48 protein-coding genes (2 of these 48 running past the window's edge) are annotated in these 56995 nt (G+C 69.7%); 28 read left to right on the forward strand and 20 right to left on the reverse strand.

Annotation, left to right across the window (positions count from 1 at the left end):
* Both ACX80F_RS09675 and ACX80F_RS09680 read left to right on the forward strand, forming a co-directional pair.
* Window positions 1–1030, forward strand: the 3' portion of a protein-coding gene (locus ACX80F_RS09675; protein ID WP_459336174.1) for an MFS transporter. It extends 341 nt beyond the left edge of the window; only the last 1030 of its 1371 coding nucleotides appear in the window; its start codon lies beyond the left edge, outside the window; its stop codon occupies window positions 1028–1030.
* Window positions 1031–1368: 338 nt separating this feature from the next.
* Window positions 1369–3021: a thiamine pyrophosphate-binding protein gene (locus ACX80F_RS09680; RefSeq protein WP_459336175.1), complete on the forward strand. Its 1653-nt coding sequence runs from the start codon at window positions 1369–1371 to the stop codon at window positions 3019–3021.
* A gap of 2 nt (window positions 3022–3023) precedes the next feature.
* On the opposite strand, the gene ACX80F_RS09685 is transcribed toward ACX80F_RS09680, so the two are convergent.
* Window positions 3024–3590 (reverse strand): dihydrofolate reductase family protein, encoded by a 567-nt coding sequence (locus tag ACX80F_RS09685; RefSeq protein WP_459336176.1) that lies wholly within the window; start codon window positions 3588–3590, stop codon window positions 3024–3026.
* A gap of 22 nt (window positions 3591–3612) precedes the next feature.
* On the reverse strand, window positions 3613–4347 hold the full coding sequence (locus ACX80F_RS09690; RefSeq protein WP_459336177.1) for an MOSC domain-containing protein: 735 nt from the start codon (window positions 4345–4347) through the stop codon (window positions 3613–3615).
* A 262-nt stretch (window positions 4348–4609) separates the two neighbouring features.
* On the opposite strand from ACX80F_RS09690, the gene ACX80F_RS09695 reads away from it, so the two are divergent.
* Together ACX80F_RS09695 and ACX80F_RS09700 are read left to right on the forward strand one after the other, a co-directional pair.
* The gene (locus tag ACX80F_RS09695) at window positions 4610–5641 is read left to right on the forward strand and encodes a zinc-dependent alcohol dehydrogenase family protein (RefSeq protein ID WP_459336178.1); all 1032 of its coding nucleotides are present in this window, start codon (window positions 4610–4612) and stop codon (window positions 5639–5641) included.
* On the forward strand, window positions 5631–8915 hold the full coding sequence (locus ACX80F_RS09700) for an HAD-IA family hydrolase (RefSeq protein ID WP_459336179.1): 3285 nt from the start codon (window positions 5631–5633) through the stop codon (window positions 8913–8915). Before ACX80F_RS09695 ends, ACX80F_RS09700 begins: the two co-directional genes overlap by 11 nt.
* Here ACX80F_RS09700 and ACX80F_RS09705 read toward each other — a convergent pair.
* The 5 genes from ACX80F_RS09705 to ACX80F_RS09725 form a co-directional block, all read right to left on the reverse strand.
* On the reverse strand, window positions 8878–11571 hold the full coding sequence (locus ACX80F_RS09705) for a cation-translocating P-type ATPase (protein WP_459336180.1): 2694 nt from the start codon (window positions 11569–11571) through the stop codon (window positions 8878–8880). The genes ACX80F_RS09700 and ACX80F_RS09705 overlap by 38 nt on opposite strands.
* A 246-nt stretch (window positions 11572–11817) precedes the next feature.
* The gene (locus ACX80F_RS09710) at window positions 11818–12519 is read right to left on the reverse strand and encodes an LmeA family phospholipid-binding protein (RefSeq protein WP_459336181.1); all 702 of its coding nucleotides are present in this window, start codon (window positions 12517–12519) and stop codon (window positions 11818–11820) included.
* Between the two features lie 79 nt (window positions 12520–12598).
* On the reverse strand, window positions 12599–13930 hold the full coding sequence (locus tag ACX80F_RS09715) for an AMP-binding protein (protein ID WP_459336182.1): 1332 nt from the start codon (window positions 13928–13930) through the stop codon (window positions 12599–12601).
* 43 nt (window positions 13931–13973) lie between these two features.
* The gene (locus ACX80F_RS09720; RefSeq protein ID WP_459336183.1) at window positions 13974–14714 is read right to left on the reverse strand and encodes an IclR family transcriptional regulator; all 741 of its coding nucleotides are present in this window, start codon (window positions 14712–14714) and stop codon (window positions 13974–13976) included.
* A gap of 1 nt (window position 14715) precedes the next feature.
* Window positions 14716–16644, reverse strand: coding sequence for an FAD-binding monooxygenase (locus ACX80F_RS09725; protein WP_459336184.1), 1929 nt, complete (start codon window positions 16642–16644; stop codon window positions 14716–14718).
* 221 nt (window positions 16645–16865) lie between these two features.
* On the opposite strand from ACX80F_RS09725, the gene ACX80F_RS09730 reads away from it, so the two are divergent.
* The 5 genes from ACX80F_RS09730 to ACX80F_RS09750 all read left to right on the forward strand — a co-directional run bounded on the left by ACX80F_RS09730 (window position 16866) and on the right by ACX80F_RS09750 (window position 20938).
* Window positions 16866–17591, forward strand: a complete 726-nt coding sequence (locus ACX80F_RS09730; RefSeq protein WP_459336185.1) for a GAF and ANTAR domain-containing protein — start codon at window positions 16866–16868, stop codon at window positions 17589–17591.
* A 314-nt stretch (window positions 17592–17905) separates the two neighbouring features.
* The gene (locus ACX80F_RS09735) at window positions 17906–18559 is read left to right on the forward strand and encodes a GAF and ANTAR domain-containing protein (protein WP_459336313.1); all 654 of its coding nucleotides are present in this window, start codon (window positions 17906–17908) and stop codon (window positions 18557–18559) included.
* A 91-nt stretch (window positions 18560–18650) separates the two neighbouring features.
* The gene (locus ACX80F_RS09740) at window positions 18651–19334 is read left to right on the forward strand and encodes a GAF and ANTAR domain-containing protein (RefSeq protein WP_459336186.1); all 684 of its coding nucleotides are present in this window, start codon (window positions 18651–18653) and stop codon (window positions 19332–19334) included.
* A gap of 183 nt (window positions 19335–19517) precedes the next feature.
* Window positions 19518–20198, forward strand: coding sequence for a GAF and ANTAR domain-containing protein (locus ACX80F_RS09745; RefSeq protein ID WP_459336187.1), 681 nt, complete (start codon window positions 19518–19520; stop codon window positions 20196–20198).
* Between the two features lie 26 nt (window positions 20199–20224).
* Window positions 20225–20938 (forward strand): GAF and ANTAR domain-containing protein, encoded by a 714-nt coding sequence (locus ACX80F_RS09750; protein ID WP_459336188.1) that lies wholly within the window; start codon window positions 20225–20227, stop codon window positions 20936–20938.
* A 99-nt stretch (window positions 20939–21037) separates the two neighbouring features.
* On the opposite strand, the gene ACX80F_RS09755 is transcribed toward ACX80F_RS09750, so the two are convergent.
* Window positions 21038–21682: a sensor histidine kinase gene (locus tag ACX80F_RS09755; RefSeq protein ID WP_459336189.1), complete on the reverse strand. Its 645-nt coding sequence runs from the start codon at window positions 21680–21682 to the stop codon at window positions 21038–21040.
* A gap of 296 nt (window positions 21683–21978) precedes the next feature.
* Here ACX80F_RS09755 and ACX80F_RS09760 point away from each other — a divergent pair, with 296 nt between their 5' ends.
* The 7 genes from ACX80F_RS09760 to ACX80F_RS09790 all read left to right on the forward strand — a co-directional run bounded on the left by ACX80F_RS09760 (window position 21979) and on the right by ACX80F_RS09790 (window position 31089).
* The gene (locus ACX80F_RS09760) at window positions 21979–23292 is read left to right on the forward strand and encodes a UDP-glucose dehydrogenase family protein (protein WP_459336190.1); all 1314 of its coding nucleotides are present in this window, start codon (window positions 21979–21981) and stop codon (window positions 23290–23292) included.
* Window positions 23293–23427: 135 nt separating this feature from the next.
* Entirely contained in the window at window positions 23428–24636 is a 1209-nt protein-coding gene (locus tag ACX80F_RS09765) for a glycosyltransferase family protein (protein WP_459336191.1), read from the forward strand.
* A complete protein-coding gene (locus tag ACX80F_RS09770; protein WP_459336192.1) occupies window positions 24623–25879 on the forward strand; it encodes a glycosyltransferase in 1257 nt (418 codons plus the stop codon). Before ACX80F_RS09765 ends, ACX80F_RS09770 begins: the two co-directional genes overlap by 14 nt.
* Window positions 25876–27006: a glycosyltransferase family 4 protein gene (locus ACX80F_RS09775; RefSeq protein WP_459336193.1), complete on the forward strand. Its 1131-nt coding sequence runs from the start codon at window positions 25876–25878 to the stop codon at window positions 27004–27006. The genes ACX80F_RS09770 and ACX80F_RS09775 overlap by 4 nt, the downstream gene beginning before the upstream one ends.
* Window positions 27003–28853 carry an ABC transporter ATP-binding protein gene (locus ACX80F_RS09780; protein ID WP_459336194.1) on the forward strand — a complete coding sequence of 617 codons (1851 nt, stop codon included), beginning with the start codon at window positions 27003–27005 and terminating at the stop codon, window positions 28851–28853. The genes ACX80F_RS09775 and ACX80F_RS09780 overlap by 4 nt, the downstream gene beginning before the upstream one ends.
* A complete protein-coding gene (locus ACX80F_RS09785) occupies window positions 28850–30034 on the forward strand; it encodes a phosphotransferase (protein WP_459336195.1) in 1185 nt (394 codons plus the stop codon). The genes ACX80F_RS09780 and ACX80F_RS09785 overlap by 4 nt, the downstream gene beginning before the upstream one ends.
* The gene (locus ACX80F_RS09790; protein ID WP_459336196.1) at window positions 30034–31089 is read left to right on the forward strand and encodes a phosphotransferase; all 1056 of its coding nucleotides are present in this window, start codon (window positions 30034–30036) and stop codon (window positions 31087–31089) included. The genes ACX80F_RS09785 and ACX80F_RS09790 overlap by 1 nt, the downstream gene beginning before the upstream one ends.
* A 19-nt stretch (window positions 31090–31108) precedes the next feature.
* Here ACX80F_RS09790 and ACX80F_RS09795 read toward each other — a convergent pair whose 3' ends face one another.
* Genes ACX80F_RS09795 through ACX80F_RS09805 form a run of 3 tightly spaced genes read right to left on the reverse strand, consistent with a single transcriptional unit; the run spans window position 31109 to window position 33805 of the window.
* Complete coding sequence (locus ACX80F_RS09795; protein WP_459336197.1) at window positions 31109–31786, reverse strand: response regulator transcription factor; 678 nt, start codon at window positions 31784–31786, stop codon at window positions 31109–31111.
* A complete protein-coding gene (locus tag ACX80F_RS09800) occupies window positions 31783–33387 on the reverse strand; it encodes a sensor histidine kinase (RefSeq protein WP_459336198.1) in 1605 nt (534 codons plus the stop codon). The genes ACX80F_RS09795 and ACX80F_RS09800 overlap by 4 nt, the downstream gene beginning before the upstream one ends.
* A complete protein-coding gene (locus ACX80F_RS09805; RefSeq protein WP_459336199.1) occupies window positions 33377–33805 on the reverse strand; it encodes a hypothetical protein in 429 nt (142 codons plus the stop codon). The genes ACX80F_RS09800 and ACX80F_RS09805 overlap by 11 nt, the downstream gene beginning before the upstream one ends.
* A 600-nt stretch (window positions 33806–34405) precedes the next feature.
* Here ACX80F_RS09805 and ACX80F_RS09810 point away from each other — a divergent pair.
* The 3 genes from ACX80F_RS09810 (at window position 34406) to ACX80F_RS09820 (ending at window position 38128) form a co-directional block, all read left to right on the forward strand.
* Complete coding sequence (locus ACX80F_RS09810; RefSeq protein ID WP_459336200.1) at window positions 34406–36121, forward strand: alpha/beta-hydrolase family protein; 1716 nt, start codon at window positions 34406–34408, stop codon at window positions 36119–36121.
* 205 nt (window positions 36122–36326) lie between these two features.
* Window positions 36327–36941, forward strand: coding sequence for a TetR family transcriptional regulator (locus ACX80F_RS09815; RefSeq protein WP_459336201.1), 615 nt, complete (start codon window positions 36327–36329; stop codon window positions 36939–36941).
* Window positions 36938–38128: a glycosyltransferase gene (locus ACX80F_RS09820; protein ID WP_459336202.1), complete on the forward strand. Its 1191-nt coding sequence runs from the start codon at window positions 36938–36940 to the stop codon at window positions 38126–38128. The genes ACX80F_RS09815 and ACX80F_RS09820 overlap by 4 nt, the downstream gene beginning before the upstream one ends.
* Before the next feature lie 19 nt (window positions 38129–38147).
* On the opposite strand, the gene ACX80F_RS09825 is transcribed toward ACX80F_RS09820, so the two are convergent.
* On the reverse strand, window positions 38148–38747 hold the full coding sequence (locus ACX80F_RS09825) for a TetR/AcrR family transcriptional regulator (protein WP_459336203.1): 600 nt from the start codon (window positions 38745–38747) through the stop codon (window positions 38148–38150).
* The gene (locus tag ACX80F_RS09830) at window positions 38740–39573 is read right to left on the reverse strand and encodes an alpha/beta fold hydrolase (protein ID WP_459336204.1); all 834 of its coding nucleotides are present in this window, start codon (window positions 39571–39573) and stop codon (window positions 38740–38742) included. The genes ACX80F_RS09825 and ACX80F_RS09830 overlap by 8 nt, the downstream gene beginning before the upstream one ends.
* A 182-nt stretch (window positions 39574–39755) precedes the next feature.
* Between ACX80F_RS09830 and ACX80F_RS09835 the strand changes: the two genes are divergently transcribed.
* Complete coding sequence (locus tag ACX80F_RS09835) at window positions 39756–40592, forward strand: alpha/beta fold hydrolase (RefSeq protein ID WP_459336205.1); 837 nt, start codon at window positions 39756–39758, stop codon at window positions 40590–40592.
* Between the two features lie 253 nt (window positions 40593–40845).
* On the opposite strand, the gene ACX80F_RS09840 is transcribed toward ACX80F_RS09835, so the two are convergent.
* Complete coding sequence (locus ACX80F_RS09840; RefSeq protein ID WP_459336206.1) at window positions 40846–41097, reverse strand: hypothetical protein; 252 nt, start codon at window positions 41095–41097, stop codon at window positions 40846–40848.
* A gap of 222 nt (window positions 41098–41319) precedes the next feature.
* Here ACX80F_RS09840 and ACX80F_RS09845 point away from each other — a divergent pair, with 222 nt between their 5' ends.
* From ACX80F_RS09845 to ACX80F_RS09875, 7 genes are all read left to right on the forward strand, one after another.
* The gene (locus ACX80F_RS09845) at window positions 41320–42786 is read left to right on the forward strand and encodes a fumarylacetoacetate hydrolase family protein (protein WP_459336207.1); all 1467 of its coding nucleotides are present in this window, start codon (window positions 41320–41322) and stop codon (window positions 42784–42786) included.
* Entirely contained in the window at window positions 42779–43483 is a 705-nt protein-coding gene (locus ACX80F_RS09850) for a GntR family transcriptional regulator (RefSeq protein WP_459336208.1), read from the forward strand. Before ACX80F_RS09845 ends, ACX80F_RS09850 begins: the two co-directional genes overlap by 8 nt.
* A 49-nt stretch (window positions 43484–43532) precedes the next feature.
* Window positions 43533–45059, forward strand: coding sequence for a 5-carboxymethyl-2-hydroxymuconate semialdehyde dehydrogenase (hpaE, locus tag ACX80F_RS09855; protein ID WP_459336314.1), 1527 nt, complete (start codon window positions 43533–43535; stop codon window positions 45057–45059).
* 35 nt (window positions 45060–45094) lie between these two features.
* A complete protein-coding gene (gene hpaD, locus ACX80F_RS09860; protein ID WP_459336209.1) occupies window positions 45095–46174 on the forward strand; it encodes a 3,4-dihydroxyphenylacetate 2,3-dioxygenase in 1080 nt (359 codons plus the stop codon).
* A 26-nt stretch (window positions 46175–46200) separates the two neighbouring features.
* Window positions 46201–46986 carry a 2-oxo-hept-4-ene-1,7-dioate hydratase gene (gene hpaH, locus ACX80F_RS09865; RefSeq protein WP_459336210.1) on the forward strand — a complete coding sequence of 262 codons (786 nt, stop codon included), beginning with the start codon at window positions 46201–46203 and terminating at the stop codon, window positions 46984–46986.
* A complete protein-coding gene (locus ACX80F_RS09870) occupies window positions 46971–47774 on the forward strand; it encodes an aldolase/citrate lyase family protein (RefSeq protein ID WP_459336211.1) in 804 nt (267 codons plus the stop codon). The genes hpaH and ACX80F_RS09870 overlap by 16 nt, the downstream gene beginning before the upstream one ends.
* A 65-nt stretch (window positions 47775–47839) precedes the next feature.
* A complete protein-coding gene (locus tag ACX80F_RS09875) occupies window positions 47840–48283 on the forward strand; it encodes a hypothetical protein (protein ID WP_459336212.1) in 444 nt (147 codons plus the stop codon).
* A 72-nt stretch (window positions 48284–48355) separates the two neighbouring features.
* Here the strand turns inward: ACX80F_RS09875 and ACX80F_RS09880 are convergent, their stop codons facing one another.
* Window positions 48356–49705 carry a DUF2254 domain-containing protein gene (locus tag ACX80F_RS09880; RefSeq protein WP_459336213.1) on the reverse strand — a complete coding sequence of 450 codons (1350 nt, stop codon included), beginning with the start codon at window positions 49703–49705 and terminating at the stop codon, window positions 48356–48358.
* Between the two features lie 110 nt (window positions 49706–49815).
* Between ACX80F_RS09880 and ACX80F_RS09885 the strand changes: the two genes are divergently transcribed.
* The gene (locus ACX80F_RS09885; RefSeq protein WP_459336214.1) at window positions 49816–50832 is read left to right on the forward strand and encodes a nitronate monooxygenase; all 1017 of its coding nucleotides are present in this window, start codon (window positions 49816–49818) and stop codon (window positions 50830–50832) included.
* A 148-nt stretch (window positions 50833–50980) separates the two neighbouring features.
* On the opposite strand, the gene ACX80F_RS09890 is transcribed toward ACX80F_RS09885, so the two are convergent.
* The 5 genes from ACX80F_RS09890 to ACX80F_RS09910 all read right to left on the reverse strand — a co-directional run.
* On the reverse strand, window positions 50981–52621 hold the full coding sequence (locus tag ACX80F_RS09890; protein ID WP_459336215.1) for a hypothetical protein: 1641 nt from the start codon (window positions 52619–52621) through the stop codon (window positions 50981–50983).
* A 202-nt stretch (window positions 52622–52823) separates the two neighbouring features.
* Complete coding sequence (locus tag ACX80F_RS09895) at window positions 52824–53150, reverse strand: L-rhamnose mutarotase (RefSeq protein WP_459336216.1); 327 nt, start codon at window positions 53148–53150, stop codon at window positions 52824–52826.
* Between the two features lie 41 nt (window positions 53151–53191).
* Complete coding sequence (locus tag ACX80F_RS09900) at window positions 53192–54661, reverse strand: arabinose isomerase (RefSeq protein ID WP_459336217.1); 1470 nt, start codon at window positions 54659–54661, stop codon at window positions 53192–53194.
* 77 nt (window positions 54662–54738) lie between these two features.
* Window positions 54739–55800 carry a rhamnose ABC transporter substrate-binding protein gene (rhaS, locus tag ACX80F_RS09905; RefSeq protein ID WP_459336218.1) on the reverse strand — a complete coding sequence of 354 codons (1062 nt, stop codon included), beginning with the start codon at window positions 55798–55800 and terminating at the stop codon, window positions 54739–54741.
* A 61-nt stretch (window positions 55801–55861) separates the two neighbouring features.
* Window positions 55862–56995: the 3' portion of an ABC transporter permease gene (locus tag ACX80F_RS09910; protein ID WP_459336219.1), read on the reverse strand. Its footprint extends 63 nt past the window's final position; 1134 of the gene's 1197 nt are visible here — the last part of the coding sequence; its start codon lies off the right edge, out of view; it ends in the stop codon at window positions 55862–55864.

Raw genomic sequence — 56995 nt, forward strand, 5'->3', positions numbered from 1 at the left:
CGGCCTGCTGCCCACCTATGCGCAGATCGGCGTCTGGGCTCCCATCCTCCTGATGCTCCTGCGCATCCTCCAGGGGTTCTCTGCCGGCGGTGAGTGGGGCGGCGCAGCCCTCATGGCCGTGGAGCACGCACCGGTGAACAAGCGCGGCTTCTGGGGTGCCTACCCCCAGATCGGCGTGCCCGTCGGCATGATCCTGGCCACCCTCGTGCTGTTCGTGCTCCGCAGTTCGCTGTCCCCCGAGGATTTCCTCGCCTGGGGCTGGCGCATCCCGTTCCTGCTCTCCGTCGTGCTGATCGTCGTCGGCTACTTCATCCGCGCCGCCGTCGCCGAGAGCCCCGTGTTCAAGCGCATGATCGAGCGCAAGAGGGACACCGCGACGCCGCTGCGCGACCTGATGCGGACGCACAAGCGGCCCGTGCTCCTCGCTGCGGTCATCTTCATCGGCAACAACGCGGCCGGCTACCTCGTGATCGCGTTCCTGTCCTCCTACGCCCAGCGCGCCCTCGGCATGCCCGCAGCGCCCGTGCTCCTCGCGACGCTCCTGGCATCGTTCGGCTGGCTCATCTTCACCCTCTACGGCGGCATCCTCTCGGACCGCATCGGACGCGTACGGACCTTCCAGATCGGGTACGGGCTGATCTTCGTCTGGATGATCCCGATGTTCATGATGATCGACACCCGGAACATCTGGGCCTACGGCGTCGCGATCTTCGTGCTGACCATCGGGCTCGGGCTGTCCTACGGCCCCATGTCCGCGATGTACGCCGAGATGTTCCCGGCGAACGTTCGCTACTCCGGCATCGGCATCGGCTACGCCCTCGGCGCGATCCTCGGCGGCGCCTTCGCGCCCCTCATCGCCCAGGCGCTGCTGAACAGCACGGGATGGTCCGGCTCGATCGGCCTCTACATCATGGGCCTCTGCGTCATCTCGCTCATCGGCGTCACCATGGTAAAGGAGACCCGGGGTGCGCCGCTGGAGGCCGAGAAGACCGAGGCCGACGCCGGGACGGGGGCGGGCTCCCGCGCCTGACCGGCCGACGTCGTCGGGCTCGGCCTGCTGCTCGTGGACATGCCCACCGACCGCACTCGGTCGGTGGGCATCGTCATGGATGCCCACTGTGCAGGGTCGGTCGGTGGGCAAGGCAGACCGCGGGCCGGCCGGTCAGTGGGCGGGTCGGACGCGGACGACGCCGGGAACCGCACCGCATGCCCGCTATAGTGGCAGGCGTCGGGTGCCACGGGCACCGTGCCTGAAAAAGAGGCAATAAGGGCGCAGCAGCCCGAGGCACATACGGAATTCACCCACCGGTCCCCGGGTGACCGTGTGCCTGCACCAGCGCCGGGGACACCGCCTGCAAGGACCCGACCATGGCCACCGTCTCCGCCCGCATCGTCTCCGCCCTCCTGCCCGCCGCCACCGAGGTGTTCGGCGTCATGGGCAACGGGAACGCGCATTTCCTCGACGCCGTCATGGCCTCGCCGTCGCTGCACTTCACCGCGGTGCGGCACGAGGCCGGGGCCGTCGCCGCCGCGGACGCCTACCACCGGGCCAGCGGCCGCCTCGCCGTCGCCACCACCACGTACGGCGCCGGATTCACCAATGCACTGACCCCGCTGGCCGAGGCCGTGCAGGCGGACATCCCGCTGGTCCTCGTGGTCGGCGACGCACCCACCACCGGGATGCGCGCCTGGGACGTCGACCAGTCCCTCGTGGCCAAGGGCCTCGGCGCCACGACGTTCACGGTGGACGCCACGCACCCGCTGGCGGTGACGACGGCGGCGGTCGAGCACGCGCTCCGTCACCGCGAGGCCGTGGTCCTGGCCATCCCGTACGACCTCGCCGCCGCCGAGGCCGCCGGGGAGGACGCCCCCGAGGCGACGGCCCCCCTCCCCCGCCCGGTGCCGGCTCCCGCCGACGTCGACCGCGTCGCGGCGCTGCTCGCCTCCGCCGAGCGGCCCCTGATCCTGGCCGGCCGGGGCGCCTGGGTGAGCGGTGCCGGTGCGGCGGCGGGAGCACTCGCCGACCGTCTCGGGGCCCTCACCGCCACCTCCGGCCTCGGGGCGGGACTCTTCGGGGACGACGCCGCCGCCCTCGGCATCGCGGGCGGCTGGGCCTCCGAACGCACGGCCGGTCTCGTCCGGCAGGCCGACGTCGTCCTGGTGCTCGGCGCGCGGCTCAACCAGTTCACGATGCGCTTCGGCCACGCCTTCGACCCCGACGCCCGGGTGGTCCAGGCCGATCTCACCGCCGGTCCCACCTCGCCGGTCGTCACCGACTTCCTGCACGCCGACGCGCGACTCACGGCCGAAGCACTCCTCGCAGCGGTCGACCGCCGCGAGGGCAGGCAGCGGTGGAGCACGCGTGCCGGCGGGGACGCCCTGCGCGCCCATGACGCCCGGGACGACGGCGAGCCGACGGCGCCCGACGGCCGCCTCGACCCGCGGAGCCTGTGCCGCGCGCTGGACCGGATGCTGCCCGTGGACCGGACGGTCGTGCAGGACGGCGGCCACTTCATCGGCTGGGCGCCCGGCTACCTCCGCGTCCCCGCACCGAACCGCCTGATCATGGTGGGTACCGCCTACCAGACCATCGGGCTCGGCTTCCCCAGCGCCGTCGGCGCCGCCCGCGCGCTGCCGGACTCCACGATCGTCCTCTGCACGGGTGACGGCGGCGCGCTCATGGCCCTCGCCGATCTCGAGACCGTCATCCGGACCGCACGCCGCGCCGTCATCGTCGTGTTCAACGACGCCGCCTACGGAGCCGAGATCCACCAATATGCCGTTCGCGGTATAGATTCGGGGCCCATGCTGATCGACGAGGTGGACTTCGCCGCCGTCGCGTCGGCGCTCGGGGGGCGTGCCGCGACCATCGCCTCGCTCGACGATCTCGGCGCGGTGGAGGGCTGGCTCGCCTCCGACGACGACGGCGTCCTCCTGCTGGACTGCAGGATCTCCCGACAGGTCGTGGCTCCCTACATGCAGGAGATCGTCGCCGTCGCCACCCGGGTGGGCGCCCGCTGAGGTCAGCGCTTCACACGGTAGCGGGAGAGCACCACGCCCGATCCGAAGACGCGGTTGCCGATGAGCTCGAGGTCCGTGCGACGGCGATGGGGTGGGAAGAACGGATGCCCGCCCCCGACCAGCACCGGATGGACCCGCACCCGGTACTCGTCGATGAGGTCCAGCGCCGCAGCTTCCTCGGCGAGGGTCGCCCCTCCGATGGCGATATCTCCTTCCGCCGGATCGGCGCGCAGTCGGACGATCTCGTCCGCCAGGCTGCCGGACGCCAGACGGGTGTTGCTGCCCCGGACCGCGGACAGCGAGTGGGAGAACACCACTTTCGGCAGCCCCTTCCACAGTGCGGTCCATTCGCGGTCCGGCTCGTCGGCGGACGGATCCTGGTCGGCGGTCTCCCAGTACAGCATCGTCTGGTAGAGCCTGCGCCCCATCAGGTGGACGCCGATACCGCGGATCTCGTCGATGGAGGACTGGAAAACCTCCTCATCCGGCGTCGTGAACTCGAAGCCGCCGTCCGGGCCGACGATGTAGCCGTCCAGCGAGACCCCCATCGAGTAGGTCACAGTGCGCATGAGCTCTCTCCTCTCTGATGAATCAGAACGCCCTACGGCGCAGGGTCGCCAGGTCTCCCACGCTGATCGCGCCGCTGCGGGCGACGCGGGCCTGCACCCCGAACTCCAGTCCATTGTGAACCGAAAGTACCTTCAGCGCCCGGGGTCCGGCTGCCATCCCTGCCTGGGGCTGGTCGATCATCGTGCAGCGGGGCATGCCGGCGTCGACCGTGATGATCACGTCATCGCCGATCGCCAGCTCCATCCCCGCCCAGTCACGTTCGAGGAACAGCGGATCGGAACCGGTATCCAGGACGAGATTCGGGCGGAAGCGGCGCTCCTCGATCGCGCCGCCCAGCAGCTCCGCGAGTGCGGCGAGGGATGACGTCGTCACCAGGTGGAGCGGCGACTCGTCATGGTGCTGCACGGTGGTCCCCTCCCGCAGTGTCAGCTCCTGGCCGAACCCTGCGGTCAGCGCATCGGAGGCCGCGGGGTCGTCCACCCGGTACGGAACACCGGCGGGGCTGCGGAGGAGTGAGACGCCGTCGCGCCCGTCCCACTCCGACGTCCAGTCCAGGAGCCCGGGGACCGGCCTGAAGCGGCGTGTGCGCTTGCCGCTGGCGATCCCGCCGTCGTGGGTGTAGACCGCCCAGCGGCGGTCGTGCTCGAGACCCGACGGGGTGACGGCGGCTGTTCCCACCGGCTGGCCCGACGTCGATTTCACCGGATACCGGTAGAGCGCGTGGACCCGCCCGACGGGTGTTCCCTGGTGCGGCATGCGGCCATTCTCGCACCCGCCCCGAGCGGGCCGTCCCGCCCCGGGTACCGGGATCCCGGGCGTCGCGGCAAAGTCCCGACGGCGCGCGCCACCCGGCCCGGGCGAGGCGTCCTCCGCGGAGCGGATCGGGAGCCCGTCACGGCGTACGATATTGCCTCTACCCAGGGGGTGCCCATGTCACTCGAGGACGACGGCCGGGTCCGCGACCCGGCACGGCATCGGGCGGTCAACGCCTGTCCCGCCCCGGACCGAGGGGTGGGCCGTGCGCGCCTGGTGGATTGACGACGCCCACCCTGACCCGAGCGCGGGGAGTGCGTCGGCGCTCGTGTTCGGCACCCGGCCGGACCCCGTCCCGGGCCCCGGTGAGCTGCTGGTCGGCGTCCGGGCGTGCGGGGTGTGCCGGACCGACCTGCACCTGGTCGAGGGCGATCTGCCCGCCAGGCATCCGCGGACCGTGCCGGGGCACGAGGCCATCGGCGAGGTGGTGGGCACCGGGCCGGGCTGCCGGCTCTTCGGCAGGGGTGACAGGGTGGGCATCGCGTGGCTGCGCTCGACGTGCGGTGCCTGCCGGTTCTGCCTCCGCGGCGACGAGAACCTGTGCCTGTCCCCGCGGTTCACCGGCTGGGACGACGACGGCGGATACGCCGAGCTCGTGACCGTTCCCGAGGCCTTCGCGTACGCGGTGCCGCCGGGGTTCTCCGACGAGGAGGCGGCCCCGCTGCTCTGCGCCGGGATCATCGGGTACCGGGCGCTCCGCCGGTCCGGGGTGCGGCCCGGCGGCCGGCTCGGCATCTACGGTTTCGGGGCGTCCGCCCACCTGGCTGCGCAGGTGGCGATGTTCGAGGGCGTGGAGGTCTCCGTCATGACCCGCTCGGCGAGCGCGCAGCGCCTGGCCGCGGAGCTGGGCGCCGCCTTCGTCGGGGACGCCGCCGAGGAGCCTCCGCGGCCACTGGACGCCGCCATCCTCTTCGCGCCCGCCGGCGGACTGGTGCCCCCTGCCCTGCGGGCCCTGGACCGCGGCGGTACCCTGGCCGTCGCAGGCATCCATCTCAGCGACATCCCGGTGCTGCACTACGCCGACGAGCTCTTCCAGGAACGCCGGCTGTGCAGCGTCACGGCGAACACCCGGGCCGACGGCCGTGAGCTCCTGGCGCTCGCGGCCCGCATCCCGCTGCGGCCCACCGTCCAGCGGTATCCGTTCACGGCGGCGGACCGTGCCCTGGCGGACCTTGCGGCGGACCGCGTCGACGGCGCCGCGGTCCTGCACCTGGCCGGCGGTCCCGATGGGACCTGAGCGCGTCGACGGCGCCGAGGCGGAAACCGGCGTCGGTTCCGCCGTGCCGGGGCGGCGCGGGAGCGGCAGCCCCACGGTGACGGGCACCGCGTCCCCCTTCGACGCGGTGATCCTCGACCTGGACGGCGTGGTCACGGACACGGCGTCGGTGCACCGGGCCGCGTGGAAGCAGCTGTTCGACGCCGTGCTCGCGGATCCGCGGGTGCCCGCCGGCGCGGACCTGCGTCCCTTCGACGACAGCGACTACTACGCCTGGGTGGACGGGCGCCCGCGGGAGCAGGGCGTCGCCGTGTTCCTGCACTCCCGCGGGATCCACCTGCCACCCGGGACGCCGTCGGACCCGCCGGAGGCATGGACGGGGCAGGGCCTGGGTGCGGCGAAGAACGCCCTGTTCGTCGACGAGCTGCGCCGGCACGGCGTGAGGGCCTTCCCCGGCACGGTGGAACTGATCCGTCGGCTGCACGAGAGCCGGGTCCCGTGCGCGCTGGTGACGGCGAGCCGCAACGCCGCCTCGGTGCTCGCCGCCGCCGGGCTGGAGGAGGCGTTCGACGTCGTCGTCGACGGGACCGTGGCCGCGGAGCTGGGGCTGCCCGGCAAACCCGACCCGGCCACGTTCCTCGAGGCAGCACGTCGGCTCGGGACCCGCCCCGCCCGCACCGTGGTCGTCGAGGACGCCACGAGCGGGGTGGCCGCCGCCCACGCGGGCGGGTTCGGGCTGATCGTGGGGATCGACCGCGCGGAGCAGCGGACGGCACTCGAACGCGCCGGCGCCCACATGGTGCTCGACGACGCCCGCCAGCTGGACATGGGCCTGGTCCTCACGCACCGTTGGCACCTCATCTACGACGGGTTCGACCCCTGGCACGAGGGCCACCGCGAGGCGCTGACCACCCTGGGCAACGGCCGCATGGCTACACGCGGCGCCGACCCGGAGGCCGTCGCCGACGCCGTCCACTACCCCGGCACGTACCTCGCGGGCATCTACAACCGGTGTGCCGAGCTGGTGCACGGCGAGGAGGCGGACGGCGAACACCTGGTCAACCTCCCCAACTGGCTTCCCCTCGACCTCCGGCTACCGCCCGGTCCGTGGTGGTCCGACGGCGGTCTGACCCTGGCGGGGCAGCATCGCGAGCTGGACCTGCGGCGGGCCGTCCTGTTCCGGCGGGCGGTGCTCGAGGACGCCCACGGCCGGCGGCTGGAGGTCCACCAGCGGCGCATCGTCTCCATGGCCCAGCCCGGACTGGCGCTGCTGGAGACCAGGCTGACCGCCCGCGGCTGGGGCGGGGCCGTGGGGATCCGCACGGGTCTCGATGCGGGTGTGGTGAACGGCAACGTCCCCGAGGACGCCGCACTCGGGGGCCGCCACCTCCATGTCCTGGACCGCCGGGTGCGGTCGGGCGTCGAGTCCGTGGAGGTGCTGACCCGGCAGAGCCAAATCCGGATCGCCGTCGCCGCCGAGGTCACGTTCACCGGCCCGGACGGCGCCCCGGCCGCGGTGGCCAGCACACCGGCGCCCGATGCTGCACCCGACGCGGCACCCGACGACGGGCCCGCACCCTCCCGATGGCTGCAGCACCACGCCGCCACCCTGGTGGACGGCGTGCCGCTCACCGTCTGCAAGACGGTCGCCGTCGTCAGTTCGAGGGACCGCGCGGTGTCCTCGCCCCTGTCCGCGGCCCTCGCCGTCCTGGCCCGCGCGCCCCGGGGCTTCCCACCCGCGATGGCCGCCCACGAGGACGCGTGGCGGCCGCTGCTGGACCTGTTCGGCTTCGACCTGCACGCAGACCGTCAGACCCAGTTCATCCTGAACCTCCATGTGTTCCACCTGCTGCAGACCCTCTCCCAGCACACGGCCGAGCTCGACGCCGGCGTCCCGGCGCGCGGGCTCCACGGCGAGGGCTACCGCGGGCACATCTTCTGGGACGACCTCTTCGTCCTGCCCCTGGTCACGTCCCGCCTCCCGTCGGTGACCCGTTCCCTCCTCGACTACCGGTGGCGCCGACTCGACGCCGCCCGGGACCGGGCGCGCGCCGCCGGTCTCGCCGGTGCCATGTTCCCGTGGCGCAGCGGCAGCGACGGCACCGAGGACACCCCGCCCTGGCTCTACAACCGGTTCTCCGGGCAGTGGACCCCGGACCACTCCCACCTGCAGCGCCACGGCAGTCTCGCCGTGGCGTACAACGCCTGGCAGTACTACGAGGCCACCGCCGACCGGGAGTGGATCCTGGGCCACGGCGCGGACCTGATCGTCGAGGTGGCCCGGTCCTTCGCGGCGGCGGCCGAGTTCGACGCCCGCGACGGCCGGTTCCATCTCCGCGGTGTGGTGGGGCCGGACGAGTACCACGACGGCTACCCGGGCCGCCCGGGCGAGGGCGTCGACGACAACGCGTACACCAACGTCATGGCCTCCTGGGTGTGCTCCCGCCCGGCGAGGATCATGGACGCCGTCCGCGGCCGGGACCGCCGGGACCTGCGCCGCCGGCTCCACATCACCGGCGGCGAGCTGGACCACAGGAAGCGCCTGGCGCGCCTGCTCCATGTTCCCTTCCACGACGGCGTCATCAGCCAGTGCGCGGGCTACGAGCAGCTCGAGGAACTGGACTGGGACCACTACCGGCGGACCTATGGCACCATCGAGCGGCTGGACCTCCTCCTCGGCGCCGAGGGGGACACCACCAACCGGTACAAGCTCTCCAAGCAGGCGGACGTCCTCATGCTGTTCTACCTGCTGGGCCGGGACCAGCTGAAGCGCCGCCTCCGCCGCATGGGGTACGCGCCGACGAACGAGCAGCTCGCGGGGACCGTCGAGTACTACCTCGCCCGGGTGGCTCACGGGTCCACTCTCAGCCGGGTGGCGCACGCCTCGGTGCTCGCGGCGTCGTCCCCGGAACGGGCGTGGGCCACCTTCCGCGACGCCCTCGACGCCGACCTCGACGACACCCAGGGCGGCACCACGCGCACGGGGATCCACCTCGGGGCGATGGCCGGCACCGTGGACGTGGTCCAGCGCAGCTTCGCGGGACTGCGGATGCACGCCGACGCGCTCGCCTTCACCCCTCGCCTGCCCACGGAACTGCAGCGGGTCTCCTTCCGGATCCGGTACCGGGGGCTGCCCCTGGGCATCACCCTGGAGAAGGACACGCTGACGGTGGTAGCCGCGGAGAGTACCGCCGATGCGGTCCGCGTCCGCGTGGGACGGCGCCTGACGGTGGTGGAGCCCGGGAGCACCGTGCGGATCAGCCTGCGGACGGGACCGCCGTCCTCCGGTGCGTGAGCCGCTTGTGCCAGTAGTCCGCCGCCAGCAGGGCCGGCATGGAGAGCAATGCCACCAGCAGCCCGGCCGCCGTGGGGGGCGCATGCCCGAGCATGTCGGCCACCGGCACGATGAACAGGAACCCGAGCAGCGCCAGGACTTCCACGCCCACGGCCCGCAGCATCAGCGGATTGGTCCGCCAGCCCAGGCGCCACGGGGGCAGGGACTCGCTGCGGCAGGCGAAGGCATTGGCGAGCTGCGCCAGGACCACGGTGGTGAACGCCGCCCCGGACGCCGCCGCGAGGACCCCGACGGCGGGGAACTCCGCCCCGGGCCGCCACCCGGCCAGCCAGAGGGTGAGGGTGAACGCCGTCATCTCGAAGACGGCCTCCACCGGGCCGAGGACGCCGAAGACGCGCACCATCAGCCGGGTGTCCATGAGGTGCCGGCGTTCCGGCGGGCGGTGCATGACGCGCTTGTTGGCCTTCTCGCTGCCCAGGGCCAGTGCCGGGAGGAGATCCGTGCCGATGTCCAGGAAGAGGATCTGCAGCACCCCGAGCGCCAGCGGGAAGCTCCCGCCGGACAGCGCCCACACGACGAACGGGGTCAGCTCTGCGACGTTGTCGGTCAGGCGGTAGGTGAGGAATCGGCGAATGTTCGCGTAGGTCGCACGGCCCTGCTCGACGGCGGCGATGATGGTCGCGAAATCGTCGTCCAGCAGCACCAGGTCCGCCGCTTCCCGGGCCACGTCGGTGCCGCTGGCTCCCATGGCCACACCGATGTCCGCCTCCTGCAGGGCCGGGCCGTCGTTGACGCCGTCCCCGGTCATCGCCAGGACGTGCCCGCGTAGCTGCAGCGCCTTGGCGACGTCGAGCTTCTGCTCCGGGGACACCCTGCTGACCACCACCCCGTCCCGGTCCAGGAGTGCCCCGAGCAGGTGCGGATCCTCCGGCAGGTCCTTGCCCTCCAGGATGGTCCGGTCGGGCCCGAGCAGCCCGATCTCCCCGGCGATCGCCGCCGCCGTCGTCGGATGGTCCCCGGTGAGCATGGCCACCTTGATGCCGGCCATCCGAGCGGCGCGCAGCGCTTCGGCCACTGATTCCCGCGGGGGGTCGTGCAGGCCGACCAGGCCGAGCAGGGTGAGTTCCCGTTCCAGCCCGCCCGGGTCCTCCGGCCACGTCCCGTCAGGTGCGGGCGTTCCAGCGGCCCCGGGCATACCGTCCGCTCCGGGCGTCCCGGGGGTTCGGGGCAGCACGCGCTCGGCCACCGCGAGGACGCGCAGTCCGCGCCCCGCCATCTCGGCGAGGGCGGCCCCGCAGGCCGAGAGATCGGTGGGTGCCAGGCACAGCGGCAGCACGGATTCGGGGGCACCCTTCAGCAGGAGGCGTCCGGCGGCGGCCACGGATTCGCGTTTCCGGGCCGGGTCGAACGGCCAGCGGGCGTCGACGGTCACCTCGGCGTCGGCATTCTCCCCGGAGGCACCCTTTCCGTCGGCATTTCTCCCGACACCGTCTCCTGTGCCGGGATCCAGCCGGCGGGCCAGCGCGTCGAGGGCCGCCTCCATGGGGTCCCCCTCGGCCACCCACTCGTCCCCGTGCAGCACGGCCCGTCCGCGGGACGCCGCCCGTGCTGCCCGCGCCAGACGGCGGGCCTGTACGACGCCCTCAGGGGCCCCCGTGATGCTCGCGCTGGGGGCGTACCCGGTACCGCTCAGCGTCACGACACCGTGCGGCGTCCAGACCTCGACGGCGCTCATCCGGTTCTGCGTCAGGGTGCCCGTCTTGTCAGTGCAGATGAACGTCGTGGACCCGAGCGTCTCCACGGCCTGCAGATGTCGCACCAGGGCGTTCCGGCCCGCCATGCGCTGCGCGCCCATGGCCAGGGACAACGTGACCGTGGGCAGGAGGCCCTCGGGGATCAGGGCCACGGACACCCCGATCGCGAACAGGAAGGCGTCCCGCCAGGACGTCCCGGACAGCAGCGAGACGGTGAAGAACACGCCGCCGAAGGCCAGGGCGACCACCGAGATGATGCGGACCACCCGTCGCAGCTCGACGTTGAGGGGGCTCTGCGGTGGCTGGGCGGTGGCGGTCAGGGTCGCGATGGCCGCGAGCCTGGTCCGCGCCCCGGTGGCGGTGACCTCCGCCTCGGCGTTCCCGTTCACCAGGAACGTCACACCGAACCCCGCGTCGCCGGGCCTCTTGGGCACGGGGTCGCTCTCCCCGGAGAGCATCGATTCGTCCACGGTGCAGGATTCCGTCACGGTGAAGCCGACGTCGCCGGGGATCCTGTCACCCGCGGAGAGGAGCACCACGTCCCCGTGCACGACCTCCTCCGCGGGAATGCCCACCGGCGCACCGTCGCGCCGTACCCGGACGCGAGTGGGGAGCATGGCCCGCAGCTGCGAGGCCGCGCGCTCGGCCCGGGCCTCCTGCACGTAGGAGAACACCCCGTTGATGATGACGACGACCGTCACGGCGACCCCGAGCTGCGGCATCCCCGCGACGAAGGCGAGGGCGGCGGCCACCCACAGCAACACGGCGAAGAAGTGGGTGAACTGGGCGGCGAACGCCCGCCAGCGCGGAACGGTGGCGGTCTGCGGCAGGAGGTTGGGGCCGTCCTCGGCCAGGAGGCGGGTCGCGGCCACCGTGCTGAGACCGGCGAGGGTGGTGGTCATCGACGGATCCCCGGGCAGACGTCCACCACGGCGGTGTCCGGGCGCGGTGTTCCCGCGGGCCCGGTGCGGTGGGCAAGGACCATGGTCTTCTCCGACGATCGAGGCGCGGGTCCCAGTATCGGCCGCCCGCCCGCCGCTGGGGAGGGTCCTCGGTCCCCCGTCGGCCCGCGACCGACCCGTCGACGACAGAACAGCACGCGGGAGCACCGCGGGATCACCCCGGACCAGCCCGGAGTCACTCCGGGATCAGGGCGCGAGCGCGACGTCCTCGCCGGTGAGGGTGGCGCGGAACCCGTCCTCCTGGACGACGACGTCCCGGAGGACGAGCCCCTCGGGCAGGCCCTCGATCTCGTGTTCGATCGTGACGAAACGGCGGACGAGGGCCGCGATCCCGTCGGAGAAGAAGCCCCGCCCGCCGAGGTCGATCGAGCGCGGCTCCATGACGAGCCTGCCACCCTCGACGTCGACGGTGCCGATGGCCGTGACGGGCAGGTCCCGGCCGAGGACCCCGACGGAGCGCTCCACGGCGACCTGCCCGTCGTCGGCCGGGCGGACCACCGAGCCCCCGCCGAGTTCGGCCGCGACGGCGTCGAAGGGAACCGTCGCGTCCACGCTGAGCCGGTCGGCGACCAGTCCGTCGGGTCCGGTGACCACGCCCTGTCCCACGGCCCGGACGTCCCGCAGCGTCGAGCCGGCAGCCACCATGGTGCCGGCGTCCAGTTCGAGGTCGGCGAACCACACCGCGTCCTCGGCCAGTCCGGCCGGAGGCTCGGTCCGGGCCTCCGCGGGGGGCGGGGACCCGGAGGCCGCGACCGACGGCGTACCCCCGTCGGCGCCCGTGCCGGACGGGCTGCTCACCGCCCACCAGAGGGCTCCGACGGCGACTCCCAGGACTACGAGCATGCCGAGCGCACCGATCAGCCAGTCCCCGACGCGCGACCTCTCCATCAGCACAGTCTGCTGGAGCGGAGCTCCCGATGCGAACAGCGCCGCGGAGGCGCGGCGGTGTTCGCATCGGCGGGCCCGGTCAACCGCGCGGCCGGAGGTCGTAGATCCGCCGGAGTTTCCCGCTGGAGCGCACGAGGGAGCCCTGGTCCACGACGGTGACGGCGCACGTCGAGCCGATGTGCGTCTTGATCAGGTGCCGGAGTTCGACGGCGGCCGCGGCGGCGTCGGCGGCGGTGACCCCCTCGCGCGGCTCCACCTTGATGGTCAGCCGGTCCATGCGCTGGCCCTCGGGGCGCGTGAGTTCGAGCTGGAAGTGCGGGCTCAGGGCGGGGATGCGCAACGTGAGCTCCTCGACCTGCGTGGGGAACAGGTTCACCCCGCGCACGATCACCATGTCATCGCTCCGCCCGGTGATGCGTGCCATGCGGCGCATGCCGGGGCGCGCGGTACCCGGCTCCAGCCGGGTGAGGTCGTGGGTGCGGTAGCGGATGATCGGCAGCGCCTCCTTGGTGAGGGACGTGAAGACGAGTTCACCCGCCTGCCCGTCGTCGAGCACCTGCTCCGTGAACGGGTCGATGATCTCGGGGCGGAAGTGGTCCTCCCAGATGTGCGAGCCGTCCTTCGACTCCACGCATTCGCCGGCGACGCCGGGGCCCATGACCTCGGACAGGCCGTAGATGTCGCAGGCGTCGAAGCCCGCACGCCCCTCGAGTTCCTGCCGCATGCCCTCCGTCCACGGCTCCGCCCCGAGCACGCCGGTCTTCAGCGACGTCGACGACGGATCGATCCCCGCGGCCGCCATGGCATCGAGGATGGTCAGCAGATAGGTGGGTGTGGAAAGGATGGCGTCGGGTTCGAAATCCCGGATCAGCTGGACCTGCCGTTCGGTCTGCCCGCCGGAGATGGGGATGACGGTGCAGCCGAGCCGTTCCGCGCCCGCGTGCGCGCCGAGGCCGCCCGTGAACAGCCCGTACCCGTACGCGTTGTGCACCTTCCAGCCGGCCTTCACGCCGGAGGCGCGCAGGGAGCGCGCCACGAGGGACGCCCACCGGTCCAGGTCCCCGGTCGTGTAGCCGACGACGGTGGGCCGGCCTGTGGTGCCGGAGGACGCGTGGATGCGGGCCACGCGCTCCTGCGGGACGGCGAACATACCGAACGGGTAGGTGCTGCGCAGGTCCTCCTTGGTGGTGAACGGGAACTTCGCGAGGTCCGCGAGCTCGCGCAGGTCGTCGGGGTGGACCCCGGCGTCGTCGAACTTCCGCTTGTACAGGGGCACCTGTGCGTAGGCGTGCGTGAGCGTGGCCTTGAGACGGTCCAGCTGGACGGACTCGAGGTGGTCGCGGGACCACGTCTCCTCGGCGTCGAGGGTGGCGGGATCCGCGGCGGACGCGCGGAGGGCGGTGGTGGTCATGGCTGGTCCTTCGCACGGAGGGGTGTGGGGTGGTGGTACTGCGTCACAGGACGGACCCGACGGCGCGGGCCGCTGCGGCGACGCGCGCGCCGATGGCTTCGACGGGTCGGTCGCTGCGGAGGTAGACGACGGCGAGCGCGGCGGGGAGCCGGCCGCGGACATGGACGGGGGCGGCGACGGAACTGACTCCGGGGATCACCTCGTCGTGGCTCGTGGCGTACCCGGTGGCGGCCGCGATCCTGGCTTCCTCCCGGTAGGGCGAGCCCGGCGCCAAGCGCTGCCAGTGCGATTCGGTGAGGGCGGACTGGATCGCGATGCCGGGCGCCCCGGCGTCGAACGGGTGGCGCGAGCCGGGCCGCTGGACGAGCGTGCCCTCGCCGTGCGGGGGTTCGACGGCGACGAGGGTGATGCAGTGGTGCCGGTCCAGGACCGCGATGAACGCCGTCATCTGCAGCTCGGACGCCAGCGCGGTGAGCTCAGGCAGGGCGGCGGTCTGCAGCCGGGGCGCCACGCCCCGGGCCAGGTTCGCGAGTCCCGGGCCGGCCTGGAACCGGCCGCCGGCGTCCCGGACCACGAGGGAGTGCTCCTCGAGGGTGCGCACGATCCGGTAGGCGATGGAGCGGTGCACGTCGAGCGCGTCGGCGATCTCCGCCGTCGTCAGCCCGTCCGGGGTGTCCGCAAGGATCTCCAGGGCCCGGATGCCCCGGGACAGGGTCTGGGAGGCGGGGGCCGCCGTCGTCGCTCCCGGCGCGTCGGTCGTGGGTCCCGCCGGCGAGGTACGCATGTCAGGCGACGGCCCGTCCGGTGCCCGGCGTCCCCGAACCGGCCGTCCGCGAGGCCAGGAGCGGGGCGAAGAACGCGGCGAGGCCCGCGGTGTCGGCCAATGGGAGCACGTGCGCGACGTACTGGTCGGGGCGGACGACGACGACGACGCCCGCGCGGTCGATCCCCCGCAGCTCGAAGATGTCCGCGGCCGGATCGGCGGCGTACACCTTCTCGTAGTCGGTGAGCCCGAACGGCCCCACCGCGGGTGTGAACTCCGCCGGGACGCGCCCGATGTCCACCTCCGTGTGGTTCTGCTGGTAGACCACCTTCACGTCGAACCAGGCATCCGGGTCTGCTCCGTCCGGCGTGGCGGCGAGCGGCGAGTCGGGGTGGGTGCCGAGCCAGTCGGCGAACGCCGCGACCCCGGACGCGGCGCCGGGCTCCGCTCCGTCCGCGAACGCGTAGATGCGCCACCGGCCGTCGGCCGTCGCATGGTGGCCGAGGTGCATCGGGACGCCGTCGCACACCCGGACCACGGGCGCGGACTTGAAGCGCTTGCCGACGGGGAACCCGGCAGCGAGGTCCTGATGGGCGTCCCCGGCGATGAGCATCGACGGGGCGTACTGGGTCATGAAGCCCGCGGGGAACTCCATGGTCCGCACGTAGAAGTCCTCGAGCTCGGACGGGTCGGCGAAGTCCTCCGGCTTCCGCGCCATGAGGGTCGACCATTCCTTGTCGAACGCGATGAGGTCCTTCGCGACGACCTGCCGTTCGGCCGAATAGGTGGCCAGCAGGTCCTCGGGGCTGCGGCCCTCGAGGACGTGCCCGAGTTTCCAGCCGAGGTTGAAGCCGTCCTGCATGGACACGTTCATCCCCTGGCCGGCCTTGGCGCTGTGCGTGTGGCAGGCGTCGCCGGTGATGAAGACGCGCGGGGTGCGGGTGCCCACGTCCTCGGGCCGGACGTCGTCGAACCTGTCGGTGAGGCGGTGGCCCACCTCGTAGACGCTGTGCCAGGCGACGTTCCGCACGTCGAGGGTGTAGGGGCTGAGGATCATGTTGGCCTTGGCGATGACCTGCTCGAGGGTCGTGGCCCGCACCGCGCCCTTGTCCGCCGGGTCCACCTCGCCGAGGTCGACGTACATGCGGAACAGGTGCCCGCCCTCGCGCGGGATCAGCAGGATGCTGCCGCCGGCACCGGACTGGATGGCGCACTTGCGGCGGATGTCGGGGAAGTCGGTGACGGCGAGGGCGTCCATCACGCCCCACGCGTGGTTGGCCCGGTCCCCGGCCAGGGTGCATCCGATCGCCTGGCGCACGGGGCTGCGCGCGCCGTCGGCCCCCACCACGTACCTCGCCCGGACGGTGCGCTCCTCACCGGCATGCTCCCCCGCTGTGCGGGCGAGGGTGACGCGCACCGGGTACTCCTGCGCGTCGTCGACCTCCAGGCCCACGAACTCGAAGCCGTAGTCGGGTTCCATGCGGGTGGGGGCGTTCTTCATGAACTCGGCGAAATAGTCGAGCACGCGGGCCTGGTTGACGATCAGGTGCGGGAACTCGCTGATGCCGGTCGGATCGTCCTCGGGACGGGCCGTGCGGATGATGCGCGACGGGTCGGCGGGATCCGGTTTCCAGAAGGCCATCTCGACGATCCGGTACGCCTCGTCGATGATCCGGGAGGCGAACCCGAAAGCCTGGAACGTCTCGACGCTGCGGGCCTGGATGCCGTCGGCCTGGCCGATCTCGAGCCTTCCGGGACGGCGTTCCACGATCCGCGTGGTGATGCCCGGGAACTGGGACAGCTGCGCGGCGGCGATCATGCCGGCGGGGCCGGTGCCGATGATGAGGACGTCGACCTCGTCGGGGAGCTCCTGCGGTCGGTCCAGGCCGACGCCGGCGGCCGGCTGGACGCGGGGGTCACCGGACACGTAGCCGTGGTGGTGGAATTGCACGGGCTGGCCTCACTTCATTGTGGATATGCCGTTCGCGTTCGATAATCGAACACGCCGTTCTTCTTTTGTAGGGCGATGGTAGCCCGGGTAACGGCGCTACTCAATGGCCGGGTGCGGCATCACTGCGCAGGATCAGCATCACGGGCCGCGTGGACATCCATTCGGGAGAATTGCCGGGCCTACCCTGACCACTTCACGCATTGTGGCGTAGCTTACTCACTATGCAGAGTGACGGCCGTTCGGGCGCAGCGGATCCGCAGTCCCTGCTGCTCGAGCACCGGGACATCACGGACTTCCTCGACCAGCTGTCGGTCCTCGGGGAGCAACTCTTCGCCGACGGATCGTCGGTGGCCTGCGGGCTGATGTCCCGGCGCGGGAACCGACACCTGAGTGTCAGGAGCAGCTCGGACACGGCCACGGCCCTCAACGAACTGCAGCACGAGGCCGGCGAAGGACCGTCGCTGGCGGCGATGACCATGCACGAGGTCGTCATCGTGGACGACGCCCGGCGGGACCGGCGATGGCCCCGCTACTTCAACTCCTCCGCGGTGACCGGATTCGCGTCGATGCTCAGTGTCCCGCTGGATGTCGGAGCAGAGGGATTCGCGACGCTGAACTTCTACGCCCGCCCGACCGGCTACTTCACTCCCGAGAGGCAGCGGGCTGCCGCCGTGTTCGCTGCGCAGGCCGGCAGGGCCCTCGAGATGGCCATGCGGGTGGCGAAGTACCAGGACGCTGCCTCCGACCTGTACTCGGCGATGGCGAATCGCACCAATATCGACATCGCCGTCGGGATCATCCTCGGCCAGAGCCGGTGCAGCCAGAAGGAGGCGTTCGAGATGCTCCAACGAGCCTCCAACACCCGGCACCAGAAACTCAGCGACGTCGCCCGGGACGTGATCGTGCAGGCCACCGGAACCACCCCCCGAACGCATTTCACGAACTGACAGGCACCTCCGGCGACAATGCTCGGCCACGTGCTCCTCCGATGCCGCCTGTCTCGGCGGCACGAGCTCTTCACCGGGATGCGGAACGGGCACGTCCCTCGAACGGAAATGTCGGGTTATGGTGGGGTCGGTTCTACGTTAAATTCACTGATCATCGGCGGATCGTTGAGGGGCTTTCAGAACGATGAGTGTGCCTGCGGCCGTAGGGCCCAAGCCGACGATCCGAGGCCTGCCATGATGATTGCCCCTTCCGTCCCGTACCCCGTGGTCGGGACCGCGCGGTGAATCTCCACAGCGATGATGACCTGTGTGCGGTGTTCCTGGCGGAGTTGCCGGTGACAGGTGCTGCCATGTCGATCTTCGTCGGTACCGCGAACGAGACCCGCATGGGTGCGACGGACAACTGTGCGATCGCGTTGGACGAGGCGCAGTTCTCGGTGGGGGAAGGGCCGCGATGGGATGCGATGCGGACCCGCGCGCCCGTGATCGTCCCGAATACGCACGCGGCCCACCTGACCTGGCCGGGCCTGGGCACCGCCCTTGCTGATACGGGGGCCGCCGCGGTCTTCGCTCTGCCCTTGCTTGTCGGCGCCGTCAATATCGGTGTCGTCGAGATGTACCACACCCGTCCAGGGCCGCTCAGCCGATCGGCCCTCCTGCACGCGCTGACCCTGACGGGTACGACGTCCTGGGCCCTGCTGCACTCCGTTCTCGACGGAAGTCGCCGCCGCTCGGGAGGGACAACGGAATGCGAGCCGCTCGCGCGGCGGGAGATTCATCAGGCCACCGGGATGATTCTCGTGCAGGCTGATGTTTCGGCCGCTGAGGCACTCATGCTGTTGCGCGCTCACGCGTTCGCCCACGAGCAGACCCTCGAGGAGGCGGCACAGGCCGTCATCAGCAGGAGCCTGACCTTCACGGCGGAGCCGGATGCCGTTCCGGGAAGCGCCGGCAGTGAGGAAGACTAGTGGAAGTACTTCTCCATCCCCGCCACCAGGGCGACGATACGAAGCAGCGCCGGAGGGCGGAACAATGGTGACCCGATCCAGACCCGAAAAAGTGAGCACCGCGTTCGTCAGGCTCGCCGATACCCTGGTCGCCGACTACGACGTCCTCGACATGCTCCACACTCTCGCGGAGGAATGCGTCGATCTGCTGCAGGTCGATCAGGTGGGCATCCTGCTCGCCGGCCCGCACGGGGACCTGCAGGTCGTGGCGTCGACCAGCGAGGAGTCGGAACTCGTCGAGATCCTCCAGCTGCAGGCAGGAGAAGGCCCCTGTATCGAGTGTTACCACTCCGGATCCGCCGTCACGATCGCTGATATCGCCGCTCTCGACAAGTGGCCGGCCTTCCGCCGGGCTGCCCTCCGGCAGGGTTTCGCGTCCGTCCATGTGGTTCCCCTGCGCATCCACGAACGAGTCATCGGCGCCATGGGTCTCTTCGGCTCTGCGAGCGGTGACCTGGAGCAGGAGGATGCCGTGATCGCCCAGGCGCTGGCGTCCGTGGCCACGATCAGCCTCCTGCAGGAGCGCACGATCCGGGAAGGCCAGATCGTGAACGATCAGCTACAGAGGGCGCTGAACAGCAGGATCATGATCGAGCAGGCCAAGGGCGTCATCGCCCAAATCTCCACCGTCACCATGGACGAGGCGTTCAACCGCCTGCGTCGTCACGCCCGCTCCGCACATCAGACCCTCAGTGACACCAGCCAGCAGGTCATCGACCGCACACTGGTCCTCTGAAACAGGCTCCCGGTCAGCCCTGACCCCGGCGCGCACGGGCGGCTAGACTTCTTCCACAAGCTTCACCGGGACCGCTGATGGTTCCGCATGATCTTTCCTTCAACTGTTCGCACTGTCCGCGGAAAGGGTGAGGAAGATGCTGGGCTGGCGTTACCCCTCATCGCCCCCGGGCAGGTGATACAGATGACCCTGAACGAATCGGCCGGGCTGGACCAGCTGTGTTCGGCCCTGTGCGCGTCGTTCATCGACGCGCTACCGGTGTCGGGCGCTGCACTGTCGGCCTTCAGCGGGTCGATGCAGGAGACCATGCTGGGTGCCAGCGACGAGCTCGCTGCCAGGCTCGACGAGCTGCAGTTCGATCTCGGTGAGGGCCCTCGGTGGGAGGCCGCCCGCTCCCGGACGCCCGTCCTCCTGCCCTACGTCCGCTCGATGACGCACGATCATTGGCCGGTCTTCGGAAAGGCCCTGACCGATACCGGGGTACAGGCCCTGTTCGTGTTCCCTCTGGTCATCGGCGCCCTGGACGTGGGAGTCGTGGAGCTCTACCGGACCACCCCGGGGGACCTGAACCCGTCCGAGGTGGTCACCGCACGTGCTCTGGCGGACCGGGCTGCCTGGAGCTTGCTGCGCCGCGTCCTTGTTCCCGACGACGAAGACGACCCCGAAGCGGGGCTGACACCGTCGCGCCGCGAGATACACCAGGCAACCGGTATGGTGCTGGCCCAGACCGGCGGGACGGCGGCTGAGGCTCTGCTGCTGCTACGCGGGCACGCTTTCGCGAACGGACAGACGGTACGGGAGACATCCGGCGATGTGCTCGACAGGAGGCTGGACTTCTCGCCTCCGTTCGAATCTATGCAATGAACCGAAGGAGGCCTACCGTGGGCTTCATGGAATCCACCACCCGGGCAAGCCGGGTCAGTGCCGCTTTCGTCAGGATCGCGGACACCCTGGTCGATGAATACGATGTCCTCGACCTCCTGCACACCCTCGTTGACGAGTGCGTGGGGCTGCTCGACGCGACCGCCGCGGGGCTGATGCTCGCCGACCCGGACGGTGTCCTGCAGGTGCTGGCGTCGACCAGCGAGGAAAGCCACCTCATCGAAGTCCTCCAGCAGGAGACAGGGGCAGGCCCGTGCGTGGAGTGCTTCGTCACCGGTGTTCCCGTCACCATCCGCGACATCGCCGGGACAGGAGACCGGTGGCCGAGGTTCAAGCATGCGGCCGCGGCCCAGGGCTTCCAGTCCGTGCATGCCTTCCCCTTACGCGTGCGCGGGAAGACCATCGGAGCGATGAACCTGTTCCGCACCGACACCGGTGCGTTGAACGAGGAGGATGTCGCCATCGGTCAGGCGCTGGCCGACGTGTCGACGATCAGCATCCTGCAGGAACGCACCCTCCGGGAGTCAGCGATCGTCAACGATCAACTGCAGCGCGCACTCAACAGCCGGATCCTCGTCGAACAGGCCAAGGGCGTGATCTCTCATCTCTCGCAGATCTCCACGAACGAGGCCTTCGAACGCCTGCGCACCTACGCCCGCTCCCACAGGACCAGCCTGACCGACACCGCCGAAGCAATAGTCAGCCGAACACTCACCCTCTGACTACCCGACCGGTCCGGGAACGGCGACGCCCGAGCTCACCCTCGGAGTGCATCCGGAGCACGTGAGCAGCAGGGGCCCGTCATCGATGTTCTCTGCCAGTCAGCGGGAGCTCACGGGCACGGCGAGCCGGACGCGCGTCCCCCCGCCGAGGGAGTTCGAGATCGAAAGGGTCCCCGCACAGAGTTCGGCGTAATGCCGCATGGCTGTCAGGCCCGGGCACGATGACGGCTCGATGATCCCGTCGCCGTTGTCGATGATCCCGAGCTCGACATGATCCGGAAGGGCCCGCAGCGTGATGGTGACGGAATCCGCTGCGGCGTGCCGGAGTGCATTGCCGAGGCCTTCCTGGAGGACTCCCAGCACATACTCGGCCACACCGGAGTCGACAGCAGCGTCGATGGGACCCGAGAGATGCAGTCCGGGCTGAAGGGCGTGGTCCTCTGTCGCTGCCGCGACGAGGGCGACAACGCGGGCACTGAAGGTCGGGGCGGCCTCCTGGGCCGACCGCAGAGCGTAGATGGTGCGCCGCAACTCCCTGATCGTGGCGTCCAGTTCAGCGGACACCACACTGACCTGTTCGAGGGCTTCGCTGTCCGAGAGGTGTCTGCGTAGGCCCTGGACGCGCAGGCCCGCCGCGAACAGGCGCTGAATGACCTGATCGTGCTGCTCGAGGACATCGTCGGACCCGTTCCCACTTCTCGACGACGTGCGGGCGACGCGGGACAAGACGGGTCGTGAATCCACAACGGACGACATAGCGGGAATCCTGACGGCAGGGAACGGAGGGAGCCACCAGGGTCTGGGGTGTCTAGTACAAGACTCCGCTTCGCCCGCCCCGAGGTCAATCACTATCTGATCCGGATGGCATCGCACCACGGTCCGTGCAGGCGAGGATGAGAGCCTTCTCATCGCCGGCTCATGGAGACCTTACGTCCGGGTGACTGAATGGTGACTTCCAGAGAATCGGCACACCTTCAGGAGCAAGGTGTTGGCGTTCATCCTCCGCAGACTTCTGCGCCGACAAACGAACGAGGACACGCATGCGCATATCTGTTACCGGTTGCGGATACCTCGGCACCGTCCATGCCGCGTGTATGGCCGAACTCGGCCATGACGTCGTAGCTATCGACGTCGATGCCCGGCGGGTCGACGACCTTCAGGCAGGGCGTGCCCCGTTCTTCGAACCGGGCCTGCCCGAGCTGCTCGACGGGATCCTGACGACCGGCCGGTTGAAGTTCAGCTCCGACGCTGCCGATGCCGCCGGAGCGGAGGTGCACTTCCTATGCATCGGCACACCACAACGCAAGGGCGAGTACGCGGCGGACATGCGCCATGTCGACAGCGCCTTCGCGTCGCTGCTCGACGCCCTCGAGCCGGGCAATCTCGTCGTCGGCAAGTCGACGGTCCCGGTGGGCACTGCGGCCCGACTCGCGGCTGACCTCTCGCGGCGGCACCCCAGTGCCGTCCTCGCCTGGAATCCCGAGTTCCTCCGGGAGGGACGTGCCATCAACGACACCCTTTCCCCCGACCGTCTCGTCTACGGCCTACCGGAAGGCGAGGCCGGTGTCCGTGCCATGCAGATGCTCGACGCCGTGTACGCCGCCCCCCTTTCGGCGGGCACCCCGCGCCTGTGCTCCGACTACGCCACCGCAGAGCTGGTCAAGGCCGCAGCGAACTCGTTCCTGGCCACGAAGGTCTCCTTCATCAATGCCATGGCCGAGGTCTGCGAGGTGACCGGCGCCGATATCACGCTCCTTGCCGACGCCATCGGCATCGACGATCGGATCGGCCGGAAGTTCCTCGACGCAGGTGTGGGCTTCGGCGGTGGCTGCCTCCCGAAGGACATCAGGGCGTTCATGGCGCGCGCCGGTGAACTGGGCGCGGATCAGGCGCTCACCTTCCTGCGTGAAGTGGACGACATCAATGTTCGGCGTCGCATCCGCACGGTCGAGCTCACCCGCGCCCTGGTGGGAGGGTCGCTTCTCGGCAAGCGCATCACTGTACTGGGGGCGGCGTTCAAACCGGACAGCGACGACGTGCGGGACTCCCCTGCCCTCAGCATCGCCGCCCAGCTGCAGTTACAGGGCGCCGAGGTCACCGTCACCGACCCCGAGGCACTCGGCGGTGCGCGGCGCCGCTTCCCGGAGCTCACGTACGAGGAAGATCTGACCCGGGCGATGAATCACGCAGATGCCCTGCTACTGCTCACCGAATGGGAGGAGTACCGCAAGCTCACCCCGGAAGTAGCAGCCCTATCGGTGGGCAAGAAGAACATCCTGGACGGCCGCAACGTGCTGGAGCCCGCCACCTGGCGCCGCGCGGGCTGGAACTTCAAAGGAATCGGCAGGCCCTAGACCACCACCGGCACGCCGGGGTGATCCTTGCAAAGTATGAGAAAGCCCTCACGTAGCCATCATGGGCCGCTCATGCAGGACTGACGTACTGATACCTCCACCACATCCGCACACGTCAAGGAACGGCAGCCCACAATGGCAGATTCGCAGCCCGAGGAACTCAGGGTCGTCCTCTACTCCCATGACTCCCAGGGGCTCGGGCACACGCGCCGCAACCTCGCGATCGCCCACGCGCTCTCAGCCGGTCTGCCCGGCTGCACGAACCGGCCGGTGACCGGTCTCCTCGTCACGGGGGAATCCTCCGCGACACGTTTCGATGTCCCTGCGGGATGGGACTGGGTAGTGCTGCCGGGCATACGCAAAGGCACCGACGGCTACCGTCCACGCCACCTGCGCGTCGGGCAGGACGCTCTGATTCAACTGCGCACACACCTGGTCGGCGCCGTCTTCGACCGGTTTCGCCCGCACCTCATCGTCGTCGACCGCCATGCGTTCGGCGTGGACGGGGAACTGGCACAGGCGCTGGCCAGACTGCGCCTCGAACACCCGACGTGCAGGGTGGTCCTCGGGCTGCGTGAGGTGCTCGACGACCCCCACGCCATGAAACAGGAGTGGAGCAGGATCGGCGGGATCGACACACTCGGGACGGCCTTCGACCAGATCTGGGTGTACGGGGATCCAACCATTCACGACCCCCTGAGGACAGGCGAAATCCCGGAGACCCTCGGCCCGCTCGTCCGGTACACGGGCTATCTCGCCGAAGGCAGGGTCGCGCGCGGACGATCCACCCCCGTGAGCAGGCCATACGTGTTGACCATGACCGGCGGCGGAGCGGACGGTCTCGCGCTGGTGCTCGCAGCTACCGGCGCCGAGGTTCCCGAGGGCTACGAGCATCTCGTCATCACCGGGCCCCAGATGCCGAAGGAACACCGCCGTCGGGTCCAGCGGGCCGCGAGACCCGGCACGTCGGTCGTCACCAAGGTGCGCGACGCCCTGTCGGAGATCAGGGGGGCGTCGGCGATCGTATCTATGGGCGGTTACAACTCCGTCAGCGAGATCATGACCACCTCCACTCCCGCGCTCATCGTTCCACGGACCGAGCCCCGGACGGAGCAGCTCATTCGAGCCTCCGAGCTGGCACGACACGGCATCGTCGACATGTGCCATCCCGACGACCTCTCCCCGGACCTGATCTCCGACTGGTTCCTGCATGCCGCAGGCACCCGCGTGGACCGTTCCATGATCGATCTGACCGGGGTCACCGCGCTCGGTCCTCTGGCCGCCGACCTCCTCACTGCCGCCGCAGACTCCCAGGAGCGGAGGTGGGCACGTGCTGCTGTCTGAACGGCCCGGCCCCTCGCGCACCGCCTACGTCATGAAGATGTATCCGCGATTCTCCGAGACCTTCATCGTGACCGAGATTCTTGCCCGTGAAGCGCAGGGCGAAGACCTTCGCCTCTTCTCGTTGCGTCCGCCGGTGGATCCCCGGTTCCACCCGGAACTCGCGCGCGTCCGAGCCGGCGTGACCTACATACCGAAGCCCTCGAAAATTCTTGAAGCGTGGGACCTGCTCGGCGGGAGCCTGGCGGTTGTCCCGTGTTTCACGGAGCGCTTCGCGCGGATGCTGCCCGACCTGCTGGCCACGGACCCGGTCGAAGCCCACCAGGGTGTCGGGTTGGCCGCCGAGTTCGTCCGCCAGGGCATCACCCACGCGCACGCGCACTTCGGCTCGATGGCCGCCCGTGCCACTGCGATCGCCGCAGAGCTCGTCGACATCCCCTTCTCCTTCACGGCCCACGCGAAGGACATCTTCCACGAAGAGGTCGACACTGAGGTCCTGGTGGATCTCATGCAGCGGGCCCACCACGTCGTGACGGTCAGCGACTTCAACCATCGTTTCCTCGACCGGATCGCGGTCGGCGCGGACACCTCCGTGCACCGCGTCTACAACGGCCTGGAACTCAGCCGCTTCCCCTACCAAGACCCGGCACCCCGCGGTGACCTCCTGCGTATCTGCGCGGTGGGCCGGCTCGTGGAGAAGAAGGGCTTCCCCTACCTCCTCGAAGCAGCAGCCCGGCTGAAATCCGACGGCGTCGCTCTGGAAGTGCGCATCGCAGGAGGTGGTCCGCAGCACGAGGACCTCCTCGCACAGGTGAAGACGCTCGATCTCGCCCACGACGTCACGCTGCTGGGCCCGCAGACGCAGGAAGAGGTCCTCGCTCTCCTGCGCTGGGCCGACGTGTTCGTCGCCCCGTGCGTCATGGCCCCCGACGGCAACATCGACGGCCTGCCGACGGTGCTCCTCGAGGCGATGGCAACCGGCGTCCCCTGCATCGCGAGCGACGTCACGGGAATCCCCGAGGTCCTCGATTCTGGTGATGGCGCCCCCACGGGCATCCTGACCCGGGCAGGATGCACCGCCGATCTCGTCAAAGCCCTCGCATACTGCGCATCCGCCGACCTCACCGGGCTGGCCCGCGCGGCGCGCCATCAGGTCGAGTCCTCCTTCGACTCGGGGCAACAGGCCCGCCGACTGCGCGAGCTTCAAGCCGGGCAGGCCGCCCTGATGTCCACGAGGGCATCATGATGCGGGTCGGCTATGTGTGTATCGACCCCGGCATCCCGGTGTTCGGCTCGAAGGGGGCCTCCGTCCATGTGCAGGAGATCCTCCGGAGCTGGCTCAGCCGCGGCGCCGACGTCACCGTCTACTGCACCAGGATGGGCGACTCCGTTCCTGACGATCTCGCCGATGTGCGCGTCGTCACCCATCCGGTTCCCCGCGGTAGCGGTCCGGAACGCGAGCTGTCACAACGGGACGCCGCTGCCGCCCTGGCTGTGCGAGCCGTCGCCGACGGTGTCACCGCGGTCTACGAACGGTACTCGCTCTTCAGCGACGCCCTCGCCAGGATCACGGCCGCGTCGTCGATCCCCGGCATCCTCGAGGTGAACGCACCCCTCATCGATGAACAGCGGATCCACCGCACCCTGCACGACGAGGAAGCAGCACGGCGCGCACTCGGGATCCAGCTTTCGGCCGCGACGGTCATTGCCTGCGTATCCCGTCCCGTCGCGGCGTGGGTTGCCGGACACGCAGCGCCCGGCCTCCTCCCCCGGATCATCACTGCACCGAACGGGGTGAACGTGAGACGCATCCTCCCCGTGGCGGAAGCCGACGGCATCCCGACCGTCGTCTTCGTCGGCACCCTCAAGCCATGGCACGGAGTCAGCGACCTCATCGAGGCGAAGGCGCTCTCCGACGGTTCGTGGAAGCTGCGGATCGTGGGGCACGGTCCCGAAGCGGCGAGCCTGCGCGCCCTGGCGACGACGAGGGGTGTCGACGCCGAGTTCACGGGGGCGGTGACCCCCGCGGAGGTGCCCGCAGCACTCGCCGGGTGCGCGATCGCTGTGGCACCCTATCCCCGGACGGACCGGGAGGAGGAACAGTACTTCTCTCCCCTGAAGATCTACGAGTACTGCGCCGCCGGGCTGCCGGTCGTGGCATCGGCGGTGGGGCAGGTTCCGGGCATCGTCGACAACGGCGTAACCGGGATCCTCGTCGAGCCCTCGGATCCCGCGGCGCTGGCAGCCGCTCTGGACGGGCTGGCAGGAGCCCCCCTCGCGCGGCGCACGATGTCGGTGGCCGCCCGCCGCTTCGCGGAGGACCACAGCTGGGACGCTGTCCTCGACTCGATCCTGGAAGGAATCGAACTGTGAGCAGGGACGCCAGGTCGGCCCCGCCCGGTCGTGCACCAAACGTACCCGCGGCGAAGCCTCTTCGTCGGACCCTGCGCATGGTGCGGCCGCACCTCGGCCGGCACAGCAAGCTCATGGCCGGGGGCGTCGCTGCCCTCCTGCTGGAGGTCGCGTTCCGCGTGCTGGAACCCTGGCCCGTGAAATTCGTGATCGATGCCGTGACCAGGAGCCTCGGTGCCGATTTCTCCGGAGGCGGATCCACAGCATCCCCCGCACTTCTGCTCCTGTGCGGCGCTGCACTGGTGGCGATCATCGGGTTCCGCGCCCTGTTCAACTTCCTTGCCACCATCGCCTTCGCGCTGACCGGGTCCCGTGTAGCCACTGATCTGAGGTCGCGGGTGTTCGCGCACGTACAGTCCCTATCGCTCTCCTACCACGCGTCGTCCCGTACGGGGGATATGGTCCAGCGGCTCATCGGAGACGTAGGGAAGCTCCAGGAGGTCGCCGTCAGCGCCGGCCTGCCACTGATCGCCAACTGCATCACACTCGTGGCCATGGCCGCCGTGATGTTCTGGTTGGATCCCCTCCTCGCCCTCGTCGTCATCGTCGCTTCCGCGACCTTCCTCCTGCTCTCGAAGACGAGCACAGGAAAGATCACTGTCGCCGCACGCCGCACCCGGAAAGGCGAGGGTGCACTGGCGAACACCGCCCAGGAGAGCCTCGGCGCCATCCGCGTGGTCCAGACGTACGGGCTCGAGCAGACGCTCGCACGGCAGTTCGGGAAGAACAACGAGACGACACTGAGGGAAGGTGTTCTGGCGCGGCGCCTGGCCGCCGCCCTCGAGCGTCGCACCGACCTGATCGTCGGCACCGCGACCGCACTGGTTCTCACAGGAGGCGGTTGGCGTGTGGTCCAGGGTGCCATGACACCCGGTGACCTCGTCCTGTTCCTCATGTACCTCAAAACGGCGATGAAGCCCCTGCGTGACCTGGCGAAGTACACCGGCCGCATTGCCCGCGCGACCGCCTCGGGCGAGCGCGTCGCCGACCTGCTCGACGAGCCCGTCGACGTCAGGGACACCCCTGACGCAGTTCCCCTGTCCCAGGTGTGGGGTGACCTCGAACTGCGGGGCGTGACGGCAGGGTACGCGCCCGACAACCCCGTGCTGAGGGATGTGAACCTGACGTTCATGGGCCACCGCCGCACGGCCGTCGTCGGCCCGTCGGGCTCGGGGAAATCGACACTGGCCTCGCTCGCGGTACGGATGATGGACCCGGAGTCCGGCAGCGTCCATCTGGACGGGAAAGACCTCCGGCACGTGACCCTGGAATCCCTCCGCTCCAACATCAGCCTGGTGTTGCAGGACGCTGTCCTCTTCACGGGCACCATCCGGGAAAACATCCGCTACGGCAGGATCGACGCGTCGGACGAGGAGGTGGAGTACGCGGCGAAGCTCGCCAACGTGCACGATTTCGTCATGCAATTCCCCGGCGGCTATGACACGAACGTGGGCGAACGGGGCGGGACGCTCTCCGGCGGCCAACGACAGCGGATCGCGATCGCGCGCGCGCTGCTGCGTGATGCACCACTCGTGATTCTCGACGAGGTCACCACCGGTCTCGACCAGGACGCGCGCACGGAGGTCCTCAAGGGACTGGATCTGCTCTCGCGGGATCGCACCACGATCACGATCACCCACGACCCAGCCGTCGCGCTGACGCACGACTGGATCGTCTGGCTCGAGAACGGGACCGTCCGTTTCGAAGGGTCGCCCGCAGACATCAGGGAGCACCCGATCCATGGTGGGTGGGCCCATGAAGCGGACGACGTCAGGGACGTGTCAACGAACGGTCGGCGGCAGCCATGAGCGCCGCCTGCATCGACCCCGCACTGCCGGCGCTGCCGACCGTCTTCGACCCGGTCGAGCTGTCCGCCCTGTTCTCGCGTCCGGTACACGCCGATCGGCTGCGCCACAAGCGTGGCGTTTCCGCCGTCGCACGCCTCCGGACCGTCGCTCCGGCCCTCGGACCAGCAGCCCCTGCCCCACGATGGCTGGCAACCTACGCCCCACGCCACGCACCGAAACTGGACAAGACGCTCGCGCGGGCCGCACGAGGTGGCTATGACCTCGAGATGATCGAACTTCCCGGACAGCATGCGATCGTCGCAGGCCCCATCGGCCTGGACATGAAACTGCACCACGCCCTCCAGGCATTCACCGGGCACCACCGCCCAACTCTCGAGGAGAGCGTGGTGCTCAACTACAACCCCCACCGCCGCGTGGTCTTCCGGATCGAGACGGCCAACGGCGCCATCGTCTGCAAGGCGGGCCGCGCGGACCCCACAGAATCGGCGTTCCTCGCAGACCTCACGGCACGGGGAGTCCCGGTCCTCCGGCGGATCGTTCCGCCGGACGTGCCGCAGACCGGCAGCCTGCGCTACTACCCCTGGTTCGGACAGGGAGATCTCCAACAGGCGGCCGACAGGGATGCTCACCACGTCGCCCACTCCGCGCGCTCCGCAGGCGCCGCCCTCGCACTCCTGCATGCCCAACCCGCACCCCTCGCTCGGACGACGGGAAACGATCCGCTGCAGGGACTCCGGACCGTGAACGGGCGCGACCTGCACCTGGCACCGAAAAGCCAGGCGCGGCTGGGCAGGATCCACGCTGCCCTGGTCCGGCGTCTGGACGATGACGACCGCACCGTCCTCGTCCATGGTGACTTCTCCGCTGATCAGGTGCTCGTCGACGGCGCTGACGTGCTGCTCGCTGATTTCGACCGATCGACAGCCGCACCCCCCGGCATGGACCTCGGCTCGTTCATCGCCGTCGACCTGCTGCAGGAACGCACTCGCGGGCGCAGCCTTCGTGGGCACTTCCTCGAAGGCTACGAGTACGCCGGCGGACGGATCGACGACGAGACCGTACTTGCCTGGACCGCCGCGCACCTGCTGGATCGCCTCGACGAGCCGTTCCGGTCCTGTTCACCACGCTGGCGCGAGGAGACCGAGGAACGTCTCGAGATACTCGCAGACCTGGTGACGTGATGCTCATCCCCACCGACGTCCTGGACAGCGAGGGCACCCGACTCACCCTCCGCCGCGCCTGGCCGTACGGCGGTGGCCGGCTCGCCCTCGAAGCCGTCGACGGGACCACGGGGCGACTCCGGGCCGGACTCCTGGCCGCCGATGGAGCGGTGACGACGACGCCCTTCGGGGAGGACCCGGCCCTGGCAGGCCTCCCTGCGGCCGTCGAAGCCGGCGAGCTCCTCGTGCACCGCTTCACCCGGAGAGCGGTCGTCAGGACGGACAGCGCATACCTCAAGGTGGTGCCCGCCCGGAAGGTCGCCCCGGTCATCGCTGCTCACGCCACGGCCGCCGAACTCGTCGCGCCTCAAGGCATCAGCACTCCCCGCGTCACCGCCGTCGACGGGGGAACGCTCACCCTGTCCGCGGTGCCGGGCGCCAGCCTGCACGATCTCGGACTCCGACGTGCCCGTGCTGGTCGCGACGATACCTCGATGCTCGACGACGCGTGGTCCGTCTGGGCAGATCACTGGCCGGCTTTCGCCGCCGTCCCCGATGGTGACGCTGCCCTGCCCTCCTACCGGCCGGAGGACGACGTCGAAACCCTCCACACCTGGATGACCCGCTGCCTAGATTTCGGCGTCTCGCCGATCCCGGACGCGGCTCTGCGGTCGGCCGTACACGGTGCCGCCGGCCAACTTCTCGACGGTACGGCGCAGACTCCCGTCCTGTCCCACCGCGACCTCCACGACAAGCAGGTGTTCATCGTCGATGGCGGGACCGGGAGGGCGGCCCTCGGGCTGATCGACTGCGACACGCTGGCGCTCGCTGAACCCGCACTCGATCTGGCGAATCTCCTGGTGCATCTGTCGTTCCGTGAGGCGCAGGGCCTCCTCAGTGCCCGACGGCGTGCCGCCGGTGAACGTGCGATTCTCGCCGTGGCCGAGGAACTCCTCGTACCCGAAAGCCGGCTCAACGCCTATGCGCTGTCGACGAAGCTGCGGCTGGCGTGCATCTACGCCTTCCGCCCGCGCTGGCGCGCGCTCACGACAGAGTGGTTCGACGACGCCGTATGAGGCCGGTCGGCGTCCCCGGCTAGGGCCGGGAACGATCGGCGACCAACCGGTACCCCATGCCCCGAACGGTCGCGAACCGGGCCGGCCCGAGCTTGTTGCGGAGATACCTCACATAGACGTCGACCACATTGGACCCGGGGTCGAAGTCGTATCCCCAGACCCGGGAAAGCAATTGCTCGCGGCTGAGGACCTGGTCGGGATTGCGCAGGAACGCCTCGGTCAACGCGAATTCGCGCGCGGACAGATCCACTTCCCTGCCGTCGACGAGGGCGCGGCGCGTGCGGAGGTCCAGCTGCAGACCCTCGTGCGAGAGGACGGGGGTCTCCGTGCGGGCCGGATCCGGGCGCAGCCGCAGACGGACGCGCGCCAGCAGCTCTTCGAAGCGGAATGGTTTGGTCATGTAGTCGTCAGCCCCACCTTCGAGCCCCGCCACGGTGTCGTCAGTGGTGTTGCGTGCGGTGAGAATGATGACAGGGGTGGTGTTGCGCGCCTCCCGGAGTCTTCGGAGGACCGTGAAACCGTCCTGGTCCGGCAGGCCGAGGTCGAGAATGACGAGTTCGAAGTTCCCGCTCTGCGCCAGGTGATAGCCGTCCCGCCCGTTGATCGCGCTGGTCGGGATGTAACCGGCCGATCGGAGGCCCTTTGCGATGAAAGCGCTGATTCGTTCCTCGTCCTCGACGATCAGGATCTGGGTCACGGTTCTTCCTTCCCGGGTGGGTCGGGGCGCTCATGGGCAATTGCGCCGGACGGGCTCCGGCGGGTCGCCGGAAGTTCGAGGGTGAAGGTGGAGCCACGGCCTGGCGCCGACAGGACATCGACGCCACCTCGATGAGCACGGGCAATCGCTTCGACGATGGACAACCCGAGGCCCGCGCCCTCTGCCCGTTTGCCCTCGGGACCGCGTTCGAAGCGGCCGAAGATCCGCCGCTGGTCGGCGGCGCTGATCCCGATACCCTCATCGCGGACCCAGAGACTGAGCCGGTCACCGTCCAGCCGGGACCCGACGGCGATCGTCGAACCGTCGGCGGAGAACTTCACGGCGTTCGCAGCGAGCTGCAGCAACGCCTGGGTGACCCGCCGGGCATCAAGGAGTACCTCGCCCTCGGCACGTGAGTCGACGATCCACCGGCGTTGACCCAGGGCGCACGCCTTGTCGAGGACGTCGTCCGTCAGACGATCGACGCTGGTGGGTTCAGGGCGCACGAAATCGGGACGCGCGCTCCCCGCCAGGGTCACCAGGTCATCGACGAGGAGACGCATGCGTTCGAGTTCGTCGAGCGCGATGCCCCGCACGGCCTCGACATCCTGACGATCGGAGGCGTCCTGCAGCTCGAGGTGACCCTGGATGATGGTGATCGGCGTGCGGAGTTCATGACCGACGTCGTCGAGCAGTTGTCGCTGCGACGTGAAGGACCTCTCGAGGCGGTCGAGCATCGCATTGAAGGTCCGCGTCAGATCGGACAGGTCGTCATTGCCGGTGACAAGGATCCGCTGCGAGAGGTCGCTGTCATTGATGGTCTGCGCGGTGTCCCGGAGGCGCCGCACCGGGTGCAGCAGATTGCCGATCAGCAGCCAGCCGACGGCGCCGATGAGCAGCAGCGCGCCGAGACTGATCAGGGCGAAGGTGGTGAACGTCCGATTCAGTTCCGCCCGTTCCGCATCGACGTCGTAGGCGAGGACGAACATCGTCGGCTCGGTATCCTCGCTCAGCATGACCGGCACGACGATGGCACGGTAGGTCGCTCTGGTGGTGTCGATCGTGGTGATCGCGACGTGGTCCGCCAAGGAACGTCCTGCCGCGGCGGCCACCAGCTCGGGGTCTTCCTCGAGGCGAAGGGCGACGGCGTCGGTGGCGAGAAGAACCGCACTACCGTCACGGACTCCCATCATGCCCTCGCTCGGGGCGGGAAGGGTGCGCTGCATAACGAGGTAGACGAGGGTGTCGGCGGTGACGAACCGCGATCCGGTGGCGGGATCGATGCCCGTGGCCAGCAGTCTCTCGAATTCGCCGAAACTGCGTTCCAGGGAGTTGTCCATATCGGCGTTCAGCGTTGCCCGTTGCAGTCCGTACGCCGTGGTGCCTGCGAACAGGAGACCCAGAGCGGACAGGGCCAAAAGAGCGCTCAGTACGCGGGACCGGACCGACCAGTGACGCGTCGCACGGCCGAAGACCCGGCGGATCCGATCCAGCCGTCCCCCGTTCCGCGCCGTCGGGGTGTACGGGGGCGGAGGTGGGCGGCGGACCGGGTGCTTACGGGCCGGCACGGCTCGAAGGGGCCGCGTCTTCTCAGTCGTCATCGTCGTCATCGTCGTCGTCGTCGTCGTCGTCGCCCACATCATCGCCGTCGTCGTCGTCACCGATGACCGGCGGCGCCAGGGGCACGACCTCGGGTTGAGGGGCCGGCGCAGGGACAGGTGCCGGGACGGGAGCGGGGGACGGTGCAGGAGCGGGGGACGGTGCAGGGGCGGGGGACGGTGCAGGCGGCGTCGTGGGGTCGGCCGCGGGAGGCTCCGGGCGCGAGGACTCCGGGGTCGAATCCGCCGGTGGGAGCGACGGCGGTCGCGGAAGGGACGCTTCATCGGTGAAGACGACCGCGGGTCCGAGCTGCTGATCAGGAGGATCACTCACCACGCTGATGAGTGTGAGCACGCCTGTCACCACGACGGCGGCCAGCACCACCCCCAAAAGCCACATCTGAAGCGCTGCGGATCGCATGGGTCAAGTATCCCGCCCCTTCGTGAGACGAGGATGAGAAGAACCGGTCGATCCGGTTCGTGTGACTCCCCGGTCCGGCCTGGAGCGTCCGGCCGACGAGATCGCCCGCGACGCTCTCCGTGAGTGCCCGTCCGGCGGCGTCGTTCAGGCGATCGTCAGATCGGACTGGGCCTGCAGCACTAGGACGGCGAAGGCTGCCCACGGGCCAGGAGCCTCATACACAGGCGGATCGGCTCACGTCGTCCAGTGCAGCGGCGCGGTCGACGGCGAGTCAATGCACGGTCACGTCTGCCCCTCGGCTTGATTCGGGCTCCATCTTCGGTTGAACTAGTAAGTGTGCTTATGAAACGGGTCAAGCAGCCGGCCTGGTGATGAGCGCCCCGACGGCGTCCGGCTGACAGTTCATCTGGAGGCCGGGCGCTCTCGCGGGGACCACTCGATCCGCCCCCACGACGCTCTTCGACAGGTACACGGTCGTGCGGCCGGACATCCGCCGCGACCTCGGCGTCCGCCGGCGAACCGGACAGCACGCCTCTGTCCCACCTGCCTCCTTGCACTCTCGTTTATGATGAGCGGTCAACGAGGGGAATGCTTGACAACGTGGCGATCTTCAGACGCGGCATCGTGTACCTTCAGGCGCACTGGATCAACCTGCTCTGCGCTCTTGCACTGGCGTCGCTTGCGTTGACTCCCTCCCTGGTGCCACGGCCTACGGTGTTCCAGGGATTCTTGGCCGGTCTCTGGGTCATGGTCGGCTTCCAGCTCGGATTCGCGCTGCGCAGGCCGTGGCACATGATGACTGGGGCGTTCCGCCAGGCACAGCCGGGGCTCGAGCAGCACGGCGCTTCGAGCCGTAGCAAGCTCCTCGTTCCGCTCGTGGTCACCCTGGCGTTCGTTGCGTATGTCATCGTGTACGGCGCGCTGGTCGTCTCCTGGCAGAACCGGGTCCGTGCACTGGTGGACATGCCGCCGGTCGACGGCGTGGGGCACACCGCGTTCCTGGTGAGCATGCTCGCCACCATGGGAGTGTGCTACGGGATCTCCCGGAGCATCCGGGCTCTGCGGAGCAGGGCCGCCGCCCGCGTCTCCGCGCATGGCGGATCGACGCAGGCGGCGCGTCGGGCCTCCCGTGCCACCGGGCTGGTGGCCGTCGTCGTCCTGGTCGGCGGACTCGTCGGCGCGGGGCTGGCCGCGGTCGGTGCGATCTACGCCCGCCGTGACGCCGAAACCCTCGCAGGAAGCGTGCAACCGGTCCTCGCCACCCGGTCGGGGACGGCCGAATCCGCTGTCGCATGGGACCAGTTGGGCCGTCAGGGCCGTGCCTTCGCCGGTGGTGGACCGAGCGCGGACGCCATCGGCCGGGTCACCGGGGGTCCCGCCCTGGAACCGGTCCGCGTCTATGCCGGGCTCTCTACCGGGCAGGATCACGCGGAGCGCGCGGAACTCGTCGTCAGGGAGCTCGAACGCACGGGAGGATTCGAGCGGAAAGTGCTGCTCGTTGCCACGCCGACGGGCTCGGGGTGGCTCGAACCGCAGGCGATCGCCGCCCTGGAGTACCTCTATGGGGGCGACACCGCAACGGCTGCGATGCAGTATTCCTTCCAGCCCAGCTGGGTTTCGTTCCTGTTCAGCCCGGACCTCGCGGCGGACTCCAGCGAAGCGCTCTTCGACGCCGTCCACTCGCGCTGGCAGGAACTGCCCCCCGCGCAGCGCCCGCAGCTGGCCGTCTACGGGCTGAGCCTGGGAGCACAAGGCATGCAGGGCAGCTTCGAAAACCTCGATGACCTGCTGTCACGCACCGACGCCGCGCTGTTCACCGGCCCGCCGTCCAACTCCCAGCCCTGGCGGACACTGCAGGACAATCGCGACGCCGGAAGCCCCATCTGGCAGCCGGTCTACCACCACGGCCGTGAGGTGCGCTGGCAATCCAAGCCCGGGGACTTCGCAGCACTGGCCGGTCCTTGGGAGCAGCCCCGGCTGGGTTATCTGCAACATGCCACGGATCCCATCACGTGGCTGGACCCGGCGGTCATCTACCAGCGCCCGGAGTGGCTGGCCGGACCTGCTGCCTCCGGCGGACGCGGGGCCGACGTCAGTGACTCGATGCGCTGGATTCCGGGAGTGACCTTCCTCCACCTGACCACCGACATGCTGGTCAGCGAGGCCGTCCCGCCCAGCCACGGGCACAATTTCGGCGACGTGGCGGTCGACGGCTGGGCGCAGGTACTGCCAGGACACGGGCGCAGCGATGCGCAGCTGGCGTCGATCCAGTCCGTCATCGAAACGATCGATACGCACGATCCCATCTGGGAGTAACAGCACGAAGTGTCGCCGACGAGGAGTCCTCGCCGGATCGGCTTCGGCGAGGACTCGTACACAGAGGTCCTCCTGATGGGGTTGCTGCTCACCACCGCGGACAGCGGCGATTGCCCGTGCCGTCACGACAGCAGGGAGCTGAAGCACCAGCGGCCGCAGGACGTCCGTATTGACAGCTCTTGAATGCACGATCAGAATATTGAACATGTGTTCAGTTCCCGCCGCACAACGGGGTGACCTGACGACCAGCGCGCGCATCGTGGCCGCAGCGTTCGATCGCTTCGCCCAGAACGACTTCGACGCCGTGACCGTTCGGGAGATCGCCACGGATGCCGGGGTGAGCGCCGCCCTGGTGATCCACCACTTCGGCAGCAAGGCCGGTCTGCGTCGCGAGTGCAGTCGTCGCGTCGTCGAGTTCGTGCGTGACAAGGCCCGAACGGGCGCCGCGGCCGTGGACAGGCTGGATGCGGTTCTCGTCCAGTACGGCTCCTATGCGGCGCGCTCCGTCTCCGAGGACTCCGAGGAGTCCCGCGAGCTGTTCGACGTCCTGTTGGAGGTGGCGCGTGCCGTGGTGGCGGAGGGTGCGGAGTCCGGCTCGCTGCGTGAATCGTCCGATCCCGATGCGCAGGCGGTGGCTCTGCTCGTGCTCGGACTTGCACCGTTCACCTTCTCTGCGCACCTCACCCGGTGGGCGGACGAGAACCTGGACAGGGCGGTGGAGCGCCTGGCCGTTCCCCTTGCGGAGATCTACACCCACGGCCTCGTCACGGGCACCGGGTTGCTCGATGCCGTGGTGGACCGGCGAGGAGAACCACGATGAGGATCGCCCTGGTGACGGCCGGTTCGCGGGGTGATGTCGAGCCGTTCGTGGCCCTCGCGGAGCGGGCGCGTGCAGCAGGCCACGACGTGCGCCTTGTCGCCCCCGAGAACTCGGGGGTCGAGATGGGCGACCTCGATACCGTGAGCATGGGGGTGGACTACACCCGCATGATCGAGGATCAGGGGGTTTCCCTCTCGGCCGCGCTGCGCAACTATCGCTCCACGGTGCGCCCGGTGATGCATGGCGTCATCGTCGCCGGCGCTCGCGCGACGCTCGAGTACGAGCCCGACCTGGTGGTCCACCATCCGAAGGTCCTGTCGGCTCCGATGGTGGCCGCTGCGCTCGGAGTGCCCCACGTTCTGGTCGAGATCGTGCCGGCCCTGACACCGACCGGCGCGTTTCCGGCTGCAGGGACAGTGACCCGCGGGGTCGGGCCTTTCAACCGCATGACCTATCTGGCCGCAGGCGCGGCAGCGACGATGTTCCGGGCGGAGCTGGCAGAGGTGCGCACGCTGACCGGTACGCGGGAGCGTAGGGTCCCTCCCCCCGCTGCCACCCTCATGCCCATCAGCCCGGAACTCCTTCCGCGCCCCGGGGACTGGCCGCCGTCGGTGCATCTCACCGGGCCCTGGATCCGCGCGCACCGCTCGACGGTTCTCGAGCCCGACGTCGCCGGGTTCGTTGCGGACGGTCCGTTCGTCTATGCCGGCTTCGGTTCGATGGCATCGGGCAACCCCACGGCGCGTGGACGCGCGATCGTCGACGCGGCAAGGGCCGGCGGTCACCGGTGCCTCATTGCAACCGGCTTCGGCGGGATCCAGGTGCCGCCCGACCGCCTCGGCTCCGACGTCCTCGTCGTGCAGACGGTGTCGCATGCAGCGGTGCTCCCGCAGGCGACCGCGGCAGTGCACCACGGCGGTATCGGCACCGTCCACGCCGCGATGGCGGGCGCGACGCCATCGGTGATCGTGCCCTTCATCGCGGACCAGCCGTTCTGGGGGCGCCGTCTCCACGAAGCGGGTCTGACGCCCGCGCCGATCCCGCAGGGCAGGCTGACCGGCGCACTCCTCGACGCCGCACTGGACGAGGCGGAGCAGTGCCGCCCTCGCGTCTCCGAGGTCGCCCGGGCGATGAGGACCGAGGATGGGACCCTCGCTGCCCTGACCATCCTGGCCTCCATCGGCTGAATCGACCGGTCGACGCCGGTCATCCGCTCGTTGAGCCGGCTTCCGGGACGGTCCTGTCGGTCCATTGGGTGAAGGCGACGGTGAAGCCGTGGACGAGGCGCTCGAAGCTGCGGTCGATGTCCGCGCTCAGGGCGAAGGATCCCGCGGACTCCAGCGAGACGAAGCCGTGCAGAGCCGAGCGGAGGGCGCGGATCGCGTCGATGGCGTCGTCGCCGACCAGATCGTAGGCGACCAGGACATCGGCGATGACGCGGACGCCATCGAGTGACACGGTTTCATCCTCGAGGTCGCCGGGTGAGGGCCCGCGCTGTGAGGATTCGTAGCGGGCGGGATGCCCGCGCGCCCAGTCGCGGTAGGCATGGGACATGGCGTGGATGGCATCGGCTCCGGACCGGCCGACGGCGGCGCGGGCAAGCACTTCGGCGAGGTCGCGTTTCGCGCGGACGGAGATATCGCGATGCAGTGCGGCCATCGAGTCGATGTGCTTGTAGAGCGAGGGCTGACGTACGCCGAGCCGTTCCGCCAGGGCTGCGAGCGTCAGCCGGCGCAAACCGACCTCGTCGGCCAGCAGCGCGGCCTCCTCCACCACGCGCTCGCGGGAGAGACCGGCCCTAGGCACGCTGCGACGTCGCGAGAAAGCGCAGGACGGCTTTCGAGGTCACCTCGGGCTGCTGCGACTGGGGGTAGTGGCCGGCGTCGGCGACCATGACGACCTCCGCCCGAAGGGCAGCACCGACGAATTGGGCTTCCGCGGCTGGGTCCTTGAAATCAGGATCCCTGTCCCCCATGATCACCATCGCCGGGGCGGTCACCGAGCCGAGTTTCGCCTCCGCGGGAGCATGGTTCGCCTGTCGGGCAGTGAGGGAGAAGGCCCGACCGTGGGTCTTCCGCTTCAGGCTTGTCACGACCGACGTGCGGTATTCCTGGAAATCGTCCGGCTTGCGGCCGGCATAAAGGGTGGGCAGGTAGCTCTTCCACATCAGGGCGACCCAGGGTGGGGCCATCATGGTGCGGAACATAGCCCGCATGAACGCGTTCAAGGGTGGATTGCGCACGAACGGGCCGATCAGCACCAGGCCGTCGACCTGACGAGGATGCTCGGCCGCGAGAATCACGGCGGAGCCCGCGGCCATGGAATTGCCGACGACGACCGCCGACCCGCCGAGCCGGGCGATCAGCGCCTGCACATCGCCTGCTGTTTCGACATCGCCGTAGGAGGAGAACGTGGTGTCGCTGTCACCGTGACCGCGAAGGTCGGTGCTCGCCACCGAGTAGCCCGCCGCGACGAGCGTCGGTACGAGGAATCGGTAGGAGGAACGGAGTTCTCCCATGCCGGGCACGAGGACGAGAAGCGGGCCGGAGCCCTGGACGTCGTACGCGACGCGCCCCTCGGGGCGTTCCACGTACTGGGTCGGTGAGTCGAATGCAGGAGTCGCAGAGGTCATGCGGCTAGTATCCATCCCAATCAAGCTAAGGTCAATAGCTTTCTGCTCGACCCTCTCGCTGCACACCTACGGGCACTGCGGGAGATCGCCGGCACCATCTGAGACCCCCTACCACCGACGACGGCGAACCAGAGTACCGGGCGATCTGTCGCTCCTCCCACGGGTGAAGTAGGTTCGGCGGTATGAATACCCAGCACCTCACGGTGAGTGCCCCGCAGGGCGGTGAACTCGCTGCGACACGATGGCCAGGACCCGGTCCCGCTGTCGTCCTCCTGCATGCAGGTGTCGCCGACCGGCGTTCCTGGACCGCGGTGGCGCACGCACTTCAGGGTGACGGGCTCGATCTGATCTCGTACGACAGACGAGGGTACGGCGACACCCCTGCCGCGGCGGACCCGCACTCCTTCACCCACGTCGACGACCTGCTTCGCATCATCGACGACCTCGCCCTCGATCGGGTTCTCCTCGTCGGCAACTCGATGGGTGGGGCACTCGCACTTGATACGGCGCTGCTCCATCCTCATCGGGTCGGCGGGGTGCTGCTCATCGGTGCCGCGGTGTCGGGCATGACCGACGAGGACACCCCGTTCGACTGGGAACCAGATACTGCCTCGGCTCCCCTGATGGCACGGGCAGATGACCCGACAGCGACGGACGAGGACAGGATCGGGGCGCTTGCACACCTCTGGCTGGACGGCCCGGAAGCACCCGAAGGCCGAGTCGCAGGTGAGGCACGCGTCCTCTTCGGGACCATGAACCGGAAGATCCTCGCGAGCGCCGCCCCCGACTCCGCCGGCAGCGGGGGAGTAGACGCCTGGACCCGGCTCGGTGAGGTGAGCGTGCCGGCGCTCTGCACCTGGGGTGAACTGGACTTGCCCTGCGACGTGCCGTTCTACGAGGAGACCGCGCGTCGGATCGGGCAGGGATCGGGACGCGTCCTGCCTGGCGTGGCACACCTGCCCGGTCTGGAGCAGCCTTCACTCATCGCGACGATGATCCGGAACGTCGTACGTCGCTGATCGGGGTGCGCATCACTCCCATGGCGGCCCGTGCGAAGCCTGAGATGCCGGACCTCGGAACTCATGCCTGAGGGTACTCCCCGTGCGGCGCACCATCCCACCCAGGTCCTCCGCGCCCGTGTGCCCGTCAGGATCCGAGAACGAGCGTGGGCGCATGAAGCCGAGCTCCTGCGCCTTGCCCTCGGTGGCCCCGGCTTCGGATCGAGCGTCTCCGAGCATGACGTCGGTCTGCCCACTGCCGTCATGCCGGGCCTCAGCGCCGGATCCCCTTCCAGAAGTACGCCACGGGCCCCACGAAGTTGATGGCGATGATGGCGGCCCACATGCCCTTGCTGCCGTTCACCGTGTCCTTGGGCCGCGTGGCGAGGTCCGCCCAGGCGGATGCGGCGAGGGACAGCTGCACGGAGCCGAGGATCAGCACCCTCGCCTTCTGCCCGTCCGTCAGGTCGCTCCAATGCTTCCTGGCCTTCTTCGAATGCTGCATCGATGCTTTGCGGTCAGCCATGGGGATCTCCCGGGTCGGAGCCGGTGCAGGGAGCGGGGCCGTGGCCTCGTTCCCGATGCACGGGCCGGGCGGAACATTCGGAAGCCATATCCCACCACGGACGGCGCCGCATGACCATGCCCGAGACGAAATTCCTGCCGCACCCGCGGGCCAGGCCTTGACGAGCCAGAACGCCCCTGCCTACTCTTCGTATACGATTTTGTACTCGATGAGGAGCAACGGGTGGAACTGCTCGACGACGGCGTCCTCGCCGCAGCCCGCAAGGTCATCGCGGTGCACATCAACTATCCCAGCCGGGCCGCGCAGCGGGGCCGCACGCCCGAGCAGCCGTCCTACTTCCTCAAACCCTCCACGTCCCTCGCCCTGTCCGGTGCCGGCGTCGAACGCCCCGCCGGCTGCGAGCTCCTCGGCTTCGAGGGCGAGATCGCGCTGATCATCGGCACCCCGGCCCGCCGGGTCGCCCCAGACACCGCCTGGAGCCACGTCCGCTGGGTCACGGCCGCCAACGACCTCGGCGTCTACGACCTGCGCTACGCGGACAAGGGCTCGAACCTGCGGTCCAAGGGCGGGGACGGCTTCACCCCGGTGGGGCCCGGACTCCTGCCGGCCAACGCCGTCGACCCCGCCGCCCTCCGGATCCGCACTCGGCTCAACGGGGCCCTGGTGCAGGAGGACACCACCGCCGACCTCCTCTTCCCGTTCGCACGGCTCATCGCGGACCTGTCCCAGCTCCTCACGCTCGAACCCGGCGACATGATCCTCACCGGCACGCCCGCGGGAGCATCGGTCGCCGGACCGGGCGATCTGCTGGAGGTCGAAGTGACCGGGGCCGGCCTGTCCACGGGACGGCTGGTCACAACGGTCAGCGAAGGCACGACCCCCCTGGCCTCGTTCGGCGCCCGCCCCAGGGTCGACGACATCCAGCGCGAGGAGGCCTACGGCTCCCGCGAGGCGGCCGGCCTGCCCGCCCGGGAGTCGACGAGTGTCCTGACCCCGGAGCTGAAGGCGACCCTCGAGGGCGTCTCCACCGCCACACTCTCCTCCCTGCTGCGCAAGCGAGGGCTGAACAACGTCAGCATCGACGGCCTGACCTCCACGCAGCCGGGCCGGCGCGTCGTCGGACTCGCCCGCACCCTCCGCTACGTGCCCAACCGCGAGGACCTCTTCAGTGCACACGGCGCCGGCTACAACGCCCAGAAGCGCGCCATCGACACCGTCGGCGAGGGCGAGATCCTCGTGATGGAGGCGCGCGGCGAGAAGGGCACCGGCACGATCGGGGACATCCTGGCCCTCCGGGCGCAGGTGCGCGGAGCCGCGGCGATCATCACCGACGGCGGCGTCCGGGACTTCGCCGCGGTGGCCGCCATGGACATGCCCACTTTCTACGCCAACCCGCACCCCGCCGTGCTGGGGCGGCGCCACATCCCGTGGGACACCGACATCACGATCGCCTGTGGCGGGACGACCGTCCAGCCCGGTGACATCATCGTGGCGGACGCCGACGGCATCCTCGTGATCCCGCCGGCCCTCGCAGCGGAGCTGGCCGGGGACGCCGTCGTGCAGGAACGGGAGGAGACGTTCATCGCGGAGATGGTGGCGGACGGCCACGGCGTGGACGGCCTGTATCCGATGAGTGCCGCCTGGCGGGAGCGTTACGCCGAGTGGCAGGAGCGACAGGCCCATGGCTGAGCCCGCATCGACCACCGACGACGCCACCGCGGCAGGCAGCAAGTCGCAGCAGGCCTACGGGACCGTCAAGCAGAGGATCGTGGACGGCGCCTATCCCCCCGGACACCGTTTGGTCCTGGCCGCAATCGCCCAGGACCTCGGGGTCAGCGTCGTACCCGTGCGTGAGGCCATTCGCCGCCTCGAGGCCGAGGGCCTGGTGACCTTCCAGCGGAACGTCGGAGCCACGGTCGCAGGCATCGACCCCACCGAGTACCTCTACACCATGCAGACCCTGAGCCTCGTCGAGGGGGCAGCGACCGCGCTGTCCGCGCCGCTGATCAGCACCACGGACCTCGGGCGGGCCCGTGCGGTCAACGACGAGATGCGGGCCTGCCTGCAGGACTTCGACCCGGTCCGCTTCACCCGGCTCAATCAGGACTTCCACACCATCCTCTTCGAGCACTGCCCCAATCCGCACCTCCTGGACCTGGTGCACCGCGGGTGGAACCGGCTCGCGTCGCTGCGGTCCTCGACGTTCCGCTTCGTGCCCGAGCGCGCCCGCGAGTCCGTCGAGGAGCACGCGCACCTACTCGCCCTCATCGCGGACGGGGCCGACGCCGACACCGTCGAACGCGCCGCCCGCCGCCATCGCAGCGCCACGCTCGACGCCTACCTGACGCACTTCAGCGCCTCCGACGCAGCACACGACCACGATTAGGACCCCCATGACGATCCCCCGCGCACAGACCACGGCAGCCACGGCAGCCATGGCAGCCACCGCGCAGCACATCCCGGAGGGCCTGCCCTCCTCCCTCCAGCACTACATCGGCGGCGAGTTCGTCGACTCCGTGGGCGGGGCGACGTTCGACGTCCTGGACCCGGTGTCCAACACCACCTACGCCACCGCGGCGGCGGGCCAGCAGGAGGACGTCGACCGCGCCGTCGCCGCCGCGCGGGAGGCGTTCACCGATGGACCATGGCCGCGGATGAAGCCCCGCGAGCGCGCCCGCGTGCTGAACCGGATCGCCGACGCCGTCGAAGCGCAGGAGGCCCGGCTCGCCGAGCTCGAGACGTTCGACACCGGCCTGCCCATCACCCAGGCGAAGGGCCAGGCCCTGCGCGCGGCCGAGAACTTCCGCTTCTTCGCGGACCTGATCGTGGCCCAGTTCGACGACGCCATGAAGGTCCCCGGCTCGCAGATCAACTACGTGAACCGGAAACCGATCGGCGTCGCCGGGCTCATCACACCCTGGAACACGCCGTTCATGCTCGAGTCGTGGAAGCTCGCGCCGGCGCTGGCCACGGGCAACACGGTGGTCCTCAAGCCCGCCGAGTTCACGCCCCTCTCCGCGTCCCTGTGGGCGCAGATCTTCAAGGACGCGGGACTGCCCGACGGCGTCTTCAACCTCGTCAACGGCCTGGGCGAGGAGGCCGGGGACGCCCTCGTCAAACACCCCGACGTACCGTTGATCTCCTTCACCGGGGAGACCACCACGGGCCAGACGATCTTCCGGAACGCCGCGGCGCACCTCAAGGGGCTCTCGATGGAGCTCGGCGGGAAGTCCCCCTGCATCGTCTTCGCCGACGCCGACCTCGACGCCGCCATCGACTCGGCCCTCTTCGGGGTGTTCTCCCTCAACGGCGAGCGCTGCACCGCCGGCTCCCGCATCCTCGTCGAGCGCCCCGTCTACGAGGAGTTCTGCGAGAAGTACGCGGCGCGGGCGAAGACCATCGTCGTCGGCGATCCGCACGACCCGCGGACGGAGGTCGGGGCGCTCGTGCACCCCGAGCACTACGCCAAGGTGGCCTCCTACGTGGAGATCGGCAAGACGGAGGGCCGCCTCCTCGCCGGCGGCGGCCGACCCGACCATCTTCCCGAGGGCAACTACATCGCGCCGACAGTCTTCGCCGACGTCTCCCCCGACGCGCGGATCTTTCAGGAGGAGATTTTCGGACCCGTCGTCGCCATCACCCCGTTCGAGGACGACGCCGAGGCACTGACGCTCGCCAACAACACGCGGTACGGGCTCGCGGCCTACGTATGGACGAAGGACCTCACCCGCGCCCACACGTTCGCGCAGGACGTCGAGGCGGGGATGGTCTGGCTCAACAGCCACAACGTCCGCGACCTGCGCACCCCCTTCGGCGGGGTCAAGGCCTCCGGGCTGGGCCACGAGGGCGGCTACCGGTCCATCGACTTCTACACGGACCAGCAGGCCGTGCACATCACCCTCGGCACCGTCCACACCCCGAAGTTCGGCAGCGTCCCGGACGCGGCCGCCACCGAAGGCTGAGCCTTCCTCAGTTCGCTCGACGAAGAGAGAATCCCATGACCACCCCCATTCCCACCCCCTCGGCCCCTGCCCCGGACATCGTCCGCTGCGCCTACATGGAGATCGTCGTCACCGATCTCGCCCGTTCGCGGGAGTTCTACGTCGACGTCCTCGGCCTGCACGTCACGGAGGAGGACGAGGACGCGATCTACCTGCGCTCCCTCGAGGAGTTCATCCACCACAACCTGGTGCTGCGGCGCGGTCCCATCGCTGCCGTCGCCGCGTTCGCCTACCGGGTGAAGTCACCCGCCGAGGTGGACGCCGCCGAGGCGTACTACAAGGAACTCGGCTGCCGGACCGAGCGCCGGCGGGACGGGTTCACGAAGGGCGTCGGCGACTCCCTGCGCGTCGAGGACCCCCTCGGCTTCCCGTACGAGTTCTTCTACGACGTCCAGCACGTGGAGCGCCTCACCCAGCGCTACGACCTGTATTCCGCCGGCGAACTGGTCCGCCTGGACCACTTCAACCAGGTCACCCCCGACGTGCCGCGGGGACGTGTGTACCTCGAGGACCTCGGCTTCCGTGTCTCCGAGGACATCCAGGATTCCGACGGCGTCACCTACGCCGTCTGGATGCACCGCAAGCAGACCGTGCACGACACGGCGCTGACCGGGGGTAACGGCCCGCGCATGCACCACGTGGCGTTCGCGACCCACGAGAAGCACAACATCATCCAGATCTGCGACAAGATGGGTGCCCTGCGGATCAGCGACCGCATCGAGCGGGGGCCCGGGCGGCACGGCGTCTCCAACGCCTTCTACCTCTACATCCTCGACCCGGACGGCCACCGCGTGGAGATCTACTGCCAGGACTACTACACGGGCGATCCGGACAACCCCACCATCACCTGGGACGTCCACGACAACCAGCGCCGCGACTGGTGGGGCAATCCCGTCGTCCCGTCCTGGTACTCGGAGGCGTCCCTCGTGCTGGATCTGGACGGCAACCCGCAGCCCGTCGTCGAACGGGACGAGCGCAGCGAGATGGCCGTCACCGTCGGCGCCGACGGCTTCTCCTACACCCGCAGACAGGACGACGACGGCGTCGAGGGCTTCAAGCTCGGCACCCAGCTCTGACCCCGCCCGCCTCCCGAAGGACCCCGATGCTTGATCCGCAGACCATCAGCCAGATCGCCGACGAGCTCCTCGACGCCGCCCGGACGCGGACCCCCGTGCCGCTGCTGACGGCCCGATACCCGGGCATGACCGTCGAGGACTCCTACGCGGTGCAGCGGCTGTGGCGACAACGGAACGAGGACGCCGGCCGCACGCTCGTGGGGCGGAAGATCGGGCTCACGTCCCGTGCGATGCAGGCCGCGACGAGCATCACGGAACCGGACTACGGCGCGATCTTCGACGACATGGTGTTCGAGACGGGCTGCTCGGTAGCGTGGGACGCCTACACCCGCCCACGCGTCGAGGTGGAACTCGCGTTCGTCCTCAAGCACGACCTCTCCGGTCCGGGCTGCACGATCTTCGACGTCCTCAATGCCACCGATTACGTGGTGCCGGCTCTGGAGATCCTCGACTCGCGCATCGAGATGGAGGGGCGCACCATCGTGGACACCATCTCCGACAACGCGGCGATGGGCGCCATGGTGGTCGGCGGCCGTCCGGTGAGGCCCGACGCCGTCGACCTCCGGTGGGTGTCCGCCATCCTCTACAAGAACCAGGTGGTCGAGGAGACCGGCGTGGCCGCGGGCGTCCTCGACCACCCGGCCGCGGGCGTGCACTGGCTCGCGAACAAGATCGCCGCGCACGGGGACGGGCTGCACGCCGGGGACATCATCCTCGCCGGGTCCTTCACCCGTCCGCTCTGGGTGGACCGGGGCGACACCGTCCACGCCGACTACGGACCGCTGGGGGCCGTCACATGCCGCTTCCACTAGGAGATTCCTTCCGCGCGGCGCTGGCCGCGGCCGATCGCCCGCTCGCAGGCATGTGGGTGTGCTCGGGCAGCCCGCTCGTCGCCGAGATCTGCGCCGGGGCGGGCCTGGACTGGCTGCTCGTGGACGCCGAGCACAGCCCGAACGGGCTCGAGTCGATCCTCGCCCAGCTGCAGGCCGTCCACGGGTACCCCGTGCACACCCTCGTCCGGCCGCCCGTCAACGACACAGTCCTCATCAAGCAGTACCTGGACCTGGGCGTGCAGAACCTGCTGATCCCGATGGTGCATTCCGTCGCGGACGCGAAGGCCGCCGTCGCCGCGACCCGGTATCCGCCCGAGGGCGTGCGCGGCGTCGGCTCGGCACTCGCGCGGGCCGCCCGCTGGAACCGGGTGCCCGGGTACCTGGCGCAGGCGTCGTCGACGATCAGCGTCACCGTGCAGATCGAATCGGCGGCCGCCGTCGACGCCGTGGCGGACATCCTCGCGGTCGACGGCGTCGACGCCGTCTTCGTCGGCCCGTCCGACCTCGCGGCGTCCCTGGGACTCCTCGGCCAGCAGGAGCACCCCGACGTGGTGGCCGCCGTCGAGCAGTGCCTCGCAGCTGCCGGGAGAGCCGGGAAACCGGCGGGCGTCAACGCGTTCACGCCGTCGGTGGCCCGGCGGTACCTGGACGGTGGAGCAGGGTTCGTCCTGGTCGGGGCCGATGTCGCTCTGCTCGCCCGCGGGTCCGAGGCTCTCGCCGCGGCGTTCATCCCGGCGTCCGACGACGGTCCGGGCGCCAGCTACTGACGTCCCTGCCCGGTCCTCGTCGGAGCACTGTTCCTACCCCGGCGGTGGGCGGCTAGGCTCCGGGCATGACTCGAGCGATCCTCCCCGCTTCGGCCCCGCACCGGGCGTCCACCGGCCTCGCCGCCCTCCTCCTCGTCGTCGTCGGGGGTTTCCAGGTGGCGCTCGCGGCCGGCGCTCCCTGGGGAGAAGCCGCCTACGGGGGCGCCCACCGGGGCGTGCTGCCGGTGAGGTACCGGGCGTCGAGCGCCGTGTCCGCGCTGGTCTACGCCGCGCTCGTCGCGGTCACCCTCGGCCGCGGTCCCGGCCCGACGGCGCGGCGGCGGATCCTCACGGCGGCGTCCGGACTGATGATGCTCGGCACGATGCTGAACCTCGCGTCGAGGTCCCGGGTCGAACTGCTTGTGTGGACGCCGGTGGCGGGAACGCTCGCCATCACCCTGCTACGCGTGGCCCGCGGATCCCGGACGCGTCCCGCAGCCCCGCGGCCCGGCGTCCGCCTCCTCCGCTGACGCTGGATTCTTCACCGTCGGCCTCGGTTCCGCCGACGACGGCCGTCGCCGCGCATCCCGTCAGGCGCGCAGCTACCGGTCCTGTTGGTCGCCGTCGGCCAGCTGTTCGACGTCGGTCAGCTGTGAGGCGAGGTGGGTGCGGATCACCACGTCGAGCGTCGAGTCGTCGACCGCTGTCCGTACGCGTGCCAGGTGTCGGTGAAGGGCCGGAGCGTGGGCCGTGAGGGTTCCGGCCTGGGATGCGCTGATCACGACCTCGGACAGCATGGTGATGCTCCGACCCGCTGTTCGAGGGTCCGCGAAGGCGTAGGTGATGAGTTGGTCCATGACGAGATCGAGGAGCTGGGCGAAGGAGGGCAGGGTCACGTTCGCTCTGGCTCGATCGTTCGAGTCGTAGAGCGTGATGGGTCCGGTCGTCCGCCGGGTGAGGGAGCACAGCACCGCGGAGATGTGACTGAGTGCGTGGACGGCGGTCGTGGGGTCGTTGACGCCGGGTGAGAGTGCCTTGTCGGTGACATCGAGGAGCTGTTGCAGCCCGAATGAGGGATCCTGCGTGGAGGTGCGCTCGAAATCGGTCTTCAGGGACCGGGACACCGCGTCGGTCAGCTCAGCCAGCCGGTCGCCGTCGAGCGGAGCCTCCTGCGCACTCCATACGCGAGCGACCGGTATGCCGGCGACGAGTGATGCTCCGGGTGCTGCATCGATGGACACGAAGGCGTCGAGTCGCCCTGCAGCCGCCACGAGGGCCTTGGTGTCGATGCGGGTGAGGAAGCCGGAGGACGGTGCGCGGACCACGTGGGGCCGGCCTCCCGGCGCTGGGACGCTCGGCCTTCGTGAGTCGTGCTCGGGGAAGACCCGGTCCAGGGTCTCGTCGGTCTCCCCATGGACATCGCGCAGCATGGTCTCCACGCGGATCTGCCGGGCCAGGTAGGCCAGGAAGAGGACCAGGCCGACGACGCTGCTGATGGTCAGCGCGAAGGCGGTGGTCACGGCGATCTCGGGAACGAATGCGGGCCCGGCGCTGCTTTCCACCCGGATGCTGCGCAGCACGGTGAGGGCGAAGACGAAGGTCGCAAGGAACAGGGCGAGGGTGTTGTGGACGAAGCGGTCCCGCGTGAACGTGCGCAGGAGGCGTGGTGAGAACTGGCTGCTCGCGAGCTGCAGCGTGACGACCGTCAGGGAGAAGGTCAGCGCCGTCACCGTGATGGTCGACCCGGCGATGGCTTCCAGCAGCGACCGCGCTGCTTCCGGTCCACCGCCGAACAGGATTCCGGCCACCATGGACGGCATCCCGTCGTCGAACTGACGGTCGGCGTAGGGAAGGGCCTGCCCCAAAATCAGCGCAACGGTGACAGCGACCAGTGGGACGGGCCACAACTGGACCCGCAGCGACTCACGCACGGACTCTTTGCTCATATCCATGCTGCCCAGTCTGGCCTATCCGGGAGCTGCCGTAGGCTTCCGGTACCGGGGTGTCCGTGGCGCAAGGGCGCCCCGCCGCTCTCTTCCTCGCACCTACCCCGGGAGTTCCAGTGCTTGCTGCTGATCTATCGTCCTTGCGCCGTCCGATCATCGGAGCGCCCATGGCCGGTGGCCCGTCCACACCCGGGCTGGCTGCAGCGGTGACCAACGCCGGCGGACTGGGTTTCCTTGCCGGCGGGTACACGTCGCCGGACCAGCTCGCCGGGCAGATCCGTGCCGCGCGGAGCCTCACGGGCGGCCCACTGGGGGTGAACCTCTTCGTGGTGTCTGCGGCCGACGTCGACGAGGACGAGCTCGAGACATACCGACAGGAGCTCCAGGTGGAGGCCGACCGGCACGGGATCGCCCTCGGACGGCCCCGCTGGGACGACGATGCGTGGGAGGCCAAGCTCGACGTCGTGCGGGCGGAGAGACCGGACATGGTCTCCTTCACGTTCGGCTGCCCGGCCACCGCCGTCCTCGGCGAACTCGACGGGCTGGGGATCCTCACCGCGGTGACCGTCACAGACAGTGCTGAAGCGCGCACGGCTGCCGGCAACGGGGCGCGAGTCCTCGTGGTGCAGGGACCTGGCGCAGGCGGACACCGTGCCACCTTCGATCCTGCGGCCGAACCCGGCACGTCCCCACTTCCGGAGCTCCTCGCCACCCTTCGGGGAACGAGCGACCTGCCGCTGATAGCCGGTGGCGGCATCACTACACGCGACCTCGCCGGAGAAACTCTCGAGGCCGGGGCAACCGCCGTCCTCCTCGGGACCGCGCTGTTGCTGGCCGACGAGGCAGGAACGACCCCTCCGCACCGCTCGGCGCTGCAGGATCCGCAGTTCACCGGAACGTCGGTGACGCGCGCGTTCACGGGGCGACCGGCGCGGAGCCTGAGCAATCGGTTCATCGCCGACCACCCGACCGCTCCCCGCGCCTACCCGCACATCCATCACCTGACCGCTCCCCTGCGTGCAGCCGCAGCGGCGCGGAACGATGCGCAGGCCCTTCACCTGTGGGCCGGGACCGGGTACCGCCACACGCGGAGAGGCCCCGCAGCCGAGATCGTCGCCGCGCTCGCCCCCTGACGGTCGCCGTGGGCGGGACGCGCTGGTCGACCGGCCCTGCGCTGAACGATGCCTTCAGGGCGGGCCTACGCCGGCTACATGCGGTCCCCGGACTTCGGCCAGGCCCTCGACGCCCTGCTGATGCAGGCCGTTCGGGAGTCACGGCCGTCTACTGGTAGGTGACCAGCCACGGTTTCGGATCGACGAGCGAGTACGTCTGCTCCGGCGTCAGCATCGGCTGGTCCTCGTCGTAGAAGTTCTTCCACGACGGCCACGTCCCCGCAGGAGATAGCCCCTGCAGGGCGGACCAGGTGTCGAGTTTCTGCCCTGGGGTTCCATGACCGTCGGCGTGCAGGGTCACCGCCAGTTCGCTCCGCGAGGTATCGAGCGTGGTGCGGTCGCTGATCATGTCGATACGGAACTGGTGGACCATGACCAGCTTCTGGGGCAGAACCCGGTCCCGGGTGAGATCCGCCAGCCAGGCCGTGGTGGCGTTGATCTCCGCGGCGTCGACCGTCCCGATCTGCTGGAGCGGAACCTGGCCGGGGGCGAGCCGCCACTCGGGATCGAGGGCGAGGCCGACGGTCGGTCGGGCGAGAAGTTCCTCGTACCGCCTGGCCTGTGCCAGGAAGTCGGATCGCCCGGACTGCAGGTCCAGGATCACGTACACGCCCTGTTCCTCCGCGGCGTCGATCCAGGGCCGGAGGACTTCGACGGGGGTCTCGCTCGAATAGTCGCCGTCGGCACCGGGTTCCGCGCTGGCAATCGTGGCAATCAGGTCGAGCGCCGGTATGACGGGCTCGTCGCTGAACGGCTGGTACTCGGCGGCCAGGTCCTTGACCCGGGCGATCGTCTCATCGATTCCCTGTTCACCGAGCGCTCCGAGGGACGGTCCGCTGGGGTGCCCGTACAAGGCCACCATCCGGCGGCCGGGAAAGACGGTCTGCCCACCGCCCGGCAACTGCGGGGCGGTGGCCGCGACCTGGACCCGTTGCGCGAAGACCTCCTCCGTGCCGAACGGAGCACCGACCGCCAGCACGGGACCGTCGGCGTGCCCGCGGATGGCATCGACCGCCTTGCCGGTGGAGCGTGGGTCCGGGTCCGCGACGAGTTCGACGTCGACTCCGGCAGCCCGGGCTGTCGCGAGGGGAGCCAGGGCCGAGGCTGCCGTTGCCAGCACCAGCGCATCGAGCGAGCGTCCGGCGGGCGTGAAGCGCGGGATTTCTGCTGCCGTCTCGGTGTCGACCAGTGCCGAGCCGGGGGCGGTCGTGGCCACGGGACCGGGAGTCGCCGGCGACCCCGGGTCCGACGGGGCAGGTGCTGGTGTCCGGGCGGATTCCAGCGTGAGCAGTCGCCCCTCGTCGGCGCCCAGCCCGCTGACCGAGGCGACGACGTCACCCTCAGGGACAGCGCTGGGCGTGACCGGAAGACCGAGGACGGCGTCGAAGTCGGCCGTTCCGGTGGGGCCGGCCACGAGGGCCCGCGTCCCCGTCAGGGAGGCCCAGTCCGCTGTCGGATCACCGTAGCCGACGACCGTTTCCACCCCGAGCCTGTCGAGCTCGGCGCCGACCTCCGAGCTGTTCGATCCGCCCGGCCCGACGACGAGCAGGGGGATCTTCAGACCCACTGCGGCACTCGAGGCCACGACCAGGTCGGCGTCCGTGGTGTCCAGTCCGGCCTCCGCCTGGCGGACGAACACCACCGCAGCAGGACTGGCGGCGAACAGCGCGGCGCTCATGGCGATGGATGCCTCCGGTTCACTGCCCGCCAGGACCTGCCGCATGCCGGCATCGGGGGCTGCGAGGCTCACCGAGGGAACGGTTGCCGTCGGCGACTCGGCAACGGTGGGCGTCGGTGTGGTACTCGATGTGCACCCGGTCAGGACGAGCAGTACCCCGATCGCTAGGGCGGCACTGCTGCGTGGGATACGGCGGAGGATCATGTCTGCTTTCGTCGGAGGACTTCCTTGACCCTATCCCTGCCGCCTGGGCAACGAAGCCTTCGACCGGCTCCTACAGCTGGTCCTCCAGGTGGAAGACCTCGTCGAGTCGCAGGAATCCCTCGTCCGGGCGGCCCTCGAGAGCCACGAAGAAGGGGGCCATCTCCGCCTGCCAGCGCGCATTGACCTCCGTCGCGGCCATGGCGGCCTGCGAGGCGGCGAAGTCCTCGCACTCCACGTACCCGACCAGCAGGCCGTCCGCACGCAGGAACAGGGAGTAGTTGTTCCACCCGGTGTCCTTCAGCGCGCGGGCCATATCCGGCCAGATCGCCGCGTGGCGCTGCCGGTACTCGGGGATGCGCTCAGGCCGGACCTGCAGCTGGAAGCAGACGCGCTCCATGGGTCTCCGTTCGTCATGATGGTTTGCAGGGGTGGGATGGACTAGAGCGCCACGTGGCGGTGCTCGATGCCGAGCAGTGATGCGGCGGCGCCGACGTCAGCGGCGCGATGGCCCACACACAGAGCCCAGTGGTGGCCGACGCCGGTCTGGCTCCACTCGTCGACCCAGAGCCCGGGATCTCCTCCGAAGTCGACGCGCGACGTCGTGTTCCCGATCGCCAGCAGTGGGCCCGGTGCGACGACGCCTTCGGAGGTGATGAAGACGTAGGAGCCGTCCGGGTCCTGCCCGATACCGAAGGTCGTCACGGGTCCCTGACGGACATCGAACTCCACCGACACCCCCCACCCCCGTTTGCCGTGGTAGACGCCGAGTCCGCGCAGCAGTGGCCGGGCAGCGCTGACCGCGAGGTGCGCAGGGCCGTCGTGCCCCATCTCGACGACACCGTCGAAGAAGTTCAGCGCCTGGATCTCCGTGAAGGACCCGCCTGCATTCATCGCCTGCGCCGCGAGCATCGCGATCGAGGTCCGCAGTTCGTATTCTCCCGCCATGGGAACCCCCCGTGCCGTGAGGAGGGAGGCCCCGAGGATCATGCCCGCCCCGAGGCGTTCGTGCTGCTCCCCTGCGAGCCCCCGGTGGTAGTAGGCGAGCGAGTCGAGGTCGAACTCGGCGACGAGGCGGTCAAGCCCCACCGAGACCTTCGCGCCCCAGGTGAAGTCCTCGTCGTTCACGGATTCGTGCACGGTGAACACCGTGCGTGCGAGATCCACGCGCTCCCGGGCCTCGCTCTCCGTCACCTGGCCGACGACCTCGCGTAGGTCGTCGAACTCGATCACCTCCACGTGGGAGCCGAAGGTGGTCGAGACCGTGGTGAGATCGGTGGAGACGTCCAGCATGCCCGGGTACACGTGGCCCATCAGGCCGTGGCGCGCGTGCCGGAGCCGGCCGCGCACTCCCGCAGCGTGGACCCATCGGCCGATGCGCTCCCATGCGGACTCCTGCTTCAGGTACCCGGAGACCGAGCGGAAGGGGATGCCCGCGCGCTTGAATACGTTCGCGACTTCGGGGACAGGGCACTGCCCGCAATAGGCGAGCCATTTGCCGGTGTCGAAATTCGCGTGGTCCATCGCTTCCGTGGGCTGCAGGTCGATCACGAGGACCGGGGTCTGTGACCGCTGCGCGATCGGCAGCACCATGGACGACGTCAGGTAGGTGGTGAGGAAGATGACGATCAGGTCGCAGTCGATGCGGCGCAGCGCCTCGGCAGCGGCCGCCGCCTCCCGCGCGTCGGACACGAAGCCGACGTCGGTGACGTCGGCGTCGAGCGCCTCGAAGCGGGACGTGACGTACCGCACCGATTCCTGCAACTGCGGCAGGAGGTCGGGGAACTGGGGCCAGTACGCTCCGAGGCCACCGGAGACGAGCCCGAGGCGCGTGGGACGGCGGCGGATCGGCTCGAGACCGCCCGGAAGTGCGAGGGGCGTGCCGGGTCCGGCCGCGCTGTCGGTGGTCATGGGTACTCCTCGGCTGGAGGGTCGGTATCGCACGGGAGGGCGGGGCATCCTCGTGGACACCCCGCCCGCCCCGGCGGCTAGAAGTCGTAGTCGTCGATGTTGTCCGCGTTGAACTGCGTGGGCGGGCCGACCAGCACGATCCCGCCGTCCCCGACCTCGCGCTCGCCGAGCTCGCCGGCCTCGAACGTGTCGCCGACCTCCCCGGTGATGTCGCCGTCCGCGAGGGCCTTGCCCGCGAATGCCGCGACGTAGCCGAGCTGCGCCGGATCCCAGAGAGCGAATTCGGTGACGGTCCCGTCCTTCACGAACGGCCGCATCTCGTTCGGCAGGCCGAGGCCGGTCAGCGCGACCTCGCCCTTGTACTCGGAGGTGGAGAGGTACCGGGCGGTCGCTGCGATGCCGACGGTCGTGGGCGAGATGATGCCCTTCAGATCGGGGTAGGCCTGCAGGAGCCCCTGCGCCTCCTGGAAGGACTTCGTGTCGTCGTCGTCGCCGTAGACCTTGGCCACGAGCTCGATGTCCGCGTAGTCGGGATTGGACGCCAGCTCCTCCTCCATGAACTTGATCCACTCGTTCTGGTTGGTCGCGTTGGCCGTGGCGGAGAGGATCGCGATCTCGCCCGCGCCGCCGATCTGCTCGGAGATGAGCTCGAGCTGGATCAGTGCAACCTCCTTGGCATCCACCTGGCTGACGAAGAGGTCGCGGTAGTCGGGGTTGGTGTCGGAGTCGAAGGCCACGATCTTCGCGCCTGCCGAGCGGGCCTCCTCCAGGGCGGGGCCGACGGCGTCGGGATCGTTGGCGGCAATCACGATCACGTTGGTGCCGCGCTGCGTCTCGGCGTTGATGAAGGACACCTGGCTCGACGCGCTGGCATCGAGCGGGCCGACCACCTCGGACGACGCGAAGCCGGCCTCCGAGGCGCCGTCTTCGCCGCCACCCAGCACCACGTCGGTGTAGGGATTGTTGAGCTGCTTGGGGATGAAGGTGATGGTCTGCTCGCCTTCGGACCCGCTGCCGCCCTCGCCGCCGGCGTCGGAGCCGGTGTCGCCACCGCAGGCACTGAGCACGAGCGCGGCGCTCGTTGCGAGGGCCGCGACGGCCACCCGCCGTCGCGTGGATCCGGAATGGATGAACCTCATTGTTTCTTCCTTTCGATGTGCGCTGGGAACCAGTCGCCGGGTGCAACCCCAGGGGGACGGCCTAGGGAAGTGGTGCGGTGCGGACACGCCTGGCGTGGCGGGCCTCACGGATGGCGGCGGCGATGTTCGGCGCCACCACCGAGATGATGAGCAGGGAGCCCGTGACGATGATGAGGACCACCTCGGAGACGCGGTCCAGTTTGAGCGCGTAGTTGATGGTGCCGATCAGCAGCACCCCGGCCAGGACACCGGGGATGGACCCCTTGCCACCGAAGATCGAGACCCCGCCGAGCAGCACCGCCGCGATCACCGCGAGTTCGAGACCGCTCGCGTTGTCGCTCCGGGCGCTGGAGTAGCGGAGCGTCCAGTAGATACCGGCCAGCGCGGACACCGTGCCGGTGGCCAGGTACAGCACGAACTTGGACCGGGCGACGTCGATGCCGACGAATGTTGCGGCGTCCCTGCTGTACCCGAGGGCGTAGAGCCCCCGACCGAAGGGGGTGAAATGCAGGACGACGGCGAACGCGATGATGAGGACGACGACGCCGATCATGACCGTGGGGATGCCGGTGCCGCCGATCTTCGAGGTGAAGAAGGAGGTGAGCCCCGGCGGGAAGTTCGCCACCGCATTGTCGCCGATCACCACGAGCGCGAGGCCTCGGAAGAGTGCGAGGGTCCCGATCGTCACCGCGAGGGACGGCAGCCCGAGATAGGCGATGAGCACCCCGTTGAAGGCTCCCGCGACGAGTCCCGCGAGCAGGCAGAGCACCAGGACGAGCGCGATCGGCATGCCGCCCTGCCAGAGGACGCCCATGAGGGCGCTGGTCAGCCCGGCGATGCTGGCGACCGAGAGGTCGATCTCCCCGGAGATGATCACGAGTGTCATCGGCAGCGCGATGAGGAGGGTCGGGATGATGTCGAGGAGTAGGAACCCTACCGTCACAGGCGAGGCGAACCGCGGGATCGTGAGGCACGCGAACAGCACGACGACGATGAGGACGTAGATCATGACGGCGTCGCGCCCGAGGAGGATCCGCGCGGCTCCGGTGCGCCCCTTCGGGATGGCGAGCACCTTCGAGGGGCCGGCCGTCCGCTCGGAGGCACGGTCCGGCGTCGGGTGCTTGTCCTCGGGGGTCCTGGTGCCTGGGGCGGACATGCGCCTGCCTTTCGCTGCGGTGCCGTTCTCCGGCGTGTG

It is taken from the genome of Arthrobacter sp. TMS2-4 (genome assembly GCF_054511075.1).

What these genes read in the sequence shown, in the direction of transcription:
- ACX80F_RS09875 (WP_459336212.1), top strand. Translation starts at nt 47,840, where the DNA reads ATGACTCGAGCGATCCTCCCCGCTTCGGCCCCGCACCGGGCGTCCACC.
- ACX80F_RS09880 (WP_459336213.1), bottom strand. Translation starts at nt 49,705, where the DNA reads ATGGATATGAGCAAAGAGTCCGTGCGTGAGTCGCTGCGGGTCCAGTTG.
- ACX80F_RS09715 (WP_459336182.1), bottom strand. Translation starts at nt 13,930, where the DNA reads ATGACCACCACCGCCCTCCGCGCGTCCGCCGCGGATCCCGCCACCCTC.
- ACX80F_RS09745 (WP_459336187.1), top strand. Translation starts at nt 19,518, where the DNA reads ATGACCCTGAACGAATCGGCCGGGCTGGACCAGCTGTGTTCGGCCCTG.
- ACX80F_RS09835 (WP_459336205.1), top strand. Translation starts at nt 39,756, where the DNA reads ATGAATACCCAGCACCTCACGGTGAGTGCCCCGCAGGGCGGTGAACTC.
- ACX80F_RS09900 (WP_459336217.1), bottom strand. Translation starts at nt 54,661, where the DNA reads ATGACCACCGACAGCGCGGCCGGACCCGGCACGCCCCTCGCACTTCCG.
- hpaE (WP_459336314.1), top strand. Translation starts at nt 43,533, where the DNA reads ATGGCAGCCACCGCGCAGCACATCCCGGAGGGCCTGCCCTCCTCCCTC.
- ACX80F_RS09785 (WP_459336195.1), top strand. Translation starts at nt 28,850, where the DNA reads ATGAGCGCCGCCTGCATCGACCCCGCACTGCCGGCGCTGCCGACCGTC.
- ACX80F_RS09840 (WP_459336206.1), bottom strand. Translation starts at nt 41,097, where the DNA reads ATGGCTGACCGCAAAGCATCGATGCAGCATTCGAAGAAGGCCAGGAAG.
- ACX80F_RS09710 (WP_459336181.1), bottom strand. Translation starts at nt 12,519, where the DNA reads ATGGAGAGGTCGCGCGTCGGGGACTGGCTGATCGGTGCGCTCGGCATG.
- ACX80F_RS09805 (WP_459336199.1), bottom strand. Translation starts at nt 33,805, where the DNA reads ATGCGATCCGCAGCGCTTCAGATGTGGCTTTTGGGGGTGGTGCTGGCC.
- ACX80F_RS09850 (WP_459336208.1), top strand. Translation starts at nt 42,779, where the DNA reads ATGGCTGAGCCCGCATCGACCACCGACGACGCCACCGCGGCAGGCAGC.
- ACX80F_RS09760 (WP_459336190.1), top strand. Translation starts at nt 21,979, where the DNA reads ATGCGCATATCTGTTACCGGTTGCGGATACCTCGGCACCGTCCATGCC.
- ACX80F_RS09830 (WP_459336204.1), bottom strand. Translation starts at nt 39,573, where the DNA reads ATGACCTCTGCGACTCCTGCATTCGACTCACCGACCCAGTACGTGGAA.
- ACX80F_RS09750 (WP_459336188.1), top strand. Translation starts at nt 20,225, where the DNA reads ATGGAATCCACCACCCGGGCAAGCCGGGTCAGTGCCGCTTTCGTCAGG.
- ACX80F_RS09705 (WP_459336180.1), bottom strand. Translation starts at nt 11,571, where the DNA reads ATGACCACCACCCTCGCCGGTCTCAGCACGGTGGCCGCGACCCGCCTC.
- ACX80F_RS09690 (WP_459336177.1), bottom strand. Translation starts at nt 4,347, where the DNA reads ATGCCGCACCAGGGAACACCCGTCGGGCGGGTCCACGCGCTCTACCGG.
- ACX80F_RS09800 (WP_459336198.1), bottom strand. Translation starts at nt 33,387, where the DNA reads ATGACGACTGAGAAGACGCGGCCCCTTCGAGCCGTGCCGGCCCGTAAG.
- ACX80F_RS09680 (WP_459336175.1), top strand. Translation starts at nt 1,369, where the DNA reads ATGGCCACCGTCTCCGCCCGCATCGTCTCCGCCCTCCTGCCCGCCGCC.
- ACX80F_RS09820 (WP_459336202.1), top strand. Translation starts at nt 36,938, where the DNA reads ATGAGGATCGCCCTGGTGACGGCCGGTTCGCGGGGTGATGTCGAGCCG.
- ACX80F_RS09765 (WP_459336191.1), top strand. Translation starts at nt 23,428, where the DNA reads ATGGCAGATTCGCAGCCCGAGGAACTCAGGGTCGTCCTCTACTCCCAT.
- ACX80F_RS09730 (WP_459336185.1), top strand. Translation starts at nt 16,866, where the DNA reads ATGCAGAGTGACGGCCGTTCGGGCGCAGCGGATCCGCAGTCCCTGCTG.
- ACX80F_RS09815 (WP_459336201.1), top strand. Translation starts at nt 36,327, where the DNA reads ATGTGTTCAGTTCCCGCCGCACAACGGGGTGACCTGACGACCAGCGCG.
- ACX80F_RS09870 (WP_459336211.1), top strand. Translation starts at nt 46,971, where the DNA reads ATGCCGCTTCCACTAGGAGATTCCTTCCGCGCGGCGCTGGCCGCGGCC.
- ACX80F_RS09700 (WP_459336179.1), top strand. Translation starts at nt 5,631, where the DNA reads ATGGGACCTGAGCGCGTCGACGGCGCCGAGGCGGAAACCGGCGTCGGT.
- hpaD (WP_459336209.1), top strand. Translation starts at nt 45,095, where the DNA reads ATGACCACCCCCATTCCCACCCCCTCGGCCCCTGCCCCGGACATCGTC.
- ACX80F_RS09895 (WP_459336216.1), bottom strand. Translation starts at nt 53,150, where the DNA reads ATGGAGCGCGTCTGCTTCCAGCTGCAGGTCCGGCCTGAGCGCATCCCC.
- rhaS (WP_459336218.1), bottom strand. Translation starts at nt 55,800, where the DNA reads ATGAGGTTCATCCATTCCGGATCCACGCGACGGCGGGTGGCCGTCGCG.
- ACX80F_RS09685 (WP_459336176.1), bottom strand. Translation starts at nt 3,590, where the DNA reads ATGCGCACTGTGACCTACTCGATGGGGGTCTCGCTGGACGGCTACATC.
- ACX80F_RS09775 (WP_459336193.1), top strand. Translation starts at nt 25,876, where the DNA reads ATGATGCGGGTCGGCTATGTGTGTATCGACCCCGGCATCCCGGTGTTC.
- hpaH (WP_459336210.1), top strand. Translation starts at nt 46,201, where the DNA reads ATGCTTGATCCGCAGACCATCAGCCAGATCGCCGACGAGCTCCTCGAC.
- ACX80F_RS09790 (WP_459336196.1), top strand. Translation starts at nt 30,034, where the DNA reads ATGCTCATCCCCACCGACGTCCTGGACAGCGAGGGCACCCGACTCACC.
- ACX80F_RS09720 (WP_459336183.1), bottom strand. Translation starts at nt 14,714, where the DNA reads ATGCGTACCTCGCCGGCGGGACCCACGACCGACGCGCCGGGAGCGACG.